This window comes from Mesorhizobium sp. CO1-1-8, from assembly GCF_020164875.1.
GTDB lineage: Bacteria > Pseudomonadota > Alphaproteobacteria > Rhizobiales > Rhizobiaceae > Mesorhizobium.
Genome location: NZ_JAIUGZ010000011.1, coordinates 1 through 57671 on the forward strand (window position 1 = coordinate 1; position 57671 = coordinate 57671).

Annotated in this window: 47 protein-coding genes and 2 pseudogenes (1 of these 49 running past the window's edge); 34 read left to right on the top strand and 15 right to left on the bottom strand. The window is 60.3% G+C overall.

Going from position 1 to position 57671, the window contains the following annotated elements; translation table 11 throughout:
* Positions 1 to 298: 298 nt before the first annotated feature.
* From LB558_RS21015 to LB558_RS21095, 17 genes and pseudogenes are all read left to right on the top strand, one after another.
* Complete coding sequence (locus LB558_RS21015) at positions 299 to 499, top strand: hypothetical protein (protein ID WP_224699288.1); 201 nt, start codon at positions 299 to 301, stop codon at positions 497 to 499.
* Positions 500 to 578: 79 nt separating this feature from the next.
* Complete coding sequence (locus tag LB558_RS21020; RefSeq protein WP_224699289.1) at positions 579 to 776, top strand: hypothetical protein; 198 nt, start codon at positions 579 to 581, stop codon at positions 774 to 776.
* A 491-nt stretch (positions 777 to 1267) separates the two neighbouring features.
* Positions 1268 to 1483, top strand: a complete 216-nt coding sequence (locus tag LB558_RS21025; RefSeq protein ID WP_224699290.1) for a hypothetical protein — start codon at positions 1268 to 1270, stop codon at positions 1481 to 1483.
* A gap of 299 nt (positions 1484 to 1782) precedes the next feature.
* Positions 1783 to 1998, top strand: a complete 216-nt coding sequence (locus LB558_RS21030; RefSeq protein WP_224699291.1) for a hypothetical protein — start codon at positions 1783 to 1785, stop codon at positions 1996 to 1998.
* A gap of 475 nt (positions 1999 to 2473) precedes the next feature.
* Complete coding sequence (locus LB558_RS21035; protein WP_224699292.1) at positions 2474 to 3571, top strand: helix-turn-helix transcriptional regulator; 1098 nt, start codon at positions 2474 to 2476, stop codon at positions 3569 to 3571.
* Between the two features lie 30 nt (positions 3572 to 3601).
* A pseudogene (locus tag LB558_RS21040) lies at positions 3602 to 3932 on the top strand (Tn3 family transposase); the annotation flags it as partial.
* Positions 3933 to 4286: 354 nt separating this feature from the next.
* On the top strand, positions 4287 to 5369 hold the full coding sequence (locus LB558_RS21045) for an ABC transporter ATP-binding protein (RefSeq protein WP_224699293.1): 1083 nt from the start codon (positions 4287 to 4289) through the stop codon (positions 5367 to 5369).
* A gap of 29 nt (positions 5370 to 5398) precedes the next feature.
* Positions 5399 to 6448, top strand: coding sequence for an ABC transporter substrate-binding protein (locus tag LB558_RS21050; protein ID WP_224699294.1), 1050 nt, complete (start codon positions 5399 to 5401; stop codon positions 6446 to 6448).
* A gap of 323 nt (positions 6449 to 6771) precedes the next feature.
* A pseudogene (locus tag LB558_RS33230) lies at positions 6772 to 7656 on the top strand (ABC transporter permease); the annotation flags it as partial.
* A 112-nt stretch (positions 7657 to 7768) separates the two neighbouring features.
* Positions 7769 to 8569: an ABC transporter permease gene (locus LB558_RS21060; RefSeq protein WP_224699295.1), complete on the top strand. Its 801-nt coding sequence runs from the start codon at positions 7769 to 7771 to the stop codon at positions 8567 to 8569.
* 4 nt (positions 8570 to 8573) lie between these two features.
* Positions 8574 to 9929 carry an NAD(P)/FAD-dependent oxidoreductase gene (locus LB558_RS21065; RefSeq protein WP_224699482.1) on the top strand — a complete coding sequence of 452 codons (1356 nt, stop codon included), beginning with the start codon at positions 8574 to 8576 and terminating at the stop codon, positions 9927 to 9929.
* A gap of 12 nt (positions 9930 to 9941) precedes the next feature.
* Positions 9942 to 10748, top strand: a complete 807-nt coding sequence (locus LB558_RS21070; RefSeq protein ID WP_224699296.1) for an IclR family transcriptional regulator — start codon at positions 9942 to 9944, stop codon at positions 10746 to 10748.
* A 256-nt stretch (positions 10749 to 11004) separates the two neighbouring features.
* Positions 11005 to 12495, top strand: a complete 1491-nt coding sequence (locus tag LB558_RS21075; RefSeq protein ID WP_224699297.1) for an aldehyde dehydrogenase — start codon at positions 11005 to 11007, stop codon at positions 12493 to 12495.
* Between the two features lie 68 nt (positions 12496 to 12563).
* A complete protein-coding gene (locus LB558_RS21080; protein WP_224699298.1) occupies positions 12564 to 14609 on the top strand; it encodes an FAD-dependent oxidoreductase in 2046 nt (681 codons plus the stop codon).
* A gap of 21 nt (positions 14610 to 14630) precedes the next feature.
* The gene (locus tag LB558_RS21085; RefSeq protein WP_224699299.1) at positions 14631 to 15941 is read left to right on the top strand and encodes an aspartate aminotransferase family protein; all 1311 of its coding nucleotides are present in this window, start codon (positions 14631 to 14633) and stop codon (positions 15939 to 15941) included.
* Between the two features lie 41 nt (positions 15942 to 15982).
* Positions 15983 to 16369: a RidA family protein gene (locus LB558_RS21090; RefSeq protein WP_224699300.1), complete on the top strand. Its 387-nt coding sequence runs from the start codon at positions 15983 to 15985 to the stop codon at positions 16367 to 16369.
* Between the two features lie 10 nt (positions 16370 to 16379).
* Positions 16380 to 17255 (top strand): 3-keto-5-aminohexanoate cleavage protein, encoded by an 876-nt coding sequence (locus LB558_RS21095; protein ID WP_224699301.1) that lies wholly within the window; start codon positions 16380 to 16382, stop codon positions 17253 to 17255.
* Between the two features lie 189 nt (positions 17256 to 17444).
* Here LB558_RS21095 and LB558_RS21100 read toward each other — a convergent pair whose 3' ends face one another.
* From LB558_RS21100 to LB558_RS21125, 5 genes are all read right to left on the bottom strand, one after another.
* On the bottom strand, positions 17445 to 17975 hold the full coding sequence (locus LB558_RS21100; protein ID WP_224699302.1) for a hypothetical protein: 531 nt from the start codon (positions 17973 to 17975) through the stop codon (positions 17445 to 17447).
* Positions 17976 to 18290: 315 nt separating this feature from the next.
* Positions 18291 to 18734: a hypothetical protein gene (locus LB558_RS21105; protein ID WP_224699303.1), complete on the bottom strand. Its 444-nt coding sequence runs from the start codon at positions 18732 to 18734 to the stop codon at positions 18291 to 18293.
* Between the two features lie 31 nt (positions 18735 to 18765).
* Positions 18766 to 19068 carry a hypothetical protein gene (locus LB558_RS21110; RefSeq protein WP_224699304.1) on the bottom strand — a complete coding sequence of 101 codons (303 nt, stop codon included), beginning with the start codon at positions 19066 to 19068 and terminating at the stop codon, positions 18766 to 18768.
* A 3-nt stretch (positions 19069 to 19071) separates the two neighbouring features.
* Positions 19072 to 19506 carry a MarR family winged helix-turn-helix transcriptional regulator gene (locus LB558_RS21115; RefSeq protein WP_224699305.1) on the bottom strand — a complete coding sequence of 145 codons (435 nt, stop codon included), beginning with the start codon at positions 19504 to 19506 and terminating at the stop codon, positions 19072 to 19074.
* Positions 19507 to 20352: 846 nt separating this feature from the next.
* Complete coding sequence (locus LB558_RS21125; RefSeq protein WP_224699306.1) at positions 20353 to 21264, bottom strand: LysR substrate-binding domain-containing protein; 912 nt, start codon at positions 21262 to 21264, stop codon at positions 20353 to 20355.
* 162 nt (positions 21265 to 21426) lie between these two features.
* On the opposite strand from LB558_RS21125, the gene LB558_RS21130 reads away from it, so the two are divergent.
* The 11 genes from LB558_RS21130 to LB558_RS21180 all read left to right on the top strand — a co-directional run bounded on the left by LB558_RS21130 (position 21427) and on the right by LB558_RS21180 (position 33259).
* Entirely contained in the window at positions 21427 to 21774 is a 348-nt protein-coding gene (locus tag LB558_RS21130; RefSeq protein ID WP_224699307.1) for a cupin domain-containing protein, read from the top strand.
* A gap of 108 nt (positions 21775 to 21882) precedes the next feature.
* Positions 21883 to 22644 carry an amino acid ABC transporter ATP-binding protein gene (locus LB558_RS21135; RefSeq protein WP_224699308.1) on the top strand — a complete coding sequence of 254 codons (762 nt, stop codon included), beginning with the start codon at positions 21883 to 21885 and terminating at the stop codon, positions 22642 to 22644.
* Positions 22641 to 23285, top strand: coding sequence for an amino acid ABC transporter permease (locus LB558_RS21140; RefSeq protein WP_224699309.1), 645 nt, complete (start codon positions 22641 to 22643; stop codon positions 23283 to 23285). The genes LB558_RS21135 and LB558_RS21140 overlap by 4 nt, the downstream gene beginning before the upstream one ends.
* Complete coding sequence (locus LB558_RS21145) at positions 23285 to 23962, top strand: amino acid ABC transporter permease (protein ID WP_224699310.1); 678 nt, start codon at positions 23285 to 23287, stop codon at positions 23960 to 23962. The genes LB558_RS21140 and LB558_RS21145 overlap by 1 nt, the downstream gene beginning before the upstream one ends.
* 19 nt (positions 23963 to 23981) lie before the next feature.
* Positions 23982 to 24812, top strand: coding sequence for a substrate-binding periplasmic protein (locus tag LB558_RS21150; protein WP_224699311.1), 831 nt, complete (start codon positions 23982 to 23984; stop codon positions 24810 to 24812).
* A 108-nt stretch (positions 24813 to 24920) separates the two neighbouring features.
* Complete coding sequence (locus LB558_RS21155) at positions 24921 to 26831, top strand: DUF3483 domain-containing protein (protein ID WP_224699312.1); 1911 nt, start codon at positions 24921 to 24923, stop codon at positions 26829 to 26831.
* Positions 26831 to 28018 (top strand): electron transfer flavoprotein subunit alpha/FixB family protein, encoded by a 1188-nt coding sequence (locus tag LB558_RS21160; protein ID WP_224699313.1) that lies wholly within the window; start codon positions 26831 to 26833, stop codon positions 28016 to 28018. Before LB558_RS21155 ends, LB558_RS21160 begins: the two co-directional genes overlap by 1 nt.
* Positions 28011 to 28751, top strand: coding sequence for a hypothetical protein (locus tag LB558_RS21165; protein ID WP_224699314.1), 741 nt, complete (start codon positions 28011 to 28013; stop codon positions 28749 to 28751). The genes LB558_RS21160 and LB558_RS21165 overlap by 8 nt, the downstream gene beginning before the upstream one ends.
* Positions 28748 to 30256: an FAD-dependent oxidoreductase gene (locus tag LB558_RS21170; RefSeq protein ID WP_224699315.1), complete on the top strand. Its 1509-nt coding sequence runs from the start codon at positions 28748 to 28750 to the stop codon at positions 30254 to 30256. Before LB558_RS21165 ends, LB558_RS21170 begins: the two co-directional genes overlap by 4 nt.
* Positions 30253 to 32292, top strand: coding sequence for an NADH:flavin oxidoreductase (locus LB558_RS21175; RefSeq protein ID WP_224699316.1), 2040 nt, complete (start codon positions 30253 to 30255; stop codon positions 32290 to 32292). The genes LB558_RS21170 and LB558_RS21175 overlap by 4 nt, the downstream gene beginning before the upstream one ends.
* Position 32293: 1 nt before the next feature.
* Entirely contained in the window at positions 32294 to 33259 is a 966-nt protein-coding gene (locus tag LB558_RS21180; protein ID WP_224699317.1) for an ornithine cyclodeaminase family protein, read from the top strand.
* Between the two features lie 1004 nt (positions 33260 to 34263).
* Here LB558_RS21180 and LB558_RS21185 read toward each other — a convergent pair.
* Complete coding sequence (locus LB558_RS21185; RefSeq protein ID WP_224699318.1) at positions 34264 to 34659, bottom strand: hypothetical protein; 396 nt, start codon at positions 34657 to 34659, stop codon at positions 34264 to 34266.
* 739 nt (positions 34660 to 35398) lie between these two features.
* Between LB558_RS21185 and LB558_RS21190 the strand changes: the two genes are divergently transcribed.
* From LB558_RS21190 to LB558_RS21200, 3 genes are all read left to right on the top strand, one after another.
* Positions 35399 to 36082: a hypothetical protein gene (locus LB558_RS21190; protein ID WP_224699319.1), complete on the top strand. Its 684-nt coding sequence runs from the start codon at positions 35399 to 35401 to the stop codon at positions 36080 to 36082.
* Positions 36083 to 36216: 134 nt separating this feature from the next.
* Entirely contained in the window at positions 36217 to 36816 is a 600-nt protein-coding gene (locus LB558_RS21195) for a hypothetical protein (RefSeq protein WP_224699320.1), read from the top strand.
* A gap of 131 nt (positions 36817 to 36947) precedes the next feature.
* A complete protein-coding gene (locus tag LB558_RS21200) occupies positions 36948 to 37559 on the top strand; it encodes a WD40 repeat domain-containing protein (protein WP_224699321.1) in 612 nt (203 codons plus the stop codon).
* A gap of 104 nt (positions 37560 to 37663) precedes the next feature.
* Here LB558_RS21200 and LB558_RS21205 read toward each other — a convergent pair whose 3' ends face one another.
* The 5 genes from LB558_RS21205 to traA all read right to left on the bottom strand — a co-directional run bounded on the left by LB558_RS21205 (position 37664) and on the right by traA (position 45138).
* Positions 37664 to 38785 (bottom strand): helix-turn-helix transcriptional regulator, encoded by a 1122-nt coding sequence (locus LB558_RS21205; RefSeq protein ID WP_224699322.1) that lies wholly within the window; start codon positions 38783 to 38785, stop codon positions 37664 to 37666.
* Positions 38786 to 40200: 1415 nt separating this feature from the next.
* On the bottom strand, positions 40201 to 41043 hold the full coding sequence (locus LB558_RS21210) for an outer membrane protein (RefSeq protein ID WP_224699323.1): 843 nt from the start codon (positions 41041 to 41043) through the stop codon (positions 40201 to 40203).
* A gap of 211 nt (positions 41044 to 41254) precedes the next feature.
* On the bottom strand, positions 41255 to 41728 hold the full coding sequence (locus tag LB558_RS21215; protein WP_224699324.1) for a hypothetical protein: 474 nt from the start codon (positions 41726 to 41728) through the stop codon (positions 41255 to 41257).
* The gene (locus LB558_RS21220) at positions 41725 to 41955 is read right to left on the bottom strand and encodes a helix-turn-helix transcriptional regulator (protein WP_224699483.1); all 231 of its coding nucleotides are present in this window, start codon (positions 41953 to 41955) and stop codon (positions 41725 to 41727) included. The genes LB558_RS21215 and LB558_RS21220 overlap by 4 nt, the downstream gene beginning before the upstream one ends.
* 129 nt (positions 41956 to 42084) lie before the next feature.
* Positions 42085 to 45138 (bottom strand): Ti-type conjugative transfer relaxase TraA, encoded by a 3054-nt coding sequence (gene traA / locus LB558_RS21225; RefSeq protein WP_224699325.1) that lies wholly within the window; start codon positions 45136 to 45138, stop codon positions 42085 to 42087.
* 172 nt (positions 45139 to 45310) lie between these two features.
* On the opposite strand from traA, the gene LB558_RS21230 reads away from it, so the two are divergent.
* A complete protein-coding gene (locus tag LB558_RS21230) occupies positions 45311 to 45637 on the top strand; it encodes a conjugal transfer protein TraD (protein ID WP_224699326.1) in 327 nt (108 codons plus the stop codon).
* A gap of 1 nt (position 45638) precedes the next feature.
* A complete protein-coding gene (locus LB558_RS21235; protein ID WP_224699327.1) occupies positions 45639 to 45881 on the top strand; it encodes a conjugal transfer protein TraD in 243 nt (80 codons plus the stop codon).
* Between the two features lie 274 nt (positions 45882 to 46155).
* On the opposite strand, the gene LB558_RS21240 is transcribed toward LB558_RS21235, so the two are convergent.
* The 4 genes from LB558_RS21240 to LB558_RS21255 all read right to left on the bottom strand — a co-directional run bounded on the left by LB558_RS21240 (position 46156) and on the right by LB558_RS21255 (position 53455).
* The gene (locus LB558_RS21240; protein ID WP_224699328.1) at positions 46156 to 46875 is read right to left on the bottom strand and encodes a hypothetical protein; all 720 of its coding nucleotides are present in this window, start codon (positions 46873 to 46875) and stop codon (positions 46156 to 46158) included.
* Complete coding sequence (locus tag LB558_RS21245) at positions 46844 to 51409, bottom strand: ATP-binding protein (RefSeq protein WP_224699329.1); 4566 nt, start codon at positions 51407 to 51409, stop codon at positions 46844 to 46846. Before LB558_RS21245 ends, LB558_RS21240 begins: the two co-directional genes overlap by 32 nt.
* A gap of 586 nt (positions 51410 to 51995) precedes the next feature.
* The gene (locus LB558_RS21250) at positions 51996 to 52343 is read right to left on the bottom strand and encodes a HigA family addiction module antitoxin (RefSeq protein WP_224699330.1); all 348 of its coding nucleotides are present in this window, start codon (positions 52341 to 52343) and stop codon (positions 51996 to 51998) included.
* Positions 52340 to 53455, bottom strand: a complete 1116-nt coding sequence (locus LB558_RS21255) for a hypothetical protein (RefSeq protein ID WP_224699331.1) — start codon at positions 53453 to 53455, stop codon at positions 52340 to 52342. The genes LB558_RS21250 and LB558_RS21255 overlap by 4 nt, the downstream gene beginning before the upstream one ends.
* 201 nt (positions 53456 to 53656) lie before the next feature.
* Here LB558_RS21255 and LB558_RS21260 point away from each other — a divergent pair, with 201 nt between their 5' ends.
* Positions 53657 to 57671, top strand: the 5' portion of a protein-coding gene (locus tag LB558_RS21260; protein WP_224699332.1) for an ATP-binding protein. 1211 nt of this gene lie beyond the right edge of the window; only the first 4015 of its 5226 coding nucleotides appear in the window; the start codon lies at positions 53657 to 53659; its stop codon lies beyond the right edge, outside the window.

The following is a 57671-nucleotide window of genomic DNA, read 5'->3' on the forward strand; positions in this document are numbered from 1 at the left end:
CATGGATTGTCTTGTGAGGCGCGGCGGACCTGTGGGTCGCCTTGGCCGGCGCAGTAGCTCTCAGGCACTGCGCCGGCTTCCCTCGCTCCCTTTGCTGTCATCGCCGGATCGTCTTCGGAGAGCCGCCTGCAATCGTGCGGCGGCCAGGAGAATACTGTCCGGTATCGGTTCGGGAGGATCGGCCTTGGTCATGGTCGGAGTAACATTTGTTAGTCGGAAATGTTCCGCTCGCCGGCAACCGGAACCAAAGCGGAATATGTCGGTTTCCTAATGGAAGGACTGCGACGGACGCGAAACAATGTTTGAATTTGTGGATCTGGAGATTGCTAAGGCGAGGCTGAGTGTCAGCCAAGCTGAATCGGAACTCAAACGTGTCGAACGGATGACGGACAAGCGCTATGGCATCGGGATCGACCTCGCCCTCTGCGAGACGATCCGAGACGCCCAGCGACGTGTCAGTGAAGCCAGAGAGCACCTGACAAAGATTAAGATCGGCTGACACTTGACCGACCAATCCCCGGTCGCTCTCTAGATATCTTTCCGATGCTCTTGAAGGGCCGGCTGTCATATTTCTCTTCATGCCGGACCAAGACCTTTCCATCTTCGATCTCGATGCGCTGCGCGACGCGTTCATGAAGTCTGTGCGTGAAAACAACGTCACAGCGGCCGAATGGGGCGAACACGCCGAGCAGTTCATAAGACAGCTGGCTGATCAGGGATTGACCGAAGTGGCAGCTAACCTGATCACCCGCACCTCGGACAAAGCCGACCTGTAGGTCCGGAACACAAAAAAGCCCGCCGGCGCGAGCCAGCGGGCTTTGATATCAGCAAGCCAGGCTTCAGCCACTCGGCCCGCAGTTAGAAACGCAAGCAGAGACAACCGCATTGTGGAGTTCAACGATAAGGTGCCTACCGGGTAACCCCCCGGCTTCCTTGAGAGCGTAACAATGTCCTCGGGCGTCGGCAAGGCGGACTGTAGGGCCCGGATGACCGACAATAAACAGTATAGTCATGTTGTTGCACCGTTGAGGCGACCGGCTCCGTCAGTAGCCATCAGTCCACCGGCCAGGCCCAGAATGGCGGCCCATCCTGTGAAGGACACCCGGCCTCTACAGGTGTCTATTCGCCGTAACCGTACCGTAGCCGTCGTCCACGTCATCCGCATCACCCATCTGGGGTATGCCTGACGAGTGAATTTCATTTACGTTAGCGGGATCGCATATAGATCTTTGTGCTTTCGCGTACATTCCGCAGGGGGATAACAATCATGCAGAATCGAAAGTCGCTTCAGTTGGCGCTTCTGGCTTCTATATCGCTTTTTCTCACCGACGCCGCTTTGGCAAAAGATGCTTACAAGACACCTTGTAGGGCTGACGCAAAGCGAGTGTGCCACATGGATAATGATATCAAGGCGCAGGGCTGTCTTAAGCAGCACCTGAGCGAACTCACGCCAGCCTGCAAAGCCTTTCTCACCAAAAAGTGAGAATGACTAGCATAAGGCTACCGTTCGCGGTCGTCGCAATGGGGCGTCTGGACTGTCCCGCTCATGGTTCTCGGCGCGTATTGGGACAGTTCAACATGATTGCCTGGTGAGCGCTGCGAGCGGCGGCTCCTGGAATGCCGTGGTCGCTGAGGCTTGAGATCTGGAGCGATATCAAGCTCGCCGCTGCGTCGCTTTCTCGGCGGATGGACCCAGCCGTGCAAGAGGCCTCCGAGTTCAACCTGCTTTGCAATCCGCGCGAACGATGACCAAAAAAACCGCATGGTAAAATGTTCTGCTAATTGGCGATTGAAGAATATTTCGGCCAATATCTCGCCAGTGATCCGCATGCACTTGACGGTCCTGCCCCTGTTCAGCGCGCCGTCGCATCAGCCTTGGTCAGCATCATCGACCCTTTCAGCAAGGCACCCGCGAACACCGTGTTCGTGAGGGCGACACCTCCTCCTGTCGTCAAGAACCTGAGCATTCCTTTTCGCTTCTCTATTGGCGTCTATTGAAATTGTCCTATCGTCGCGCTCTGCTTCCGCCGCTGCGTTGAGGAGATCCGCGACCCATGCCGCATCCCTTGCCAAGGAATATGATAGCAGGCGTCCGCTATGAGTGACGGACTCGTCTTTCTGATTGTCCCAGATCAAGAAGCGGTAACATGGATCTTCCATAATTTCGAAACGATTCGTCATGCTGATCATTCCCAGGCTGCTGCGGCAAGCTCTGTGGGTCGGCAGCGATGGGACTGTTTCCTGACTGCAACGCCTTTGCGAAGCAGACCTCCCGCCGCTACCGAGATGGGATGGCTGCCGGCCTGTCGGCAACGAGACCTGGCCGCCAAAGCTAGCCCAACTGCCGTCGCGATCAGCAACCTCTGCCGGATCAGTTGTTGCACAGCACCCTCGGAGTCCATTGATTGGAGAAGATAAGCGATTACTAATACGCCATGCATCACCCATTTGAGTTACGCCTGGGAGGATTGGTATGGGCGCAGCGTTTGATTTTGACGCAATTGGCATCGCCTTCACGGAGGCGGCGGTTGATCCTACGCGATGGGATGCTGCGATGGAGGCGGTGTCTGAACTTACAGGCAGCGTCGGCGCAGTCCTCTTCGATACCAAGGGTCACTTGCCGGGCATACCGCACAGCGCTTCAATGTCTCCCTCATTCGAGGCCTATGTCCGCGACGGCTGGATCCACCACGATGAGCGCTATCGCATCGTTCCCCTGATCGAGCGTCGGGGAGTGGCCACCGACCTCGACTTGTTGACGGTCGATGAGATGAACAAGCATCCGTACTATAGGGAGTTCCTAGAGCCATTCGACCTCAAATGGTTCGCGGGCGTCAAAGCAGCGGCGGGCGGTGATCTATGGTGCCTGTCGATCCAGCGATCAAAAGCACAAGGGACCTTCTCTCCTGATGAACTTCGGCAGTTGGCGGATTTTTCCACACGCCTAGGTTCAATGGTCGCAGTTGCCAGAGCGTTAGGCTTTGCTCGGGTAGAAGCTGCGCTCGAAGCCTTCGACATAAGCGGGACAGCGGCAGTGATGCTGGATCGGGATGGTCAAGTGCTGCGGACAAATGGACCAGCTGACCAGTTGCTTGGACATGACCTCCAGATTACGCATCGGCAATTGGTCTCGTATGACAAGAACGCGACGGATGCATTGCGGCGCAGGTTGCGAGGGATGCTCTTGTTGGCGCCTCCCCTAGCCTCGACAACGCCCGTGCTGCTGCCTCGAGTGGGCAAGCGCCCGCTAATTGCCTATCTGCTACGTCTTGCGACCGTCTCGTACAGTCCACTCGCGCCTTGTCAGGCGATCATTGTGCTAGTCGATCAGGACAGCCGTGGCACACCATCCATAGATGTCTTGCAACACTGTTTCGGCTTGACTTTCGCAGAGGCGAAGCTGGCTGGCAGGATTTGCTCGGGAATACAGATTGACGTCGCCGCCGATCAGTTGGGAATTTCATATGAGACTGCCCGCACCCAACTCAAGGCGATATTCACTAAGACAGAGACGCACAGGCAGGCGGAACTGGTAGCTTTGCTAGGCGGGCTAGCGATCGGCGGGCGTTGATCGTCTCAAAGCGTGAGCTCGGCCTCAACAAGGGGTGAGCTCGCGCATAAGCTGAAGCGGGTTATTTTCTTCCACTAGCGTGGTGAAATCCGTGACCGATCGTTCGAAAGCCAGGCGTTTGGCGCATCGGGCTTTGAATCTCGTCGTCAGTGCGATCGTACACTGGAACACGGCCAACGGGCCGTCACCCACTTGCGCAACGTGCGTCGCGAGATTCCGGATCGTTTGCTCAAGCACCTCTCGCCGCTGAGCTGGAAGCACATCAATCTGACAGGCATCTGCACCTGGGATGGCGAGCAGCATCTGCCTAACGTTTTTCCGGGCGCTTCGCCTTCCAGTTGGGTTGCGGCGGGCTGCCTAGGAACCGGATGGCATCCACGCAGCCTCGCGAGGGCAGGTCTTCTTCGATCCGCCTCTGCTTTCCCGTTTCCGGCCTGAAAACCCGGACTGGCGTCCGCGGGAAACGACGGTGTTCACCTGCTTCCGCGGTACGCTGTGTAGCGTGGCAAGGCCCTCTCGCCAGCAGGGTTTACCTCCGGACCTCGCAAAGGCTGATCCGGCGGGCCGACAGTTCTGAAGCGCAATACGGATAATAACTCCACCCGGTCAGAATTTGCGAAGAAGGGATTGACGCAGGCCAATTCGAATGCTTCTATTCTCGATATTCAATAATAAGTCTCGATAAACGAGAAAAATGGGATAGACACTTTCAGCCATGGCTCAGCCCCCGATGCATGTCGGCATGTCCGGCATATCCAAGACCTACGACGGTCATAGTTTCGTCGTGCGCGATCTCAACCTTGATATTGCCAAGGGTGAGTTTCTGACACTTCTTGGCCCGTCGGGCTCGGGCAAGACGACGACGCTCATGATGCTCGCCGGCTTCGAATACCCGTCAGGCGGTCAAATCACGCTCGATGGGCGGCCGATTCAGGACAAGCCGCCGGAAAGGCGGAACATCGGCATGGTGTTTCAGAACTACGCCCTCTTCCCACATATGACGGTCGCTGAGAACGTTGGTTATTCATTGAGGGTGCGAGGCTTTTCCAAGGAGCAGATCGCCACGCGCGTCGGCGGAGCGCTGGCGATGGTCCAACTTTCGAGCCTTGCACAACGCAAGCCCACGGCCTTGTCGGGTGGCCAGCAACAACGGGTCGCGCTCGCTCGAGCGCTTGTCTTCGAACCCAGCCTGGTGCTGATGGATGAGCCGCTCGGCGCCCTGGACAAGAAGCTGCGCGAGGACCTGCAGCTCGAAATCCGTCGGATCGCCGACCGGCTTGACCTGACAGTCGTCTATGTGACGCACGATCAGCACGAAGCGCTGACGATGTCCGACAGGATCGCCATTTTCAACGACGGCCGCATCCAGCAAATCGGTTCGGCGCAGGATATCTATGGCCGTCCCGCGAACCGCTTCGTAGCCGAGTTCGTTGGCGACAATAACTGCCTCGATGCGAAAATCGTCTCGATCGAAGGCGATTTGGCACGCGCAAGGCTGGCCGGCGGTCAAGAAATCTGGGCACGCAGCAGCGCACACGCAAAGGTTGATCGAGGGGCAACGATCGCCATCAGGCCCGAGAGCGTCCGCATCACCGGGCAGGACCGCGCCGGAACGCTCAGCGGGCAGGTCAGCGACATCATCTATTGCGGCGACCAGTTCCGGATCCACGTCGAACTGTCGGGCGGGGAACGGTTGATTGCGAAGAGCTCATCATCGGCCGGAATCCAGATGGAGATGGGCAGCCCTGTCCGTCTCGACTGGGAGCCCCACGATGCCTGGGCTCTTGACGGCAGATAACACAACTGAAAATCCAGAGAGGACATCACATGTTGGGAGTGCGTTCGTTCAAACAGTCATGCCTTGTCGGGCTTGTCCTGACCGCGGCGAGTTTTCCAGCCCTGGCAGACGGCCTGACCGTCGTTTCCTGGGGCGGGGCCCTGCAGGAGGCACAGACAAAGGCTTTCCTCGATCCCTACGCGAAGGCAAAGAACATCACCGTGACCCAGGATACCTGGAGCGGCGAACTGGCCAAGCTGCGTGCCATGGTCGATAGCGGCAATGTCGCCTGGGACGTCATCGACGTCGATCCGCAAACGGGGGCGACCGCTTGCGACCAGGGACTGCTCGAGAAGATTGGTGACGACGCGGCCTTCAAATCCGCGGGCCTCGTGGAGGGCGCCCTCACCGACTGCGCGGTCGGAACGAGCGTCTACGCCACGATCCTGGCGTTCCAGAAACAGGCATTCCCGAACGCGCCCATCAAATTGACCGACATTTTCGACACGACGACCTTCCCGGGCAAACGCGGCTTCCGCAAGAGCCCGGTGGACACGCTCGAACTCGCCTTGCTCGCGGATGGTGTGGCGGCGTCTGACATCTATGCAACGCTGGCGACGCCCGCCGGCGTTGATCGAGCCTTCAAGAAGCTCGACACAATCAAGAAGGACATCGTCTGGTGGGAGGCCGGCGCGCAGCCGCCGCAACTTCTCAAATCCGGCGAAGTGAAGATGGCGCTGGCCTGGAACGGCCGCATTGCCGATGCAAACGCCAAGGAAAACGCCGATCTTGGGGTCGCCTGGACCAATCAGATCCGCGGCTTCGACATGTGGGTCATCCCCTCCGGTTCGAAGAATCTCGCAGCCGCCAAGGAGTTCGTGGCCTTCAGCGTCAAGCCGGACGTCAACGCCGCACTGAGCAACTACATCGCCTACGGACCAACCGTAAAGGCAGCCAGCGATCTCATAGCAAAGGACGTGCTGCCGAACCTGCCGTCCGCCCCTCAAAACAGCGAGGGCGCGCTGGCCCAGGACGGAGCATTCTGGGCCAAGAACGGGGACGCGCTGAACGCGCGCTTCTCCAGTTGGATTTCCCAGTAGGCCGGGAGTTGTTGATGACACTGCCATACGGCGACGTGGGCTTAGTAATGACGCAGCATGATGCCCCGACGGGAAACATCGCGTCATCGGCGGCTGGTGTCGTCGTTCGGTCCTCGATCAGGAGCGACAACAATCGGAAGGCGGCTCGGGCTGCCCTTCCGGCGGCGCCGCTCCTGATCTTCCTGCTTCTGTTCTTGGTGATCCCCATAGGGTCTGTCGTTCATACGGCGATATCGGACGGAGAAATCGCCAAGGCACTGCCACTGACAACGCAGACACTTCAGTCCTGGAAAGGAGATGAGCTTCCAGCCACTGCCATCTTCATGACGCTCGGACGGGAACTGGAAGCCGCGGGACATGTCGGATCCGTGCGCCCGCTAGCCCGTCGGCTGGGGTACGAATTGACTGGCGGGGCGAGTGCCATCCTAAGCGCTCAGCGGGCGCTTTCCGGAGATTTCGATCGCGCCGATCCGAAGGCCTGGAAAGCCCAATTGATCAGGGCAGACGCGGCGTGGGGACAAAGGGGCGTCTGGAGCATCATCAAGCAACATGACAGTCACTACAGCGCTTTCTATTTGCGCTGGGCGACCGGCTTTGCCGTGAAGATCGAAGCCGATGGCAGCCTGTCTCAGGAATCGAGCTATGATTTCCGGTCGATCTATCTGAGGACGATCCTGATCAGCCTTGTCGTCACGGGCCTCACGATCGTCATCGGATACCCGGTTGCGTATGTCATCGCCAATGCCAGCGGGCGAACCGCGGCGATCCTCCTGTTCTTCATTCTCCTCCCGTTCTGGACCTCGCTCCTCGTGCGGACAATGTCGTGGATAGTCTTCCTCCAGACCAATGGCGTTCTCAACAATGCGCTGGCCGGAACGGGACTGACATCCGAGCCGCTGCCCCTTCTTTATACGCGCATGGCGACAATCATCGCGATGATCCAGATCCAGTTGCCGTTTACGGTCCTGCCCATGATCAGCGTGATGCGCGCGATTCCAGCGAACCATGTAAAGGCCGCCCGCAGCCTCGGTGCAGGTCCTCTTCTGGCACATGCGACGATTTTTCTGCCGCAGGTGGTTCCGGGTATCGCCGCCGGCGGACTTCTCACCTTCGTGCTGTGCCTCGGCTTCTATCTGACGCCGGCATTGGTGGGTGGACCGTCAGATCAGATGGTGAGCTTCTTCATTGCAAGGTTTACCAATGAGGATCTGAATTGGGGGCTCGCTTCGGCACTTAGTGTCGTACTCATCCTTGGAGCGGGCATTGTGGCGCTCCCCTCGCGCGCCAGATCGCACGTCACTCATCGGATCGGATCTGACCATGGGCCGCCGCGTCTACACCGAGTTTCCCGCCTACATTCGCATACCGCTTTACGGATTTGTTGGGATCGCTCTTCTCCTGTTGGTGCTGCCGCTGGCAGTCGCTCTCCCGATTTCGTTCAATGCCGATCCCTGGTTCACCTACCCATTCCGTGCGGTATCTCTCCGCTGGTTCGAACAACTCTTTTCCTCGCCCCTGTGGACCGGGGCGATGATCAACAGCCTGGTGATTGCGATTTCGACCACCGTCGTTGCCACGACGCTGGGCACGCTCGCTGCAATCGGCCTCGTCAATCCACGGTTTCCTTTCCGGACGGCCGTGATGGCGCTTGCCATCTCGCCCATGATCGTTCCCGTCGTCGTGCTGGGTCTCGGCCTGTTCATTTTCTTTTCGCCGCTCGGCCTCAACTATTCCTACGCTGGCGTCGTTATTGCCCACACCATTCTGGCATCACCCTTCGTTGTCATCACTGTCACGGCGACACTGACGCGCTTCGACTTCAACCTGATGCGGGCCGCGGCGGGTCTGGGCGCCGGCCGCGTGACCGCATTTCGAACGGTGATGCTTCCAATCATCGCGCCAGGCGTGGCCGCGGGGGCGGTCTTCGCCTTTGCCTCGTCGTTCGACGAAGTGGTGATGGTCCTGTTCATTGCCGGACCTCAGCAGCGCACGCTTCCAAAGCAGATGTTCACGGGACTGCGTGAGCAACTCGATCCCACCATCCTCGCCGCAGCCGCAGTGATGATCATACTGACGAGTTGCCTGATGGCCGTAGCCTACAACGCCAACAAGAATAGGTAACGTGATGCTGCACATCATGTCGCAAGAGACCGGGACGATCGGGGCGCAAGCCGGATTGTTCGCCGACGATTATCTCGAGGAGCCTTATTGGTGGTCGGCGGCGCCGCTGCCCTCTGCCAGTGAGAACATGGAACCGGCGAGGCTTGACGGCAGGGCGGACGTCGTCGTTGTTGGCGGCGGCATCACGGGCCTTGTCGCCGCGCTGCATCTGGCGCGCGAGGGGCGTGACGTTGTCGTTCTCGATGCGCAGAGGATCGGCGAGGGCGCCGCACGCCGCAATGCCGGTTTCGTTGGCCGCACGCTCAAGCGGTCCGTTGGATGGCTGACGGCAAAGTCCGGGCGCGACCACGCGGTGCGGGTCTATCGCGAGCTTGATGCCGCTCTCCGTGGCGTCCAGGCCTTCGTCGACCGCGAACGGATCGAATGCCACTACCAAACCTGCGGCCGCTTCATTGCCGCCAATTCGAACGCCCATTTTCGAGCGTTGGTCGCAGATCTCGAACAGACCAGACAGGCCGTCGGCTTTGACTATTCAGTGGTCGAGAAGCACGAAGTTCGATCGGAGATCGCCTCCGACGGCTACCATGGCGGCGCAATCATTCCAGATCTCGGTTCGATTCATCCCGGGCTTTATCACGCCGGCCTTGTCCGCAAGGCGCTCGAAGCCGGCGTCAGGCTGTACCCGCTCACGAATGTCACGGGCGTAGATAATGATGCGCGTGGGAAGACCGTTCGAACGTCAAGAGGCGACATTGCCGCCCGCCATGTCATTATCGCCACCAATGGCTATACGAGCCGCGACCTGAGATGGCTTGCAAGACGGGTCATTCCGTTCCGCGGCTTTCTGATTGCGACCGAGCTGTTGCCGCCGGAAACGATCGACAGGGTCATACCGCACCGCCGCACCTATCTCGACACCAAGATGAACATCGATTTCCTGCGCCCGGCACCCGATTCGAGCCGCCTTCTCTTCGGCGGCATGACCGGCACGGCGAGCCCGACGGCGACGCCTCTCGCCGGAGCGCTCCGCGATCGCCTGGTGAGAATTCTGCCCGACCTCAAGGGTGTCCGGCTCAGTCGTGCCTGGACCGGGCACTGCGCTGGAACTTTCGATTTCATGCCCCATATCGGCGTGAAGGACGGCGTCCATTTCGCTCTCGGCTACAACTTCGCCGGCATTCCCCTTGGAACACATTTCGGGGAGAAACTTGCGGGCAGAATTCTTGAACGAGGAGACCCGTCGTCCGTCTTCGACGTCGAAAAATTCCCCACGGCCCCGTTCTATGGCGGCTCTCCGTGGTTCGTGCCCTTGGCTATGCGCTATTTCGACTGGCATGATGATCGAATCGCAAAGGGCTAGAGCGCGGACATCATGGACAAGAGCACATCGAGCAAGACGGCGACAGAAAAGCCGTTGGAACGCTATGTCCGTATTCTCGAGATCGTGGCCGGCTTTCCAGACGGCATTTCGGGAACGACCGTCGGCGAGATGCTCGATTTGCCGAAAGCCTCGGCCTACAGGCTGATGAAGAGCTTGGCCGATGTTGAGTTGATCGAGCAAAGCGGCCCGAAGGCGGCCACCTTCAAGCTCGGACGACGGCTGGAAAGGCTGCTCTTTTCTGGCGTCAGCGACGAATGGCTCAAGGTCGTCGCGCGGCCCACCCTCCAGGAACTATCCGAGCAGACCGGGCAAGCCTGCTTCATCGCGCGACTTTCCGGCAATAGCGTCCGCAGCGTGGACATGGTCTCGCCTGGCAATCTGGTCAGGGCGTACATCGTTCCAGGGCTTGAAATCCCGGCCCATGCCGGCGCCTCCGCCAAAGCGATCCTCGCCTTTCAGGACCCCGACTTTATCGCTTCCGTGCTTGACAGGCCGTTGAAGCGGTTCACCGCAGCCACAAAAATCGACTTCGCCCAGCTTCTGGGCGAGTTGGAGACCGTGCGCAAAACCGGCGTGGCATATTGCATCGGGGAGGATGTGGATGGATTTGCCGGGATCGCCGCCCCGATCAGAATCGAGGGCCAGCGCACGCTGCATAGTCTCTGCGTGACGGGAACGATCCATGGAATCCTGGAGGCCAATCGAGACCTTAACGTCTCTCTCGTCACGCGACTCGCGGAGAAACTTTCCAAGATACTTGAAAAACAATTCCAGATGAACGCAAAATCCAGCACTTGAACGGAAATTAATACCTCCGTTTGAAGCGCATGGAAATCCCATAGCGTTCTATTTTGCGTTTATATTACCGATTGACGTGCTGATCCGAGATCTCCGGGTCCCGTACGGGCTGTTGCTCTAAGCAGAACTCTCCTAACTTAGCTATTCCCGACACGAAATCGGCCGAGAAGTCGATTTTATATTGACACAAAGCGCGCGCCGGGCTTACTTTCTCGTAAATTGATGTGTTGTACCGATTATCGAGAAAGGCAATTCAATGACTGCGATCGACTGGCGGCTGGCCGCTTCCAACCTCACCCTGCGTGGACAATCATTCATAGACGGCAGGTTCGTCGACGCTGTGTCCGGGAGCGTGTTCGGCGCGATCAATCCCGCCAACGGGACCACGCTGACCCAGGTTGCGTCTTGCGACGTGGCGGATGTCGACTTGGCTGTACGCTCCGCGCGCAGGGCCTTCGATTCTGGTTCCTGGTCGCGGCGTTCGCCGAGCGAGCGTAAGAAAGTGCTGCAGCGTTTCGCCGAACTGATGCATCAACACGGTGATGAACTGGCCTTGCTTGAGACCCTGAACATGGGCAAGCCGATCTCCGACGCCCGGTCCATCGACGTCCCCGGATCGGCCAACACGATCGCCTGGTACGCCGAGGCGATCGACAAGATCTACGACGAGATCGCTCCGACCGGCAGCGGCGCGCTGGGCATGATCACGCGTGAGCCGGTCGGCGTCGTGGCAGCGGTCGTTCCCTGGAATTTTCCATTGCTGATGGCATGCTGGAAACTCGGACCGGCACTTGCCGCGGGCAATTCAGTCATCCTCAAGCCAGCCGAGCAGTCGCCGCTTTCCGCCATTCGGCTCGCGGAGCTCGCGGCGGAAGCCGGCATTCCAGATGGCGTGTTCAACGTGGTTACCGGCCTTGGCGAGACCGCGGGCAAGGCGCTTGGCTTGCACATGGATGTCGACGCGGTGACGTTCACCGGCTCGACTGAGGTCGGCAAGCTCTTCATGAGCTATTCCGCCCAGTCGAACATGAAGCGCGTTGCGCTCGAATGCGGCGGCAAGACCCCCCATATCGTCATGGCCGATTGTGGCAACCTAGACGAAGCCGCGACGGCGGCGGCCTATGGCATCTTTTTCAACCAGGGTGAAGTCTGCAACGCCGGCTCGCGCCTGCTGGTCGACGCCAAGATCAAGGATGTGTTTCTCGAGAAGGTTATCGCCGTCGGCAAAACGCTGACCGTTGGCGATCCCCTTGATGCAGCCACGAAGCTTGGCGCCATGGTTAGCCAGGTGCAGATGGACCGGGTGCTCGACTACATCGATATCGGCGCCAGGGAAGGCGCCGAGCTCAAGTCCGGCGGCAAGCGTGTCCTCAGCGAGACCGGCGGCTACTACATCGAGCCGACCGTCTTCGACAATGTCGGCAACAAGATGAGGATTGCGCAGGAGGAGATCTTTGGTCCCGTCCTTGCCACAATCTCCTTTTCCGGGGCTGAGGAAGCAGTCGCGCTCGCCAACGACACCATCTACGGCCTCGCCGCCGCGGTGTGGACCGACAACATCGACGTCGCGCTGTCCACCGCGCGCCGGCTAAGAGCGGGGTCGGTCTGGGTTAACAATTTCGACGAGAGCAACATCACGATGCCGTTCGGTGGTTACAAGCAGTCGGGCTTCGGAAGGGACAAATCGCTGCATGCGATCGACAAATACACCGAGCTCAAGGCAACCTGGATCAAGATCCGCGCCTAGAGCCTGATCGTCCTCCCTGACCAAGCACGTCTCCTCGCCTATGAGGCGAGGTACAGAAAGAGCCAAGCATGCGGGATCCACGCTTCGATATCCTGTTCGAGCCGGTACAGATCGGACCTGTTGTCGCCCGCAACCGATTCTACCAGACACCTCACTGCAACGGCATGGGCAATTTGCGACCGCAAGCCCATGCCGCGATGCGCGGCATTAAGGCCGAAGGCGGATGGGCGGTGGTCAACACCGAGCATTGCTCGGTTCATCCCTCCGGCGACCTCATGCCGGAGGTTCTGCAGATGCTGTGGGATGACGGCGACATTCCACCACTCGCATTGATGGTCGAAGCGGTCCACGAGCACGGCTCGCTCGCCGGCGTGCAACTTGCCTATCCCGCCTACTACAACGCCAATCGCATGACCCGCGAGGTACCGCTCGGCCCGATGGACCTGCCCGTCAGCGGACACCATCCGGTCCAGGTTCGCGCCATGGACAAGTCCGACATCAAGGCGCTGCTGGGTTGGTGGAAGGCCGCGGCGCAGCGTGCGCGCAAGGCCGGCTTCGACATCCTCAATGTCGACGGCAATTTTTCCACCATCGCCTTCCAATTCATCTCGCCCCGCAATCAACGAACCGACGAATATGGCGGCTCGCTGAAGAACCGGGTCCGCCTGTTGAAGGAGTTGATCGAGGCGACGCGAGAAGGTGGCGGCGATGCCTGCGCCGTCAGCGTACGCCTGATCATTGATGAGCTGTTTGGCCCCGAGGGCCTTCGTGTTGCGGAGGAAGGGATCGAGGCGATCAGTCTGCTCGCCGAACTGCCGGACTTGTGGGATCTCGTGGTGGGAACCTGGGCGGACGATTCACCAACCTCGCGCTTCGCATCGGAGAACGACCACGAGCCGTTCATGACCGGGATCAAGGGCGTCACCACCAAGCCTGTCGTGGGTGTAGGGCGCTTCACCTCGCCCGACACGATGGCGAGCCTGATCCGTCGCGGCGTGCTTGACATGATTGGCGCCGCGCGCCCGTCGATCGCGGATCCCTTCCTGCCGAAGAAGATCGAGGAGGGCCGCTATGAGGATATCCGCGAGTGCATCGGCTGCAACATCTGCGTGTCGAGCCACTTTGCCATGACGAACCTGCGCTGCACGCAGAATCCGACGATGGGCGAGGAATGGCGCCGCGGCTGGCACCCCGAACGAATTTCCGCCAAATCAAGCGATGCGACCGTGCTCGTGGTCGGCGGTGGACCGGCGGGCCTCGAATGCGCCCGGGCGCTCGGGCAGCGCGGCTACCAGGTAACCCTGGCTGAGCGGCAGAGCCGTCTCGGTGGCCGCGTGACCCTTGAAGGCGAACTGCCGGGCCTGCGTGAATGGCTGAGGGTTCGAGACTGGCGCATCACGCAGATCGACAAGCTCGCGAATGTCGGGGTCTATCTCGAAAGCGATCTCGGATTGGCCGACATTCTCGAATTCGACGCCGACGAGGTCGTGCTGGCGACGGGATCGCAATGGCGAGCCGATGGCGTCGGACGCGCGGCCTTCAAGCCGATTGCCCTGCCGGCCGGCCTGCCCGTGTTCACACCCGACGACATCATGCGTGGCAATCTCCCGTCGGGTCGCGTCATCGTCTATGACGACGACCACTACTACATGGGCGCCGTGATCGCCGAAAAGCTGGCGCTTGCCGGCAACGAGGTCACTTTGTTCACGCCAGCGGCCGACATCTCCTCCTTCACCATCAACACGCTTGAAAACATCCGCACGGCCAAGCGGCTCCATGAGCGCGGCGTCGGGATGATTACGCATATGGCGCTGGCGGGCACCCGAGACAGCGTGGCCCTCTTCGTCGATGCGCGAACCGGGACCACAGCGCACAAGGAGGCCGACGCCCTTGTCCTCGTCACCGCCCGGCTGCCGCGCAACGAACTGTTTGAGGCCCTGACCGCGCGTCTTGATCAAGGCAATGCAGGTCGCCTGCGCCGCGTCTCGCGCATCGGGGATTGCGAAGCGCCCGCTGCCATTTATGCCGCCGTATACTCAGGCCACCGTTTTGCTCAAGAATTCGAGAGCGGCAACCCGACGTTGCGTCGCGAGCGGATCAACCTTGCCACCTAGAACCAAGTGATGAGCGTTCTCATGTCAGCACCAGCGACACCAAATTCCGAAAAGCTCTATGCCCGCGCCCGCGAGGTCATGCCTGGCGGAAACACCCGTACGACTGTCTATCGGAAACCACATCAGATCTATGCCTGGCGCGGCGATGGCTGCCGGATCACCGACGTCGATTCCCATGTCCGGATCGACGCCTTGGGAAACTTCACCTCTCTGATCCATGGCTATGGCAACTGCCAGATCCTCGAGGCGGCCACACGGCAGCTCGAAGCCGGCACGTGTTTCGGCATGCCCACCGAGAGCGAGATCCGGCTGTCGGAAATGCTGTGCGACCGTCTGTCGTCCGTCGAGCGGCTTCGCTACACGAATTCCGGCACGGAAGCGGTGATGAATGCGATCAAGGCCGCGCGCGCCTATACCGGCAGGCCGAAGATTGCAAAATGCGAGGGCGCCTACCACGGGACCTACGACCCGGCTGAGACAAGTCAGGACGCGAGTCCCGCTACCTGGGGCGACATCGACAGGCCGGGATCCGTGCCGACAGCCAAAGGGACACCCCAGGGGGTGCTCGACGATGTCGTCGTCATCCCCTTCAACAACACCCCGGTCGCCGAGGCCATTCTGCGCGCCAGCGGCAACAGCCTTGCCGCCGTGCTCGTTGATGTCATGCCCAACCGCGCCGGTCTCGTCCCGGCAAAGCCCGAATACCTGGCGATGCTGCGCCGCGTCACGCGCGAACTTGGAGCCTTGCTGATCCTCGACGAGGTCATCACGTTTCGCCTTGGCTACAATGGCGCGCAAGGCCGTTTCGACATCGACCCGGACCTTACCACGCTCGGCAAGATTATCGGCGGCGGCTTTGCGATCGGCGCCATCGGCGGCCGTGCGGAGGTGATGTCGGTGTTCGATCCGAGCAAGGGCCAGCCCGCAGTGCCGCATGGCGGCACCTTCAGTGCCAATCCCATGTCGATGTCGGCCGGGATAGCCGCTCTTGAAGGATTGACGCCCCCTGTGTTCGAGAAGCTCGAGGCGCTCGGCGATCGCTTCGACCAGGGTGTTCGCGCCTGTTTCGCCCGGCATGGAATCAAGGGACAGGTGACCGGACTGGGCTCGCTGCGCCGTGTCCACCTGACGGACGCACCGTTGAGCGACTACCGCTCCACATTCGCCGCGGCCGACGGCGGCGCGCGGGTTGCGGCTCTCGCCAAGGCATTGTTCGACCAGGGCGTGATCATTGCAGGCAACGGGCTGATGGCGTTCTCCACCGTCATGGAAGACGCGGATATCGACGAAATAGTGCGGGCCTTCGACCGAGCATTGCCGGCGTTCGCATGATTAGCGGCAAGGAAAACCTCCGGACAGCCAAGGAGCAGCGTATGAGAAGGCAAAGGGTCGACGTGACCAACGATTGGGGAGCGGCTATCGGCTATTCCCGGGCCGTCCGCGCCGGAAACACCATTGTCGTATCGGGCACCTCCGCCTCTGGACCCAACGGCGCACTTCACCCCGATGATGCGGAAAGGCAAACCATCGTGGTCCTGGAGCGCATCGGCGCGGCGCTACGCCAACTCGAGGCCTCGATCGAGGATGTTGTCGAGACGCGTATTTTCCTGCGCGACATGAAGGATTGGGAAGCCGTCGGCAGGGCCCATGGCGCCGTCTTCGGCGACATTCGACCGGCAACGACGATGGTCCAGGCAGGGGCGCTCATCGACGACAGCCTGCTCGTCGAGATCGCCGCCACCGCTATCCTTGCAAGCTGAGAGAAATCATATGTCCAGGGACACCATCATCACCTGCGCGGTGACCGGCAGCCTCACGCGGCTGGAAGACAATGAAAATTTGCCGGTCACGCCGGAACAGATCGCGGCCTCGGCACTCGATGCGGTCGATGCGGGCGCGGCAATCCTGCATCTTCACGTCCGCCATCCCGACGGTCGACCGTCGATGGAACTCGATCACTACCGCGATCTCGTTCGCCTGATCCGCGCCAAGAACACGGAGGTGATCCTGAACATCACCACCGGACCTGGTGGCCGGTTCCAGCCCGGCGAGCAGGATCCCAAGATCGCCGGCCCCCGGACGAATTTCGTCACGGCCGAACGCCGCGTCGAGCACATACGCGATCTGCGGCCCGACATCTGCACGCTGGATCTCAACACGATGACGTTCGGCAGCGAGGTCGTCATCAACACCCCACCCAATGTCAGGAAGATGGCGGAGATCATCTATGACTGCCGGGTCCGCCCCGAGTTCGAGCTTTTCGACAGCGGAGATATCAATCTCCTCAATGATTTTCTCGCAAGCGGCGTGTTTCGCGGGCCGCCGCTCGTAAGCCTTGTGCTCGGCGTAAAATACGGCTTCGCGAGCACGCCCGAGACCATGATGTTCGCCCGCAACATGTTGCCGCGCGATGCCGTCTGGACAGGCTTCGGCATTGGCCGGGCAGCCTATCCGATGCTGATGCAGTCCTACCTGCTCGGCGGCCATGTGCGGATCGGCATGGAGGACACGATCCGAATGTCGCGGACCAAGCTCGTGAAGAGCAATGCCGAACTTGTAGAGAAGGCGAAATGGCTCCTGGAAGGACTCGGTGCCACTGTCGCCAGCCCAGCTTCAGCGCGATCTCAGCTAGGATTGAACGCCTAGTGCTCTCGACGTGGTCATTTGCACAGGCTTTGTCGTCTCGGTGGCGACGGCTCTGTCCGTCTCCGGCTTCGTCGTCGACCTTCGCGCGTCACGGGCACGGTCGGCCTTGTTGAAAGGGCAGGGGTCACTGCGGCAGTTTCGCCGCGTGATAGACGGTGGTCTTCTGGACATCGAAGAGAAGGCCGTCCGCTATATCGGGTTGAAACTGGGGTCATGGCTGCTGGGAACGGTCTGCTGGTCCGCCGTGAGCGCCATCGCTCCGGGCTGCCGGCGCGGGCATCCACGGCAATGGACCGCCGGTGGCGATGAACATTGCCGGCCATCGGCCGAAAAACGCGGGTGCGCCAATAGGCGGCGCGGAGCATCTTGATCACCTCCGTCGTCGGCCTGGCATGGCATCACATCGTCGCGGTCCGGTCGCGCACAATGTTGGACATACTCGGCCTTGGCGTATCGGTCTCGCTCGCCGGGCTCATCACACTCCTGGTTATCCCGCCGCAAGTCGTTGCCGGCTTCGTGCAGCAGAGCACGATCCCGTCCCTGGTGTTCCGCTTCCTCGGCACCTTCATCATAGGCGTTCTGCTCGACCACCAGCAGCGGCGGCGCGATCTCGCCATGTCCAACATAATCTACCGTGCCATGGTTCGTGAGCTGCCGGATTTCCTCAACGTAAAGGATGCCGACGGCCGCTTCGGTGCACTGTTCCCTGATGGCAGGCAAGGCTGGCTCTATACCGTTAAGACGCCTTTCCGTGACGAGGCCGGCAAGATTGTCGGGTCATTACATACAATCGCGACATCACCGAGCAGAAGCGGAACGCCCAACCCAAGAACGGCATTCCGAAGGGCCAGTCCGGCTCGGCCGAAGCGATGTATGAGGCCGTCAACGCCGGCGGGATGGACCTCGGAGTCGAGGGTACGGAGCTCGTGGCGGGTAGGACGTCCGCACGCGATGTATTCGAGGCTGCACAGAACGCCGCAAACGTGTAAGTCCGAGATGGGATCAGACGTCGGGCGCGTCGAAGGCGCTTTGTGGCTACAGGGCAGTCGATATCGCTCCTGCGGCAAGGATGACTGTCATGACAGAGAACGCGGTGATGTTCGCGTCCCACTTTCTGGCGATCACCGGCATCGGCGCATTGAATGGCAGATAGCCGTTTTTGTCATGGGTCGCGCCGTCATAGAGCGGCATTGCCGCTAGGGCCACGAAGAAGGACGCGTAGATGACCGCCCCCATGAGCGCCGCGAAATAAAGCCTGTCGATTTCGAAGGCTCCCGGCCACCAGATCAATGCTAAAGCGATCATGCCGAAGCCGGCATAGCTCGAAACCTGCCAGACCACGTGAAAGCGCGCGTGCGGTGTCCATGCCGGATTTGTGGCATGGGTTGCGTTAATATCAGCACGAACCGGGATGGCACTCCAACCGAGCGTGGCGACGGTAATCAGGATGCGGGCAACGAGGATATGATGGAATATCACGGCGTATTCTCCTGATTGGTGGCTCGGGTGATCAGACTTCCGAACCCATGGCCCCAGCGACTATTTCCCCAGCCGCACGACTGACCGGGCCGGCGAGAAAAGGCCGGACGTTCTCTGCGAACCAGGGCCCGGCGTCGTTGCGCGAGACGTCGTCGAGCGCATCGCGAGTCCGGAACAGGATCACCAGGATCGCCTCCTGGTCGCTCGCCCGGATCATGTTGCAGCCTCGGAAATCCGGATGGCCGATGAAGTTATTGAATGCATCGACCTTCGCCGACAGTGCGGTCCAGTCGGCATCCGGCCGAATCTGCAGGTGATTGACGACTGCATGCATCGTTCAGTTCTCCCCTTCTGAGTTTTTGGTTTGTTGTGGCCGGCGAGCCGCCTTGCGCAGCAGGCCGACGAATTCGGCAACCTCTTGGGCGCTCATGCCAGCGAACTGGTTGTGGTTTGTCCGCATCAGATCCCCGTGTGTTTGCTCAATCAGGCCCCAACCCTTGTCGGTCAGCGTTGCGAGCACGGTGCGCTGATTGTCCTTGGGCCGATGCCGGGCAATTAGCCCTGCCGCAACCAGCCGATCCAAAAGCCGCGTGACGTCCGGCACCTTGCGGACCAGGGACGCCTCCATCTCGCCACGCGAGATGCCCTGGCGGTCAGGGTCGCGGACATAAAGGATGCGCAGCACATTGAACTGGAGGGCTGTGATGCCCCAGGGGCGGAAGAACTCGTCCAGTTCGGTGGTGATGAGGATGCCAAGGCGAATGGCGAGCACTGCCGCATCGCTTTGCGGGTTTGATTTGTCGTCAACGGCCGTCCGAGGTCTGTGCTTCATCATAGTAGCGTGTCATTAACAATACTTGTTGTCAACATATTTTGTGTTGAACACGGTACTTTGGCCGCATCCGTAGGAATTGCGCTGGGTGCGGGGGGTTAGGCTGTCGTGGCTCGTCGTGTCGGCCAGTGCATCGGTCGCAAGATGTAATCCCTGCAAAGTCTGTGCCTGCTCGGCAGATTTTTCCGATCGGGGGGCAGTTTTTGCCAATCGAATACCGGCGTCCAATTCTGTCGCATAGGCTGAGTCCAGAGGAACGACCGTCTACCGGACATCCCTGGGATCGAAAGCCGGACGCGGCGACGTTGCGCTACATTGCCGGAGGGATATTGTGATTGACCCGGAAGAGGTTCTACGGGTCGTATTTCCGCTTCAGTGTGGCAAGTCGCGCAAAGTTGTCGCCGAAGGTCGCCTCGAGGCGCGCTTCCCCTCATCGTCCATCATGAAGTTGGGGTAGGCGCCAGCGAGATTGTAGGGATGCACGGCCTCCCAGTAGTCGCGTCCAGCGGTCGCTAGGTGACCTACAAGGTTGAAAAACTAGAGTTTTCTGACTGGGGGCAGGGGATTTCGATCCTAAGGCGAGTTTACCAATGGCCTATGACAGTTTATTCCGAATTGGCATTAACTGCGTCGATTTACGCAGAGTATAGGCGCGCCCGTGTTGGTCAACCCAGTTATGGTCGGCAACAGATTGGTCTACCCAAGAGTCAGGATGTCTACACGCCTCGCTTGGAGGGGTGCACAGGGACATTTGCCCATCGTAGCTGACGGCTTGTGAGCTTCAGCTCATGCGATCCCTTGAGGAGGATCTTCGGTCAGCAATTGGCCCTCCTGCTGCAGCCAGGCGACCAGCGATCGGACGACGGGATGATGTTTCTTCTCGTGCTTGACCTTAAGATAGTTTCCGTCCGGACTAACCATCTCATCGGGAATGAACCGCACAAGCTGGCCGGAATCCAAGTTTACCTTTACGTGTGACTGCCAGCCCATCAAAATCCCATGGCCCGCAATCGCCGCCATGAGCGCGTCGGTGAAGTATGTGAAATGGTGCGCTACGTTGAGGCGCTCGCCCCGCGTGCCGTGATGCGTCATGAACTCCGACCAGCCCGGCCAATCGCCATGATTGTCGCAATCGATGATCTTGTGTCGCCACAGGTCCTCGAGCCGGATCTGGCCACCGGCCCTCTCCAGATATTGGGCGCTGCAAACCGGGAACAGCAGGTCATGGAAAAGATAATGCACCTCGCCGTCATGCCAGTTCCCGGTTCCATAGCGCATAGCGATGTCCACGGCATTCATGTGGAATTCTGAGCCGCGCTGCTGGCTAACGGTGTGGAAGCTGACGTCCGGATGTTGTGCGCCAAACCGCGATATTCTTGGTACGAGCCAAGTGCTGGCGAAAGCCGCATAGGCGGTGATCTTCAACTGTAAGGCCGCGCGGTTGATGCGCAGCCGGTCGACCGCCTCCGCTATCTCGGCCAGGCTTCTCGACAGCGTCTCCGCAAGTTCGCGTCCGCGTTCGGTCAGTTCGACCGATCTGTGCAATCGTTCGAACAGCGGCGCGCCGATCATGTTCTCAAAGTCGCGGATCTGACGGGTGACCGCCGGTTGGCTGACGCCGAGCTCATTCGCGGCGGCTGTGAAACTCTTCAATCGCGCCGCAGCCTCAAAGGCGACCAGCGCGGCAAAAGGGGGCAACCTGGTTCGGAATTTACTCACATGATCTCTCCACGCCAACGATCGTCCCATAATCTCCGGTTATGTCAAGAGCACTCGAATTCGCGTTGACCTCGGTTGGCTAAGGGGATGAGAGTTAATCCAACAAGCGAGACGGCTAAACAGGTCGCCAAGGGGAAGATAATGAACAAGCTGATGCAGCCCGCCTCCGCAGGGCGTCCCGAGGAAGAGAAGTTTTACGTCGTCGACAGCGATGCGATGGCGTGGGGCGATGGTGGCGGCGAAGGTTTTCTGAGCAAGGAATTGCTCTACTCCGAAGATGGCCGCGGCGCGCATCTGATTAAAGTCGAGCCAGGCGCCTACGCTGGAAGCCATTCCCACGACCGTATCGAACACTTGTTCGTCCTTGAGGGCGACTTCTACGACCAGAACCAAACCTACAAAAAGGGCGATTTCGTCGTTCGTGAGGCTGGTGCGAACCACATCGCCGGCAGCAAGAATGGGGCGTTGATCTTCCTGATGTTCATTTGACAGGGCCCGCCGTAGCCGATCGCTCCAAGCGCTACCGCGGTCGATGTGGAACACGCCATTAGCCAGTCTCGGCACTGCGATGCCCAGGCGTAGCCAAGGAAATGCCGAATGAAGGCATGCCAAAAACCTGTCATCCAGCTGAAGGGCGTGTGCAAGAGCTACGGCCAACATGCCGTGCTGAAAAACATCGACCTCGAGGTCCACGCCGGTGACGTCCTCGCAATCGTTGGCCCGAGCGGATCGGGCAAATCCACGCTCTTGCGCTGCATCAACTATCTCGAGCCGCCGGATGCAGGACTTGTATCGGTGAACGGTCTTGCCTTGAACGGTGGCGTCGCGCCAGAGCGGCAACAGCTTTTTACCCTGCGCCGCAGCCTCGGGATGGTCTTCCAATCCTTCAACCTCTTTCCCCACCTGAGCGTGCTCAGGAATGTCAGCCTTCCGCAGGAACGCGTGCTGAAACGTTCACGGGCGGACGCCAACAGGATTTCGATGCAGTTGCTGGAACGCGTCGGTCTTGCAGACAAGGCACAACAGTTCCCGGTGCGGTGTTCGGGCGGCCAGCAGCAGCGCATCGCCATCGCGAGGGCCTTGGCCCTCGACCCGAAGGTCATGCTGTTCGACGAGCCGACATCCGCACTCGATCCGGAACTGGGTCTCGAGGTGCTGTCGGTGATGCGGCAACTCGCCGAGAGCGGGATGACGATGATCGTGGTGACGCACGAGATGGGATTTGCCGAGAACGTATCCGACCACGCCATGATCATGGCCGACGGGCAGGTGATCGAGTACGGCCCGAGCCGCGATGTCATCAGGTCTCCGACGTCCGAGCGCGCCAAGCGCTTCTTGCGAGCGGTCAACGAAAGATGACGCTCGACGCCGCGATCTACATTCTCGCCGGCCTGCCGATGACGATCGCGGTTACCGGCCTCGCGCTGATCGTCGGCGCAGTCATCGGCTTCCCGCTCATGTTGGCAAGCCAGTCGATCTTCGCGCCGCTGCGGCTTCTGACTGTCGCCGTCATCAGCCTCGTGCGTTCAGTTCCTCCCATACTGTGGCTGTTCCTGATTTTTTTCGGACTGGGTACCAGCGTCGTCACCCTCTCGGCATTTTCGGCAGCTGTCGTCGCCTTCGGCCTGATTGCAGCCGTCAATATGGCCGAGATCTATCGCGGCGGCATGGTTGCCATCCACCATGGGCAATATGAAGCGGCCCACGCGCTCAACTTCAGCAGGTATCGGCTCTACACCGATATTCTCATCCCGCAGATGGTGCGGGTGTCCATACCGTCGGCCGCGACTTATGCGATCGGGCTGATGAAGGACTCCGCCATCGCCTCGACGATCGGCGTCGCGGAATTGGCTTTTCGTGGCAACCAGATTTCGATGCAGACCTATCGCGGCCTCGAGATCTATGCGGTGGTCGGGCTTCTCTACATCCTCCTTAGCCTTCCCGTTGCGGCTCTGTCCCGAGAGGCTGAACGTCGCCTTCGTGCAAAGGTATCCCGCTGATGGACGCGCTGCTCATGGGGGTGACTTGGGAGGACGTGGTCAGCTGGCTACCCTCGTTCTGGAACGGTTTCCTCGTCAGCGTGAGGATCACGCTGGTATCGCTGGCCATCGGCATTCCGCTCGGATTCCTGTTCGCCCTCGGAGTGCAGGCCCGCAATCGAGCGATCCGGTACGCTTGCCTGGCGCTTGTTGAGATCGGGCGGGGCGCCCCGGCTCTGGTCCTGCTGCAGTTCGTCTACTACGGCCTGCCGAACACCGGTCTGTCGATCGGCGCATTCATGGCCGCTTCCATCGCGCTCAGCTTCAACACCGGCGCTTATACGAGCGAGATCATCCGTGCGGGGCTCGACTCCGTTCCGGCGGGGCAGAAAGAGGCGGTCGATGCGTTGGGCATGACCAGTGCTGACGGAATGCGCTTCGTGATCGCTCCGCAGGGAATCCGTGTCGCGATCCCCGCTCTTCTCGGCTTCGCCATTCTGGTTTTCCAGGGCACGTCGCTTTGTTTCGCCATCGCTGTCCCCGAACTCATCAGCCGGGCCTACGACATAGGTTCGATGCAGTTCTACTATTTTCCCGCGCTCACAGTGGCCGGGATCTTCTACGTCGCCGTCTGCATCCCCGCCTCCTTCATCGTGTCCTGGGCGGAACGCAGGGCCGGCGCGTACTCGCAACGATAACTTAATCAGGAGCACTCACATGCGCATGACCAGACTGTTTGCATCGGTCCTCGCGGCGACCGCCACCGTCGCCGCGACGTCCGCCTACGCCCAGGATTGCAAGCCGAAGCACGAGTTCACCACCGCCGAGAAGGGATTCCTCACGGCAGGCGCCGTGACGTTCAATCCATATTCCTATATCGATAGCAGCGGTAACGTGCAGGGCGTCGACGCGGACATTCTCATCGAAATCGCGACGATGGAATGCCTGCAGCTCAAGACGCTGCCGACCGACGCCGCGGCGGGCATCCAGACGGTCGTCTCGGGCCGTGCCGACGTCAGCACCGGCGCATGGTACCGCACCAAGGACCGCACCCGCGTTGTGAACCTCTCCGCGCCGCTCTACCTCGACCAGATGGCCGTCTACTCCAAGGAAGGCGTGACGCGCGCTGATCAGCTTGATGGCAAGACGGTTGGTTCCGTGCAGGGCAATCTCTGGGTCGCCGACCTACAGAAAGTGTTCGGCGAGAACCTGAAGCTCTATCCGACTTCGGTCGCGATGCATCAGGATCTGGTCGCGGGCCGGCTCGACGCAGCGTTTGACGGTTACTCGACCGGCGTGACGGCGATCAAAGCGGGCACGCTGAGCGGAATCAAGGTGAAGGTCATCGAGGCTGATAAGCGCATCGGCGCTTCGAAGGAAGCAGGACAGGGCACATTCCCGATGAACAAGAAGAACGAGGCCTTCACCGCCGCGATCGACGACGATATCGCCGAACTCCACAAGAACGGCAAGATTGCCGAGATCCTCGTCAAGCATGGTCTTGACGCCTCTGCCGCGGAAACCGGCGCGCCTCGCCTGATCCAGTAATCGTACTCGCTCTACGGAAGACACACAAATGCTCCGGCAGGCGGGGCGACCTTCCCGCCTGCACGCCCAAACTCGTTTGAAATTCAGACTTCTGGATCCTCAGTCATCATGACCGAACCCACAACAGCCATGCTCTGTGTGCTCGCGTTCGCAGCCAGCGTCGCCTTGGCGCGGTTCGCGATGCTCGCCTTGCGCTGGCGCGTGGGAATGCGTGCCGAAGTTCCGATCCTTGCCGGAATTGCCAGCCTGCCCGGTCGTTACCTCCATGACGTCCATGCCGTCGTGGCTCGAAAGCCCGAGAGTGCGCGGATGCACGCCTCGCTCGCAGGCGGCATCCTGCTGGCTCTGGTTCTGGCAACCGTGCTTGGCATTCATGGAGGGCGCATCCTGGGCTGGCTCGTCCTCGGTATGTGCGCCATCGCCGCCTACGGACTTTTGCTGCAGGCGCGGCGGAGGCTGCCAAATCGCCCTGCGCATCTGTCGGGTGGGAAGTGGAGTTTCCTGACATTCGCATTCGCGCTTGTCCTCGGTTCGATCGCGCTTGCGACCGCGGCGGTGCTTTTCGGGCCGTCAACCGCAAGCGACATCGCGACGATCGCGTCACTCGGCTGTGGCCTGATGGGGCTCGGCTGGCTAGCCTGGACGATCACGGACGGTCCCATGCGTCATGCGGTGGCCGGAGCGGCCCATCTGGCCTTCCATCCCCGACCCGATCGCTTCGGTGCGAGCAAGCCGAGTTCCGCATTGCGGACGATCGATCTGGACGCGCCGGTTCTTGGCGCACCGACTGTTGGCAGCTTTTCCTGGAACCGTCTGGCCGGCTTCGATTCATGCGTCCAATGCGGTCGATGCGAAACCGCCTGTCCGGCTTTCGCGGCGGGAATGCCGCTCAACCCGAAGCGCCTTGTTCAGGATATCGCCGGTAACCTTGCTTCGCGGGGCGCCCGGCTGAGTTATTCGGGCAGCCCGCATCCGCACATCGACTCGGCGTCCGTCGCGGCCGGACCGAGCGCGCCGCTGGTCTCCCATATCGACAGCCGTGAATTCCTCGCCATGGCGCCCGAGACGCTATGGGCCTGCACGACCTGCCGCGCCTGCGTGCAGGAATGCCCGATGATGATTGAGCATGTCGATGCCGTGATCGACATCCGGCGCTACCAGACGCTCGAGGAGGGTGCGGCGCCTGGCAAGGCCGCCGAGGTTCTCGACAATCTGGACAAGACGGACACGGCGAGCGGCCGCGCGCTTTCGGAACGGCTCGACTGGGCCGCGGATCTCTCGCTGCCGTTAATCTCTCCGGGGCAGGAAGTGGATGCGCTGCTCTGGCTGGGGGAGGCCGCCTACGATCGCCGCAACCAACGGACGCTTCGGGCGCTCGTCCTGCTGTTGCGGCAAGCCAAGGTCGATTTTGCCGTTCTTGAGGAAGAGCGCGACTGCGGCGATCTTGCCCGCCGTCTTGGGGACGAGGCCGGCTTTATCAGGCTCGCGCGGAGCAACGTCGAGATGCTTTCTGAACTGAGGTTCAAGCGCATCGTCACCACCGATCCTCACGTGCTCCATTCGCTGCGCAACGAATACGCGGAATTCGGAGCGGCACTGGTCGTCGAGCATCATACGCAGATATTGAACCGGCTGGTTGAGGAAGGCCGCCTTACGCCGGCGCGACTGGAGGGGCGGCGGGTCACCTATCACGATCCATGCTATCTCGGCCGCTACAACGGTGAGACGGCTGCACCGCGCGCGCTGCTGTCGACGATCTCGACAGACTTCGTGGAGATGGAAAGATCCGGCATGCGCTCGCGCTGCTGCGGCGGCGGGGGTGGCGCGCCCGTCACGGATATTTCCGGTGACCGGCGTATTCCTGACATCCGCATGGAAGACGCCAAGTCGGCCGGCGCGGACATCGTCATCACGGCATGCCCCTATTGCGCGCAAATGCTCGAAGGCGTTTCCCAGGCGCGCCTCGAAGTGATCGACATCGCCGAACTGCTGCTCGCTTCGACGGGGGCGAGCCGCTGATGCTTCGGATCAAAAGACAAAGGCGTGTACCTTTGCCGCCCGGCGTCGCGCCGCGCATCGATCCACGCACTCGCGGCACAGATGCCGACGTCACCGGCCTAGCGCGTATCCTGGCGCGCGGCCCGGGTATCGCGCGCCGGAATCCACATGAGGAAAAGCGCCAGCGGCTTCGCCGCGAACTGCGCATCGCGCGGACGGAACCAGGCGCAAGTCGTACACGGCCATCCGCTGAGCCCATAACAGTGGTCGTAGCGGATGATGTTCCGTGGATCATCGCCGTCAGTCTGCCGGAAGAGCCTTGGCCGGACGCGGAACGGGAAGTACTTGGCGCGTCCAGACGGCTCGCCGACGAGATCGGCGGCGGCGTGGTGCTGCTGCGGGTCGGCGAGGGCAGTGCCGCCAGAGATGTCGGTGCGTTTGCCGCGGATCGCTTCGTGCAACTTCCACCGTCGATCGACTTGGACGTGGTTGCCGAACGGCTCCGGACTGTGATGACACGCTTCGATGCCCGCCATATCTTTTTCAGCGAAGGCGGTGCGGACGCTGACCTCGCCCGGCGAATGGCGGTAGTCCTGGAGGATCGGCCGGCGACCTCGCTGCAGGTGCTGTCGCGATGTCAAGCGGTCGTGCTCGAAGCTGGCGGCCGGATCGAAGTCAGCCGCCCGCTCGCGAAAGTGATGACGCTCTCGGCCGGACGGTTCGATCCGCATGACGAAACCGTGCGGCGGGAAAGCCGGAGGGTCATCGTTGAAACGGAAGATGTGGCCGAAGCCGTTCGCGATCTCGGCAAGGCCGCGACGTCGCAACTCGACGCGCCGCTTGGTGAAGCGCGCTTCATCGTGAGCGCCGGAGACGGCGTTACCGACTGGGAGGGTTTCCGGAACGTGGCGGAGGTGCTTGGCGCAACGATCGCCGGAAGCCGGCAGGTCTGCGATGCCGGGCACCTTCCCCGGCATCGACAGGTCGGTGCCTCAGGTACGCTGGTCGAGGCGCGATGCTACCTTGCCTTTGGTATCTCCGGCGCACCGCAACACCTCCAGGGCATACAGCGCTGCCGGCATGTCATAGCCGTGAATACGGACCTCCACGCTGCCATGATCAAGCGTGCGGATTTGGCCATTATCGCGGATGCGCAGGCAGTGATGCCTGCTCTGGCGCGTCTGTCGGGAGCACACGCCAATGGCTGATCTGAAGGTCGCCGTATTGCTTTCCGCAGGCGTCCACCCGGTCTCTGCAAAGTCGCGCATGGCTCCGGGTGACGCACGCGCTCTCGAAATGGCGTTGAAGCTTACGAGCCGACCCGTCGCGCTCCATGCCGGCAACGCATCCAATGATGCGCTCCGCGACTATCTCGGCATGGGCGTCGAGCGCATCCATGTGCTCGGCCCTTGTGGCGAAGGTGACGACGTCGTGCCGGTGCTCGCTTCGGAGATGGCAAACATCGATCCCGACATCGTCCTGACCGGGATGAGCGCCGATGCAGGAGAGGCGAGCGGCATGGTGCCGTACCTTGTAGCGCGGCGGCTCGGAATGAAGCACATATCCAGCGTTGCCGCCGTCGAGGCAATCGAGCGGGGCGAGGCGATCCTGGTTCAGGCCTACAAAGGCTCCGCCCGGCGACGCATGGCGGTGCAGCTGCCTGTCCTCATCTCGGCCAGCGAACTTGCTCCCGCGCCGCGTGCGCGGGCCTTTGCAAAAGCGCGGCGCGGCATTCTCGAACCGGTGATCGTCGAGACGCAGCGCGACGAAGAAGCAGCGGGATGGATGCGAACCACGGCGCGGCGGCGGCCGAAGAAGATATTCGCCGGACAGGCAACGGGCAGCGGCGTGCCGTTTGTCGATTTGACGCCTGACGAGGCCGCACAGCGGATACTCGACTTCCTGAAGGACAAGAACATCATCGGAGGCAAAGGCCAATGACGGCGGAAACCTACGACGTGATCGTCATCGGCGGCGGCATCATCGGTGCAGGGGCAGGACAGCATCTCGCGGCAGCCGGCTTCAGGACCCTGCTACTCGAACGCGGCGACTACGGGGCGGCCACGAGCAGCCGAACGTCGCGACTGCAGCATTGCGGCCTGACCTATTTCTCGGCGGCAAATCATTCGCTTTGGAGTTTCCTGAGCCGGCCGGCCTACGTGCTCGAATGCCTTGAGCTCGCCAGGCGAGCGATGCGGGAACGTGGCGAATTCGTGAAGACGTCTCCCGAGCGGATACGAAAGCTCGAATTCGTCGTGCCATTCAACGCACGCAGCGCAATCTCGGGCCCGCGCGCGCGGCTGGCTTTCGGCATCATGTCGCTGTTCGATCGCGGCGTGCCTCTGGACCTGAAGGTGATGTCGGCTGCCGAGGCGAAGCGTCATCCTGGCCTGCAGGGCATGGCGGGCCTTCACAATGTGCGCGGCGCGCTGTCCTTCACTGAGTACCAGTATGTCTGGCCGGAGCGCATCGTTGTCGAAACGATCATGAAGGCGCGGGACATCGGCCTCGAAGCGCACAACTATGCCGAGGTGGTAGCGATCGGCCGAGCAAACGAAGGATGGTCGGTCGAGGCACTGTTTGCCGGCGGCGAGAGCAGGATCTTCCGGACGAAGGCCATCGTAAACGCGGCCGGAGCCTGGGTGGATGAGATCACCGGTCTCTGCTCGAACTCCGCACCGCCGATGAACTCCGGCGCGAAAGGAACCAACGCTGTCGTGCGACTGCCCGCCTCGATGCGCGGCATCGGAATGGAGACGATCACGCCTGAGGGTGCTCCTTTCTATCTTATCCCGTGGGGCGACCTTCATTACGCCGGGCCGTGGGACACGCCTTCCGATGCTGACCTGGCGGGCTATCGAGCCACGGAGGCCGAGGTGAACGGCATCGTCGACATCATGAGTCAGATTTACCCTGGCATTCCGCTGGAACGTGCCGACGTGCTTTACACCTGGGCAGGGGTCCGGCCCCGCACCGCTCGAAAAGGCGAGGCGATGGGCTCGATGGCAGTTTGCGAGCACGACCTCTCGGATCGCGGGCTCAAGAACTTCTTCGTCTTCACGGGCGGTCTCCTGATGACGCATCGCGACGCGGGCCGACGGCTCACGAAGGCGGTAGCGCGGCGCGTAAAGCCATCCGGACCGACGCGGCCACTGGATTATGCTGCGCGGCTGGTGCCCGACGGCGATCGCGTGGCGGAATCGAGCGTGCGCTGGGCCATCCAGAAAGAACAGGCGCGAACGCTGGAAGACATTCTGCGCCGACGCCTCCCGGTCGGCTGGGACGAGGATCTGGGCCTGGCGCACGCCGAATCCGCCTCCCGCATCGCCGCCGACATGCTTGGCTGGTCCGAAGACGAACGGCAGGCGCAAGTCGCTGATTTCACCGAGGCAACGATCTCACATTTCAACCCGCGCGACCCAGGTCGCTGGATTTCCAAGCCATGACCGAGCTTCAATCCCTCCTCAAGCCTTTCAAGCTGAAGCACCTGACGCTTCGAAATCGCATCATGTCGACCTCGCACGCGCCCGGCTACGCCGAGGACGGGATGCCGAAGGACAAGTACCAGCTCTATCATGCCGAGAAAGCGAAGGGCGGCATTGCGCTTACAAGCTTCGGCGGATCCTCCTCCATCTCGAAAGACTCGCCGCTGCCCTTCAATCAGATCGACGTCAGTGACGACCGCGTCATCCCGTATTTCGAACAGTTCGCCGAACGCGTTCACGGGTACGGCGCGGCAATCATGTGCCAGATCACGCATCTGGGTCGTCGGGGATCGTGGGACACGCGGGACTGGCTCCCGCTTATCAGCCCGAGCACGAACCGCGAGGAGATGCACGGGGCATACGGCAAGGAGATGGAGGACTTCGATTTCCGCCGCGTTCGCCGTCACTTCGGCGAAGCCGCCGGTCGCGTCAAGCAGGGCGGTCTCGACGGCTGCGAACTGATCGCCACGGCCCACCATCTACTGGATGCGTTCCTTTCGCCGGTCGTCAACAAACGGACCGACAAGTATGGCGGCTCGCAGGAGAACAGGCTCCGCTTCGTGATCGAAGTCATAGAGGAGATCCGCGGCGTTGTCGGCAGCGACTTCATTCTCGGCATGAAGTTCGTGGCGAACGAACTGCAGGAAGGCGGACTGGACGCAATCGAGTGCCTGCGGATCACGCAGGCACTCGCGGCCACGGGCATGCTGGACTACATCAACGTGCACCAAGGGAATGGGGACACGGTCCGCGGCCTCCAGAGCATGCTGCCGGATATGTCCTACGACTCCGGCGCGTTCCTTTACCTTGCGTCAGCTGTCAAATCAGAGGTGGACATCCCGGTGTTCCACTCGTCGGCGATCCGCGACCTGGCGACCGCGGCGCGCGCCGTGGCCGAAGGTCATGTCGACATGATCGCCATGACACGCGCGCATATAGCGGACCCTCATCTGGTACGGAAGATGATGGAAGGCCGCGAGGACGACATCCGCCAATGCGTAGGTGCCAACTATTGTATCGACCGGGTAGGGGAAGGTCATCCGGCCAGTTGCATACAGAACGTGTCCACAGGTCGCGAGGGGCAACTGCCCCATGATGTTACGACCGCCGTGTCTCGCCAGAAGGTCGTGGTCGTTGGCGGCGGACCGGGCGGAATGGAAGCCGCACGCGTCGCTGCGCTGCGTGGACATGAGGTGGTTCTATTCGAAAAAGAGGCTCAACTGGGTGGCCAACTGCGCTTGGCCCGTGTCCTCGGCTGGCGCGAGAACATGGGCGGCATAAGTCGCTGGCTAGACATGCAGGTGCGCAAGCTCCGTGTCGATGTGAGGACCTCGACAGCGGCGACGGCCGAATTGGTACTGGCCGAGAATCCCGATGCCGTCATTATTGCGACAGGCGGAAAGCCCAATATCCCGGACATTCCTGGGCGCGAGTACATCACATCCAGCTGGGACATACTTTCCGGAGCAGCCAAGCCAGGTGAAAACGTACTCGTCTATGACGTCACGGGCGACACACAGGGCCTGACGGTCGCCGATTTCATGTCGGAACGCGGCTCGCTTGTAGAGATCGCCGCTCCAGACCAGATGATCGGCGCGCATATGGGAGGAACCGCTCGTATCAACTTCATGAAACGCCTGCATGAACGCGACGTTATCATGACGCCCGGCTACTACCTGCGCTCTGTTTATCTCGAGGGGAACGCCCTGATCGCCGTATTGCGCGAGGCCTACAGCGACCGGGACCAGGAACGGGAGGTAACGCAAATCGTGGCGGAGAATGGTGTGCTGCCGTCCGACGAACTCTACCGGCAACTGCGACCTGCATCGATCAACCTCGGCGAACTCGACCATCAGGCTTTCACGTCGTTGAACCCGCAGACGATCGTCAACAACGAGGGGGGCAAGTATCGGCTCTTTCGCATCGGCGACGCGGTCTATAGCCGAAATATCCATGCAGCGATGTTCGACGCGGCCCGATTGATGAGAGGTCTGTGACATGTCAGCCGATGGCATGATCCACATCGATGCCGCTCGGATACGGGAAATGCTTTCATATCCGGAGCTCATCGAGGCGTTACGGGTTTCCCATGCCGAATATGCGATGCCTCAGCTCGATCGAAGGATAACGGAGTCTCCTTCAGGTGATCGCTTCGTCAATCTTACTGCCTGGATACCGGGTCGGGCGATCGCGGTGAAGATGGTAGGCGTGTTTCCCGAGAATGTGAAACTGGTGCCGCCGCAGCCGTCGGTCCAAGGTATCGTCGCCCTCTTCGAAGGCACCACAGGTAGAGCACTGATGACATGCGACGGAGCAGAAATCACTTACCGCAAGACCGCAGCAGATTCAGCTCTCGGTGCAGATTACCTCGCCCGAAAGGATGCCAAAACACTTCTGGTCCTCGGAGCGGGTGGACTGGCGCCTCATATGGTCAGGGCGCATCTCGCGGCCAGGCCGTCACTTCAGAATATCCTGATCTGGAACCGGTCTCCCGAAAGGGCCGAACTCGTTGCGCAGGAACTTGCCGGTGAAGGTATCAACGCGACACCGTGGTCGTCGCTGGAAGCTGCTTTGCCGGAGGCTGACATCATCTCTTCAGCGACGATGGCGAAGCAGCCGCTGATCCGTGGGGCACTGCTGAGGCCGGGGGCGCATGTCGATCTGGTCGGTTCTTATCTCCCCGACATGCGCGAGGCCGACGATGAAGTGCTCAGCAGGGCCGCAGTGATCTGCATGGATACCCGCGAAGGGTACGACTGCAGCGGCGATATCATCCAGCCCATCGAAAATCGCACGATCCGCTTCGAGGATATCAAGGCCGATCTGTTCGAGTTGTCCCGGGGTACGCATCGCGGACGCCAGTCGGAGACGGACATCACCGTTTTCAAGAACATTGGCGGCGGGCATCTCGACCTATTTGCCACCTTGGCACTTCACGACAAGGTCGCAAAGCGTCCGTCGTAAATCCTTTGGATCGCGATTGCCGAGCGCTTCGGACACTATGAAATCCGTCATCCGGAGGAACTCCACGACGGACCGGCGATGTCGCTGCTAACTAGAGGGAAATTTAGAGGGAAATTGTGACGCTCGGCACACCGCGCGCCGGTCTTCAGCGAGAAACGGATACTCTCGGACTTCGGTGACGAACGCCGTCTCTTCGCCGATCGGGACGGCCAGCTTCATGCCGACCATGCGCTCTCGCAGGTCAGCGGGGATTCGCTGGACGAATTGCTGCTTGGAGGAACCTGTTCGCTTCACGGGACGGACCAGCCGATAGAGCATAGTTGCACACCTTTGTAACACAGTCAGGCGAGCGCAACATGCTGATTTGGCTTATCTTCTTGATCTTGTTCGGATAACAAGAAAGATGGTGCCAGAGGCGGAATCGCCTAAGTGAGTTATCTATCTGAATTTATTGTATAAAATTCAGTATGGATAACCTCGAATACCCGCGTAATTACCCAATCCAAATTCATACCGGTGGTTCGATTCCATTTTCCACAGGAAATTGCCCTGTTTAGATCTGTGCTGGCGGCGCTTGGCTTTGCGCGTTCACTTGGTTGGACCTCCGTGCGCTTTCTTATCATGGCCTGCTTTCGGCCCTGTTCACAGAGCATAACAGGCTGGCGGTCAGGGCTGCGCGCTCGTCGCCCTAATGCGTGTCGCGCTCCGACCAGGGAGTGACAAGGGACCCGGCAAACTGGCGGGCGGCCACACCACCAGCACGTGGTGATCGCCAACAAGCGGTTCGCTTCGTAATTATTCGTGCAGCCTTGTTTGGCCAGTTCCGCTTTTAAGGACGGTTACGTCATTTCCTCCTTCAGCGAGCTTTCTTATGTGGGCTACGGCCGCGTCGCATTTGGGGCCGTTCCCACTGCGTAGAGGAGGCTTCGCGGCAGCTTCCTGTTTCCTGCTCTCGCCGGCATCCAATTCCTTCAGCTGCTTCCGGAGCTTGGTGGGTTCGTCGCTTAACGCCTTGCTTTCGGAGTTAAGCCTTTCCGCCTCCTTCTGATTTCACCCATAAAGTCTCCAAGGTTCTGGTCCATCTGCTCGCCGGCCCTGATCACCCCGCAGGATTCCGCGGTACTGGAACCGATGTTCGCAATCATTGAATTGAGTTCGGCAACGGTCGTGGTGATCGTTGCCGTCTCGCAGCTTTCCAGCCTGGCCGTGACTTCAACGGATTGCTGGAGCAGACCGAGGATCACCGCCTGCTGCGAGCCGCTATCGCAGGCAGGTCTCCCGGCGAGCGCGTTGTACTGTCCGGCGATCGAATCCTGAAAGGCGTATATCAGAGCGGCAGTCCGCCCGGGCCACATCAAACGCAGCCAGCGAAATGAGGGTGGCCAGGAAAAGTTGTCCAACTTTGATCATCCCGTCTCGGCGCGCTCGCCGCCCCCGCCTAACGCTTTTCAGATTGCCGGGCCAACACACACACTTTCTCGTTGACCGGGGTGCTGTCAGCCGGATTGATCGTCGCAAATCGTCACTCCGCATCTCGGCCACGTCGACGGACCCGAGCTTCAGAGCCGCCCGCTCCGTACCGGAAAGCTCGGGTCCATCTTCCCCCATCCAGGCATATCGATTCTCTTCATGCCAACAAAACCCGCGTGTGCACTGCCGTCGATCCGGCTTTTGGATCGTCGGTCCTGCGCGTCGGTGCAGAGGTGGGGCTAGACGCGTGCGGCATTGGACGGTTCGGCTTGAATACGCCCGCCAACTGCTGGTTGCCAAGAGAGGGGCCGACCGAGTTCGGGTGTGCAAAGCCAGCGCACGACACCAGCAGCAGTCCAACTCGCAACAGGCTTTTCTTTGTCACCTCAGAAGACCCCAGCCATTTCTACCCGCATCATGGCGACGGCGAAGCTCGACTCTGAAGATCCGCGCTCGCGGGCCGATGATCGCGTGGTTTAACCTTCAGCTATCTTGCCACGTTGCTGCCACTCCCAAATGGGAGTCGCGGCAACGGCATGTCTCTGAGAGTGATCGGAATCAATGGCTACGGGCGCCACAGCCCGAGGAGGATGTCCATTCCGCGTTCTCGAACGCTGCTGCTTCGACGATCTGGACGAGTCGATCGTTCCTTGGCGTTGAGGCGTGGTGATGAAGATAGCACCCGCCTGTTTGGAAAAAGCTGAGATGCACGAGTTCTTTTGGTACAAGTCCTGCAACGTGCTGGCAAAGGCGATCTGGACAGCCGTAATGCCTGGCGGCGCCCTTAGAAATCGATTTCGGCTGGTCCGTCCGGCGGTGCCGTTACTATACGCGCTGGCGACGGGCGCGGTGCCGACCCCGTCGGCAGCCGCAGAGTTCGACGGCGCCGAGATCACAATCAGCGATGCGGTCGACGTCAGTGTCTACTTTCGGAAGGGTGCTCTGTACCTGACTCAGGTCTCGGCGTTCGATGCCTTTGCGGACGATGTTACCTTGAATGCGGTGCGGATACCTCAATCGGGCGGAAAGGGGTGCCGCAAATACAGAGACAGCGTCGGCGGGCGGCCGGGCAGGCATTGTTACGAAGTCCGCCAATCTGGTGAAGGTCGATGGCATATTGTCTCAAGCCTGCATGCATCGGCCGGGGGCGGCTACCCATCCGACCGCAGGGAGATGGTTCTCGAGGTCACAGTCGGTGCGGGCGAAGACAATTGCAAGGCCCGTCTCGTGAGTTCCCGACGCGAATATTTCGGTATCAGCAGATCGAGGCAGGAGGATGTGAAATGCTACGGCGGCTCCACGCCGCCGCGTCCAAGCATCATCGAGATCCTGGACAGAAAATATCTGAGGTGAGCCGCCGTGCGTCTACATGGCGGTCGTGTTCCGGCTGCACCCGGCAATTCCCGGCTAAGAGACGAGATGGCGACTGTTGCTTTCAGGATATGCAACCATGTTGCCCCCTCACCGGAAATCAGCTGGAGAGTAGAATGCGAAGCCCGCCAGTACGGGCCACTCCCAAATGGGAGTTGAAGAAGCGAGCCGACCGAGAAAGCTTGGCTGCGATGGTGATTGGAACCAATAGCCGCGAGAAGACTCCAAAAAAACAAGGGGGGAGCCGTATGCGCGTGTTTTCCGGTCGCAATGCGCTGGCGAAGGCACTCTTTGCCGGAATGCTATCGTTCCACGCAGGGCTCGCCCGAGCCGAAGGCGGCCCGGCGCCTCAAGTTAACGACAACGTTAGCGTAGCTTCGTTCTGTCTCGGAGAGGACGCCTTCGTGACGGCAGGGATTTTCGGCGGACTTTTCAAATGGAGTCTGGAAACCGGCAAGGTTGTCTCGACTTACACATTTCCGAAAGAGCCCTCCATATTCACGGCAAGATGCTTATCGCACGGCACGCGAATCGCCATCGGCCTGGACAGTTTTATGGTCGCGGTCTGGGATGGAACATCCGGCAAGATCAACGACATACTGACCGGCAAAAGCCCTGAAGCGGATCCTGACGACGGGGGGATGTCGCCCTTCGTTAAGGCGGTTTCGGTGAGCGACGACGCTAAGCTAATTGCCGCAGGTCATGGGAAAGCGTAGACATATGGACAGCGGACGGAGGCAAGTTCCTGAGGCAGATCAAGACCGAAATGCTGGCGGATGGAGTTGCATTCATCAACGGCGGTAGGGAGATCGCGATACTGGACTCCGGAAGCGGCGGAAATCTTACAATGGTCGTATGGAACGTTCGGACCGGCAAGCGTGTCCGCGAATTTGCGCCCATGAGTCCCATGAGTGACGCGTCATCGATCTCTGTCGTCTCCGCCGATGGCAAGGTAATGGCATCTGGCGGCCTCTCCGGCTTTGTCACGGTTTGGGATGTCAGAAGCGGCAAACTCAAGTCACAATTCCAGGCCGCTGACGATATGATCGAAGCGCTGGCTTTGGCACCAGACAAACGCTCCGTCCTCGTCGGACAAGAATCCGGCGAGATCGCATGGCTGGACGGGGCCACGGGCGAAAAGATCGGCAAACTGGTCGGTCATACCGAGAAAGTGACGACCGTTTCTTTTTCGCCCGACGGCAGTCGGATCTTATCCGGTAGCGCTGACGGGACGTTCCGCCTTTGGGACGCGAAGGGGAAAAAGACGATCCTCATCGGCGAGGCCGGCAAGACCGGGTGGGCAAGTTGGACGCCGGAATTCGCTTTCGTCACCTCACCCCGTGAAGCCTTCAGAGTGTTCTCGCACTTGGATTATCAGACAGGTCAAGTGACTCCCAATCCGGATTTCATTGACGACAAGGCCAGTCCCGACCGCGTATCTCAGGCTCTCGCCCAATGACCTCGATATATTCAGCGGAACCGCTACATTCAGTGAAGTCCGTCAAGCAAAGAAGGCATCTAAACCCGAACGACGATGGTCGCGGTAGCAGGCGCCGATCTTGCCTATCTCACCCGCGACAAGAGCAGCATGAGCTGTCCTTGCCGCGACGTGTCGGTCTTGTGAAGGATAGCTTTCAGCCTCGTCCTGGCGGTCCCTTCCGTGATACCGAGCTGGTCGGCGGCGTCGGTGACGGATTCCCCGAGAAGCAACCTCCTGCAGAAAGATACCTCCGAAGGCGTGAGACCGTAGAGCGTGGGGAGCGACGCAAGATCTGCCGCATCCGCGCATTGCAAGCCGAGATCGACGACTAGGACCAGGACCATCCGACGCGGCGGAAGCAATGACATGATACCCGCGGGCGACGGTCGAGGAAGCGGAATGCCAGCGACCGATACCTGCCAAGCCCCGGTGGCGGTTCGGAAGGCAATGCGCGAGGTGAGCGTCGGCGTTCCTGTCGACAGCTTCTCAAGTGCCGCTCCGAAGTGTGCATCAGCGTCCTTATCCATGAGGTGGCAGCGGCCGTTGTGGACGGCCACGCCCTGCCCCGAGGAAAAGAGATGCTCCGCCATCGGGTTTGCTTCGCGCAGCAACCGATCGCCTGTTACAACGAACGCTGCACACCGGCTGCGCTCCACCAGGGCCGCCTCAACGACGGCCGCCTCCGCGTCGGTGCGGAGCAGGCGGGCCAGGTTGACGGAGCGCTCGAAGCTGCCTCGGACTCGGCGCAGAATTTCCAATCCGGCCTTTTCGTAGACATCCGAAATTGAGAGCGGGAAATGCAGCAGAACATGTACCGCCTCATCGAGCTCGCCGACGAGCTTCATGCCGATGGCAGCTTCCGTATTCTGCGGCAGCAGCCAGTCGTTGTAGAATTCTGATTTGGCGATGCGTCTTACCGGATACACGTCCTCGGACGCGGCGATGGTGGTGCTCGTTAATGACGTCCAGTAGGCCGCCCATGGATTGACGTAGGCGAAGTGGTCGGCCAACGAGCGGACGAAAGCCGGATCCATGTTCTGGATCGACAGGAAGTTCAGGCGGCTTTCCGCGAAATTCATGTTGTAGAGGCAACCCCACGCCCCGGGGAAAGCACTGCTCAGCGCCGCCGGCACCTCATCCCACAATCCGCTGCCGAAGGTAGCGGCATCGATCGCCGCGGAAACCTCTGCGCCGATGGCTGCCACACGATCTTCGTTGTAGACGTCTAGAGATATCGCGTTACCCCCCCCCTACGCGCCCAGCCCGCTGTCTGCGGCTGGACCAGCTGCCCTCATTCCCAAACGGAACATATACAGCCTATCGCTTCCCGTAAAGAAGCGTTAGACTGTACGTCAACTGATTCTATATTTCGTCCACATCCCGCCGCAGCCTAGCTATCGAACATTTGTTGCCATGCCCGCATGACGGCTCAGCACTCATTGTACTCGTCGCAAAGAAACTCTGACACGCACTTTCTCTGCGCGATGTCGTAATATGCACTGTCGTCCAGCTTGCGTTTGCACCTCTGGTCATACCTGTCGGGATAGACACAGATGTAAGGCAGACTGCCAGATGCTTTGTAGGGACTTGGCATCAATTTCCCATTTACCTGTGCGCAGTATGATTTTTTTGATATGGCTTGTTCGGCGCCAAGGGAGGGACCGACCAAGATCGGCAGGGCCAGACAAACAACAATCCACCGGGCAAGGATACATTTCTGCGCCATCTCAATAATCCAATCTGTCTTTCTTCAGTTGACCCTTGAGCAGAGCGGCTAGGCCCACTCCAATGGGGTCGACAACTTTGTTCCGTGTCCACATGGGACAGCGAGAGGCTGTTTCGGCATGTTGCGATGCTGCGCACCGTCATCAGCCGACAGGCTGGTGACGTTGTTCCAGCCACCGATGGGGCTAGCCTCGAACACCACCGTCCCCACTCGGCGTATCTCGCCTATAGAGCCTGTTCCGGTAGGACTCGTATTCTTGGCGGGAGCAAAGCAAGCCGTTCATCCTGGCCATCGCCGCACGCAACTGGGCCTTCTTCGGCGGACAATGGGCCGCCACGATTTGCTCAAGGTCATTGTAGCCATCAGTGGCCATGGTGCATCCACGGAGTTGTTCCTTGGGAGACTTGGCTAGCCTCTTTATCTGCGCCTCAACTTTCCTGGCGGCGTCGATTGTCTCCTGCACATTCTGGCATGCCTCGCCATTGGGATCGCCGGCCGGTTTGGTTGCCTGACGACCGGGAACGCCACCGCCTGTCCTCGACGCATACCAGGAACATGTCTCGCCAGTGACGGACTGGGTGTACTTTCCAGACATAGAACTTCCGCTTGCGGTCCCTGAGAAGGAAGCCCGATTGCCAAAGAAATTGGTCGTGCTGAACTGGATTGAGGAACCGCTTAGTCGGCCGGAGTTGATCTCTCCGTTGGTTACTCTGCCTGAGACTGTTCCGTTATCGTCTATGGTAAGCGACAGGGACCCTGACCCCCACGAGCATTTTATGCTACCGGACCAGGAGCTTGCGGCCGAAGCATCGACGCACAGCAATGCCAGCATGCCAACTGCGACCAACAATCTCATGCAAATCCCCGTCAATGCCCCAATTCGCAGGAATCCCGTTAAAACCTACGCGCAATGCCGATCTGGATCGTATGGCTTTGCAGGGCGCCGTCGAATCTTTGCCCTCCGGGCGCGGATGCTAGTCCTGCATTTTCAATTCGCTTGAACCTGTATCCAGCATCGAAGCCCCACCTAGGTGCGAAGTCATACTGAAAGCCGCCGCCCAATTGCCAAGCGAAGGCGACATTACCATTCACCTTGGTTTCACCGCCCGGAGTGGGCCATGTGCCATTTAGATTTGCCCATGCCGCACCTGCGCCACCGCCGAAATATGGCGTGATGGAATAAGGGGTTGGTATGTCGGCCCAGACGTTGCCAAGCAGATAGGTTGCAGCCACATGATGTCCGTTCGTGTCGCGCGCAGAAGACAGGACCACGCCTCCAGCCACGTCTGAAACTCGGTCCGTACCGAATTCTTGGTGGGACAATTCAGCCTCCACCCGCGCCCATCCAAGTACGCGCATGCCTACACTCGCCCCGGCGCTCCAGCCCGTGGACAGGTCATACTGCTCGTAGAAGTTCGAATTCCAGTCGTTGCGCAGCTTCGAGCTGAAGCTTGAACCGACGAATATCGATGCATAATATTTTCCCGGACTAGACGGCTGGTCGCCTTCGCCTGCGGATGCAGCAATCGACATCGAGCTTGCGGCGACGGCCGCAAACAACAGAGTTCGAATTCCCTTTGCAGACAAACCATCCTCCTGCCCGACGCTTGATTGAACGATCTTGAGCGATTCAGGATTCGTCGGCAGCCCCCATATGGGAGGTATTCGAACAGGATGTGACGGTGACGAGGAAGGTCGGCGCAATCGGCCAGGCAGTTTTTTCCGGAATCCATTCACTCGGCAGCTTTCCTGACCGCTTTCGGTCACGCACCGGCCAAGGTCACCTCGGACCCATAGTGTTAGGTTTCACCCGATAGACCCAAGCTCGGTGGCTCTCGAAGTATGCCGAGAGGCTGGCGGACGCGGGCGGCACTGTCGTAGACTGAGGTTTGCTGCCCGTGTCACCTTTGCAGCGGCACCGGAAGGCAGCGATTGCGATCATGATCCTCTACAAGTACGTGCCGTTTGCGGTGGGTGCGCAGATACGCGGGCCCGGACTCTGGCAGGCATTCTCGCAAAGCTGGAAATCATAGCCAAGGCGGATCACGAGATAGATGATCCAACCGATTTTCCTTTGCCGCAAATCGTTTCGATCCTTCAGGATTTGAAGGCGATTGCTGGAGGTGTGCATGTCGAACGTCCCGGCCGATCCACCATTCGCGCGGACGTCACCGGTTACTTGACCATGGCGGAAGCCTGATGCGTCTGGAGAGGGGCGACGGTGACGCTCGTTGATCCCAAGCGTCCGGATTCGGTTAGAGCTCTGTCCGCATTTGATTCCTCGCACTGAACCGCCCTCGATCGCAGCCGAGGCAAACACCGCATCCTTAGTTGCCAACTGGCGGGGGCGTCCACTGTCCTCAGCAATGCGCTCGGTTGGATTAAGTTGGTCGCGGCTGGCTTTCCTGCATCCCGCTTTCATATCGACGGCGTCCCGTCTGGCCGAGCGGCTTTGTCCTTCGGCTGCCACCGGATAGGATCGGCAACCCAGCAATCAATCTCGGATTCTTGCCAGCCTGCGCCATTGACGCTGATCTTGATCTGGGCAGGGAAGGTACCTTCGGCGATCTTGCGGTAGAGGGTGGAGCGGGTTAGCCCGGTGCGGAAGAGGACGGTTTTGAGGCGGATGATCCGGTCTGGTTCTCGCATGGTTTGTCCTGCCTCCTGCTGGTTGTTGCTGACCGCTGTCGGGACCAGTTGGGCAGGGTATTGGTAGGCACGCAAGAAGCATGACCCCGTCGGGCGGCCATAGCGTGGTGTCGGCGGCAGATCGGAGGGTTACAGTCCGATGCCGCGACCTCGACCAAGATCGATGCCGTGGTTGAACGCGAGTTCCACACCCAGACGCCGGCCGGATTCGACTTCGATGCCAAGCGCCTTTTTATGATTGGCAAGAAGGGACTCAAGCTGCGGATCGCGTTCGAGGCTCTTGGCCATATCGGACATAGCCGAGCGGGTTGACTTATATCCGGACATGTCGCCGGCCTCGTATTGGTGCTCGCTTGTTCGGTGGAGCTTCTGCCACCTTTTCACGAAACGGTCGGCGCGGCGGGTCGGATCGGCTTCTGGCCCGGTGCGGATTTCCGTTTCAAGCTGGAGAGCGAGCACGACGCGATTGACGCGGCCGGCCGACGCTTCACGAACCAGCTTGGGTTTCTTCGCATAGGCCGCTTCGGCATCGCGCCAGCCATGCGCCCGAACCTTCTCGAACGCGCCCCGGGCATCCCTCAATTCGCGCATCTGTTCGGGACTGCCCTGCCCGTCGCCATTTCCAGTGCTGACGATCGCGTCAAGCGCACGCGCGTGACGCACAAGCGCTTTCGTGCGAGCGCCGGGCAACGCCGCCTCTGGGTCCACCGGCGCATCCACCTCGCGCTTCGCTCCCCTGGCGGCCGCTTCTCTTCCAAGCGCGGTGTCGGCATCGCCGTTTTGTGCTTGGCCGTCTTCCCTTCCCGGCCTGTACCCATGGTCCTGGCCAGGCTCGACGTGTCCGGGCGAGCGCAACCCGTCGAGCAGCCCGCCGATCCTGTCGCGCAGCCTCTCCGGTACGACCCGACGTACGATCTCGACCACGCGCCGTCGGAAGCTGATCCCGCGCCGCTCGGCATAGCTCTGCACCGGATCAATCCAATCGTAATCAGAAGCCATGTCCTTGGCGCGGTCGCGTGACAGCGTGCGGACGAGACGGTCGCGGGTTGCGAATTCATCCCTGCCGTAGTGCAGCTCCATCCCATCTCGATGCCGCGATAGGGCAACATAGCTCCCATGCGCGTCCATGCCCGGGGTCGCCAGCACATGCGTGCGGTCGACTGTCATGCCCTGCGCCTTATGGATGGTTGCGGCATAGCCGTGGTCGATGTTCGCATAGTCTTTCAGGTCGAAGCGCACAGACCTGCCGTCGTCGGTCTGGACTCTCATTCTCTGGACGCTAACCTCCTCGATCACCCCGAGCGTGCCGTTCTTGACGCCGAGCGACCGCTCGTTGCGCAGAAACATGACCCGGTCGCCGCGTGCGAAGTTCCTTGCACCGCGCTCGACATCCACGTGAACATCGCCCCCGAGATCTCCGGCAGCGTGCATGCGCTCGCGCGCTGCCTTGTTGAGCGCGCGTACTTCGTCGTTTGTGTGGGTGAGAATAATCCGGCTTGCTTCAGGCTCTGCCTGCCTGTCGCGATCCCAGCGCTCGACAAGATCGCTGCGCGCCGCATCACGCGAAGCAGCCTGGTGCACCATGCCTTGGGCGTCATAGGCGCTGATCGCAGCGCCGATCCTGCCGGTTGCAAGGTCGCGCGTGGCCGCACGCTGCCAGTCTTCGCGCTGCCGGCGCACCTGGCCGATCTCGACGCCGCCGTGGCGTTCGTGGATCGAACGGAATGCGGCACCTGCCTCGATTGCCTGCAACTGCTGCGGATCGCCGACCAACACGACCTTTGCGCCAACGTCCACAGCATGGGAGAGCACGCGCTCCAACTGGCGCGTGCCGACCATGCCGGCCTCGTCGATCACCAGGACATCGCGGGCGGTGAGCAGATCGCGGCCCTGTTGCCAGCTATGTTCCATGCTGGCGATGGTGCGCGACGAGATGTTTGAACCGCCTTCAAGATTCTCGGCCGCAATGCCGGAGAGCGCCGCGCCTCGAACCTCATAGCCTGCTGCCGTCCAAGCCTGGCGCGCCACGCCCAGCATGGCGCTCTTGCCCGTGCCGGCAAAACCGACAACGACACCAAGACCGCGGCCGTCCGTGATGTGCTCCAGCGCATCGCTCTGCTCGCCTGACAGAACAAGGCCGCGCTGCCTGGCATACGCCACAGCCGTCGCACGAACCGGCTCACTCACCGCATGCTGTCCCTCTGCAGCCATGCGTTCCGCCGCATGATGCAGGCGCTGTTCGGTCTCGATCATTTGCCGTGTGGTGAAGCGATCTTCTCCGAGTCCATCCTTGCCGAGTTCGATGAGATCGGGCGCTCTGCTGATGGCTCCCATCACCGCGTCGAACTGCTCCATTCCATCGCTGTGCCGATGCGCGAACTTCGCAATGTCCTTTCGGGTAAAGGTCGATTGCTGATGCGTGATCGCATCCAGCGCCACGGATGGATCGGCGACGATCCGCGCGCCATTGTTGCGCGCGATCTCGCGATGCAGCTCGGCGCGATCGGCTTCAATGCCGGCAGTGTCGAGGCCGACGCCCTCGATGCGTTGCGCCGGCGCACCAATCTGTGTTTGCGGCTCCAGGGCAATGCCCTGCGCTTCCAGGCTGCGGTGATCGATGCGGGCGTCGATGTCGAGTTCGGCAAGGCGATCGTTGGCAAGTTCGGCCCAACGCTCGCGCCAGCGCTCGACGATCTCGGTGCGGTTCCAGTCGCGCACCTTTGCGCCAAAGCCATCCTCGTCCACGGACCGCATGGTGAGCATGACATGGGCATGCGGTTTTGGACTGCCATCCTCCGCCCTGTCCCAATGCACGTTGAGGTCGGCGACCATGCCTTGGCTGACAAACTCGGCTTGAACGAAGTCGCGCGCCAGTTCGACACCCTCCCTCTGGCTTAGTTCGCGCGGCAGGGCGAACTCCACCTCGCGGGCAAGCTGCGCATCCTTCCTCACCTCGAAGGTCTCGACATCGTTCCACAGCCGTTCACGGTCACCCCAGGCTTCCGGCGCATTCTCCGGCAGCAAGACCTCGGAATGGACGACGCCACGCTTGGCCGAGAAGTCATGACTGCGTTCGATGCGTTCGTCGCGCAGTCGCGAAGCAGAGCGGTAGGCGGCTGACGCCACAGCACTGCTCCCAGCCTTGCGGCCAATGACCTTGACGTGAAGATGATAGATCGCCATCGCGACCAGATCATTTGCACGTCAAAGCGCACGTCGGCACGACGTATAAGCGCGCCCTCCCTCGAAAAATCTCGGGATGGACCAGCCCGTCCCGGGCTGTCTCGGCAACCCTGAAGCCTTCCGGCGGACGCTCCCCTATCATCGCCACATCGACAATCGATGGAGACAGCACATGCGTAAACCACGGGACTTCGACACCGAATTGAAGGCGCTGGACGAGAAGGCGCGGGAACTCAAAACCCGAAAGGTGCAGCAGCTTGGCGAGCTGGTGGTCGCCACCGGTGCCGATCAGCTCAGCAGCGATGTACTGGCCGGCGCACTCGTCGCGATCGCTGAGACGAAAGAACCGTCAAAGCGCGAGGCATGGGCCAAGCGTGGGGTGATGTTTTTCGAGAGCAGGCCCCGGCGAACTGCTCCGGCATCTGAAAGCAACCGGCGTAGCGGTCCAGCACAACAAGGCAGCCCACAATCGCCGGAAAGCGGTTCTGGCTCGCGATGACATGCGCACTTGGCAGGTCGAACGCCGCAAGCGCACGCGGCATCTGATCGAGCTCGGCGGTCTCGTCGCCAAGGCAGGCATCGTCGAGCTCACCAATGACGATCGCGCTATCATCTACGGCGCGCTGCTTTGGATCGCCGCCAAGCTGCAGAGCCATGAAGGCGAGCATGCGCGCGACCTATGGGCCGCGAAGGGAAAGCAGGCGTTCGATGCGGAGCGACATGACGGGCAAAAGGGCGAGTAGACGTAGCGAGGGTTGGAGCGAGTGGCGGGCGGAGCGAAGCCTCGAACAGCGAGGTCCGCCCGTGCTAAATCAGCAGGGTATGCCGCGCTTCTGCATGTCGAGATGGCTCGATTGGCGCCGGAAGGCGACAGGCAGCTTTCAAGGTAGCAAACCGCTAAACGAGTCGGCATCCAATCGAAGGAGGTTCCAGACTTACCGAAACATGGGCGGCTACGAAATCGGTGAGGGATACGCGCAAGATCGTGAGAGCGGATCGGCTTGTCGGTTCGCTCCATCAGCGCTCGAGCGGAAAGTAGAGCCGACGGCCGGCAGTCAGATCGGTGAAGAAAGCCAGGCCTTGACGGCTACGCGGATTGGGCAGCGGGAAGATCCTGGCTTTCTCGGGATGAAGCGCGTCGGTGATGTAGAGGATGCGATACCGTTCGCGGCGGTCAGCCTTGCATGAATCGGCGCGCCGAAACTCGCTGGGGCCAAGTTCCAGCGATTGAACCTGAAGAGGCCCTGGAATGGTTGTGCTTTTGACCTCAAAATACCAGCGCGTGGCGCCGTTCGCGATTTCAAAGTCGTATCCCAGAAAATCGTCGCCGCCTTCTCCAAAGACTTGCTTGCGATACATGGACCGCCAGCAGCTCTCGTCTACGACACGGTTGCCTCCGAATTTGAGCTTTAACCATTCGAACGCGATTGCCTCGCCAAAGAACCCGATGAGTTCGCGTTCCTCGTCGGTGAGGCGAGAGCCACCGCCACCACCCCCTCCACCGCTCCCCGATCCACCTCCGAGATTGATCTTGGGAGCGGTCCCCTTCAGGGTGCGGGCCGAGGTCTGTAGCAAGATTGCGTTGCTGGCGACCAGGTTGTTGATCTGATCGACAAGGCTCCCCATCCCATCGACACCGAAGGTGAAGGTTCCGCCTGAGTAGTTCATCTGCTTCTTGACTGTCGTGGCGGCAATCCGTGCCGCTTCATCGGCCTTGGCAAGCAACGCGCTCTTCATCTGTGATGGCCAGGTTTTCAAAGCTCGACCAGTCGTTCGGCACCATCCCCGCACGCAAGAGCCATGTCATGGCCTCGTCCCGATCCAAGCGGTTGAAATCGGCCCATCCGCCACTTAGCGCCGCGTTGACGGCCGCTGCTTCGACCTCAGCGAGTTTGATATAGCGTTCGCGCAACGGATGCTCGGCAGCCAAGCGTCCAAGCACTGCGACCCGAAGATCGGGGATCATGCTTCTGACCAGCTTGAGATTGGCTTCGCGAACTGCGTCGCGTTGCTGACGGGAGACTGTCGGCTCTGAATGCCAACCCGCCCCGTGATCCTCCATCCACCGATCAAGCCACGCTTGCATTTCGGTGTGGAGCAACTCCGCATGCGCGACACCATAGCCGGCAGGAAGCTCCGGACGCAGCGCATCGCGAGCAGCGACATAGGCAGCAAGGCTTTCGCCAGCGTCGAACGTTGATTGGTGGGATGCGCGGATACTTTCGCGGATCGCTCCCTCCTTGCGCGACAGGAAAGTTGCAAGCGTCGCGCGATGGCGCTCTGTCAGATCTATTGTTGCATAGGGAGGCCCCAGCGCGGCAATAACGTCGTTCAAATGCTGCAGATCGAGCCGCAGCGAGATTGCGATTGCAGCAATGTCATTGGCGTCACGACAGCGTCTGACAATATCGCGCGGCGGCTCCGGCAGCGATACGCCGATCCGCTCAAGCAGCCTGGCGACGTCTTCTTCATGGACCATTCCGGCGCCAACGACAAAGCGCTCAGCGACCGCGGCGTCCGCGAAGTAGCCGACGAAAGGACGGATGGTGCGCAGCAGATTGGCGATCGAGGCCCGTGTCGCGCCCAGCACATTCTTGATCTCTTCGACGGGCACCCCAAGGATTGCCGCATAGTCTTCAAATGTCGCGGACAGACCGGTGGCGCCTAGTTCGGCCGCGAAGGCAAGCAAGGGTTCCCCCACAATATTTGGCGCCCCGACGGCAGCGGCTATCGCAGGCGCCAATCCGACGAGCACCTGCTGAGACGCGGCCATCGTTTCCGAATAAAGGATGGTCGGACCCTCCGCGCCGTTCAGCAAGAGCGCGCGCTGGTGGAAGCGCGGGACCGGTTCACTGAGGTCGCCAACCCGGAGATCGAGCGATGCCAGTGCACGCGTCCGAACGGTTGATAGGTGCGCCAATGTTTCCTCAGCATTGCCGCGATAGAAGCTGGCGCGATAGCGCAAGGTCAGCGCAAGAACCTGCCGTACACCGTCGCCAAAGGCATCTTCGAGCATCGGGTCTTGAGAACTCGCCACGACCGTCTGTCCCTGCGATTCATAGCGCGCTTCTATCTGCGAGGCTCGCTGCACGGCCGGAAAATGCTGCGCGAGGTAATTGGCGACAGCTTTGGCGCGCGCCGGTGGCGGCTCGATCAGGACCGTGCTCGCGTTAGCCTTGGCGGTGGCTGCAAGAATCTGACGATCATCGCCGTCAGCAATGAGTACCTTGCTGCCGTCAACGCGTGGATCGACTGCAACGACTCGTCCGGCCCGACGACCAAGCAGATGCAGCGACGGCGGCGGCTCAGCTTCCAAGCTGGCAACCAGCCATGCTTCCTGCGCGGCATTGAACAAGCGTTCGGCATCACCGCTGGATGTTTTTTCGTCGACCAGTGCGCCGGCTGCCGCCAAATAGCGCCACGCTGCGGCATTTGTGCCGAATTCCGACAAGCCCATCTTGCGCAGGATTTCGGATGCGTTCGGGTTAGCGTTTAGGACGCGGCGCAGTTCAAGCGACATCAACGGCAGCAATGGTGGCGGGGTCCGGCCCTCGCCGGGCAACCATGCACGCGCCAGTTCGGTCCGCTGCCCGTCAGCCAGCGGAACCCAGGGCGCCGACCGGAGAAACGCAGCGATCGGCGAGGGCCAAACACGCGTATTGGGCTGATGCGAGTGGCCAGGTCTAAACACCGTCGTCCCGACGCTTTCTGGCATCAACGCAAGCAAGCGTACAACTCCTTCGGCATATGCCGGGCCGACAACCGGTGCCAGCGCGTCGAAATCCAGCTGACCAGGGAGCCGGTAGACGCTTTCGACGGTATAGTCGGTCTGCGGGTTGGTCACCCCTGCGGGATCGGGAAGCAACGCTTTCCATCTGGCGGTTTGCCCGGCTGGCAAGTTGCTGCGTTGGGCGAGTGCTGTCTGAAGTGCACCGGGCCATCCACGTGGCATTTGCCCGGCAATCGCGGGAACCACTCGCAGGACATCACTCACCCCCGCCTTACGCAAAAACTCGCGCCAGATGCTTCTCTCGCCCGCAGTCACCGGCCACTCTGGATAGGGTCGCAACAGCCGCGAGCGGTGCTGATCCAGCTCTGATGAGACTCCGGCCGCATCATCCAACAAGCGCTCGATTTCCGTGCCGTTTGTCTCGGGCCAGCGGCAGAAATAGGCGGTCGACGCGCGAGACCAGCCGTCTCGTGTCGGGACAAGCGGGTTAATCTCAGCGACGACGCCAGCCGCAGTATCCTCGTCGGTGACGATCTGCATCATCGCGACTAGCGCTTCCCAGCGCAACGCCTCGGGATCTCGGGTCTCGCCCGGGTCATTGATTGCGCCGGCGAGGAGCCGAAGAATCTCGCGGCTCTCGTGCTCGCGAACCAGATTGGCCGCCAGGAGGAACCGCCGCGCGGGGCTTGCCTGATGACGGGCCAGTTCCAGTCCTTCGTGGACAAAGGAAAGCCGTTGCTGCACGGCCTTGGGCAAGGGGATCTTGCGCATATCCTTACCCGTGCTGCGCAAGGCTGGGAGGAACATCGCCCGCAAGCGTCGGCGGCGGCCGCGCTGCTCAGTTTCCAGCACTTCGGTGTCCTTGAGTTCTCCGCGGCCGTCGAGGAGCAGGCGCTTGCCGGCTAGCGCGCCGGCATCGCTGCGAAAAAGTTCAGCAAGCGAAAGATAAAACGCGTTCCAATGATCGATCGTGCTTCGCCGAGCGGCCAGTCCTTTGGCGACGTCTTCAACAACATCCGCGCGAACCGCCGCGCTGCAGACCAGCAAGCCGGTCCCCGCGACAAAGGACTGCAGGTTTTTCACCCGCTCTGGCCCGACATCGTCATCGACGACTGGAAAGGATGTATGGCGGGCTATGAAGGCTGGGTTTAGGAACGCGTCTCCCCGCCACAACCGCGCTTGTGTGATGTTGGACCAGTGGCCGGGTCGACCGCTCGGCGACAATGTTGGGATCAGCTCGGCGCCAATCTTGAGCAAGCGCTCCCGAAATCTGTCTTTTTCCCCTGACCACAGGACTAGGTCGAGCACGGCACTTCTGGCAACGTGGCGCGGCAAGCAATCGCGCATTGCCAAGGCCGCGTCGACGGCGAGCGTTCGCGCCTCCTCCCACAAGAAATCGTTCAACTCGACGCCACGCTGCACATTCAGTCGATCGAGCGTGGCTAGAAACGGCGCATCCAGATACCCGGGGAATGGAGCTTGTACGCTCTGATCCATCGGCAGAAAGTTGTAGAGCCTGGGACGCAAGGGATCCCCATCCATCGCGACCGCCAGCGAGACAATCGCATCGCCCGTCCAGCTTTCCCAGGTTTCGGGCAACTTCTCGGCGGCAATGTCTCTGCGGATCACTGAGACAACCGTGTCGTAGGGGATTGATTTCTCGGCCACGACGTAGCTGCGCGCCCCGCAACGTACTTGACAGATACGAAGATCGTCCGCCGCATGCAAAAGCTTTGGCGTCCGCCTGAGAACGGTCGCCGCCTGGCCTGGATCCACCTTGACGCTTAGCTCCGCAATGCGAGTGAGAAAGAGCTGCATCGGTGGGTCCTCATCCACGATCTTTCCAAGCTGCGCTTCCACGGCCGCAAGCGCCTCGCCAGCTTTGAGCGGCAAACGGATGACGGTCGCGAAACCGTCTTCGGCGAACCGCGAAACCGCTGTTGGTTGATCATAGGTCGGGCAGGCGAGATAGAGCCGCGGCATATTGGCGATGATCTGGTCGACCTCATTGCCAAGTCCTTTCCGTTCCAAGAAAAGTCGAAGCGTGTCGTCGGTGGCAAAAGAAAAACAATAGCCGTCGAAGTTTGGCCCGCCCCCCGGCAAGCGCGAATAGATCTCAGGATGCGCGGACACCTGGAATACGCTCAGGAAGCCGACCCCCTTGTTGCCGATCGCCTCGTTGACATTCTTCGTCGTAAGGGTCGGACTGCAGAGCGCCTCGAAATTGGCCCGCGTGAACCCCTGACCGTCATTGGCGACATAGAGCGTCCCGAACGGCCCTTCCTTCGGATCGAGCGCAATATGAATCCGCCCGATAGTCGTGCCTATCGGGTGGGCGTCGTGTGCGTTTTGAATAAGTTCGGTTACGACGCGGTCGCGGTAGCTGTCTGACACCCGATCGCAAAGTCCCTTCAGATCGCGATAGACCCTGAGCTTTGGAGCCGAAAGAAAATGTGAGATGCGCTCGAGCGTGTCGGAGTGGATGTGATCGAGCGGTGTGCCGGGGCGGGCAGGCAGGCTTGTCGTCTTGGAATCCAACATTCTTAACTAATCCCCCGGCCCTGTTTTTGGAAGACAGGAACAACACACAGCCGATGCGAAAGCAAGTTGATGTAGCCGCCGCGAGACCCACTTTCGTTAAGAACCCCGAAATCGCTTGACGTGTACAGCCCGCAAGAAAGAACAAGCGTTTCAAAACTTTCGAGACGTTGTCTAGAACAGAAAGCACTGGCGCGCGCCGCGCGACCTCGTGACCTGGTGGCATTCGAATTATTCATTTCTACTTTACGCACCACCTGTGGCAGTTAGGCTATCGGAAGCATTTCGATTGAAATAGGCAATCGGCAACTGAGCAGATTGTGGAACAGCTTTGCGCCGCACGCATGTCGATGCGGCAGGTGGAGTGGATCGCGGTGTAGGTGCTCAGCCCCGTCAGCAATACCTCGAACATCCATGTCGCCGGCAGGCCGATGGCGAGCACCTCAGGGTGTGGGGCTCCTTGGACGAAACTCGATCCTGATCGAAGAGATCGAGACGATATTACGGTCACAAATCGACAAACTTCTTCAGTCCGGCCAAGGTACGGCCGAGTAGCAGCGCGGCCCGAACACAGGCGCGCACGAAACGATCAGTCTGCGTCGACGATGAGCTCGGACAGATCCTTGGCCTGCCGCAGCACTCCGAGCTTCGGCAAGAGCTTTTCGAGCTTCAACTGCGCCTGATAGACGTCCATGTCGCGCTGCAGGTTCAACCAGAGTTCCGGTGACGTGCTGGTCACCTTGGCCAGGCGCAACGCCATCTCGGCCGTCACTCCCCGGTGACCGTTAATGATCTGATTGACCGAAAAGCGCGATACCTGCAGTGCCACTGCCAATTGATCCTGAGTGATGCCGAGCGGCACCATAATGTGCTCGCGAAGGTGATCGCCAGGCGACACTGGAGGTGCCGGCACGAAGCGGCTCTTTTGGATCGTCATATGTCGCACCTCGTGCCGGTCAACGTCGTTCGAACAGGGTTTCGAACGGGCCCTCTCCCTCTACCCATCGGAATGTGAGGTGCCATTTGCCCTCCACATGCACGCCAAGTCTGCCGGGAGCGGATTTCCAGCGCAGAACGGGCCCCAGTACGCCAACGTCCTGTAGCGTCCGCGCGGCGACAAGCGGCCGCAAGATCTTGTGTGCCCTGACCGTAATATGCTCTTCGATGCCCGGCGCGAACCGGGTCCAGTAAATCTCTTCGGTAACGTCGTCTGCGAAGCGTTGCATTTTCCAACCTCGTTGATGCTCTCATGGCATAAGTCATGGGCACCCGACCGGCGCCCAGGCATCGATCGAACAAGGCTGGGGGAGGTGTACCGGTACGGAGTTGGAAATTCAGGACCCAGGCACGCGTGCCCTGGAATTCGGCATCTGGCAGAAATGCAAATACTGGCCTCCACCTGATCTTGATTCGACGTGCGATCTCGAACGTCAAAAACCAATGGATTTGCGTGAGCAGCGCTCTTGGACGCTCAAAGGTGCGGTCAGCTATCTCGTCGAGGACGTTTGCGATGATTTCGCGAATAGCGCGCTGGGAAAGATCATGATCTAACGCTCCCATCATCGCGCTAACGGAGTGCTGTCCGTCAATAACAGCGATGTAGTTCATCCGCATCGAAGCGAGCAGCGAGCAAACTTCCATGCCCGATGCCACCGTCGCTGTAACGCAGCTGTCTACAGAGCAATCGACAAGTTCACCGATCCCGACAAAGCGGGTCCCGGCCTCCTGCAGCTCAAGGTCGGCGCTCCGGATATAATCAAAGAAGCGCCAGAACTGGCGCTGCGAGATGTTGCGCTGGCGCGCTTGAGCCCATCCAGACAATATTTCTTTAGCGGCAGAACCTGTTTTGCCTCCTGACATGCCGGCGTCGAAACGACGCGTATGTTCGCCAAGCACCACCGCGGACGTCTGAAGCTTCTGTAAGTCGGCCAGCGTGTCCGTCCAAAAAGGCGACGCCGACTGCGCAATCACAGTTGGAGCGCTCACATGCATCGGCTGCGCACAGCCAAGCGTTTCCAGCCATTGATCGCGTAATAAGCTCATAGCCATTATGTAATGCTCATCATTACATATGTCAACCGCCACTCCAACCCCAAGGTTTTTTGTGCGCAAACAATGAAATCCGCGTAGCAAGCGCCCAGCCTTGCTTCGTACGAAGGGTCTACCACTCGACGTCGGCGCACTGATATTCCTGTTTTGTTCTAGGGTCACCCTGTTATACAGTTGGTGCCATTGACGACAGGAATCATCGTGACGAATCCCTATTCGGCCGGCGGCGGCGGAACACACCTTGAAGCGCGAGTTGCGGCATCCGCTCTCGTAGCAGTGCTTTGTGAAGCGCCTTTTCGGGGGCTGCCTGGCCTCTACGCAACTGTTGTGCGCACGCAGCGCGCGGCATTCGGCGAGCCGCTGGACGATCTGACGATCCAAGGGACAAGCGCAAACGGTGTCGCGACCCATCTTCATCTCCAAATCAAAAATCGGCTCACCTTTACCGAAAGCGATTCTGAATGGGCCGATGTCCTCGGCCGAGCATGGGACACGTTTGCGGCAAGCGGCGGCGACATGCCTCTGTTGCGCTATGGCGCCGGGCTAGGAAGCTACAATGCTCGCATCGATCAGCACTATCAGACGGTGTTGACTTGGGCTTCAGAAAGCATCGACGGCGATCATTTCGTGGAGCGGATTGCCAAGAAGGATTTTGCCCATCAAGACAAAAGGGCATTTGTCGAAACGATACGCATCCATCTTGGGAAGCATCTCGGCCGTACCCTCAGCGCCGATGAGTTGTGGCGATTCCTAAAGGGTTTCGTAATTCTCCACTTCGATTTTCAGGGGCGCGATGGGTCGCGCGACGCGGCCAGCGTCGTTGATCGGCTTGGCCGCTTGCTTTCCCCCGCGAAGCGCGGCCAAGCTGGTAGCATCTGGGACAATTTGATCGCAAAGGCCGGTGAACTGATACCAGTCGGTGGCGGAGCGTCACGCGCTACGCTTGTCGGGCATCTTACGAAAGAGGGCCTGCCGACAGGAACGGCGCCATCCTTTTGGAACGATATTCAGGCGATTCACCGGGAGTCTCTACGCGCGCTCGGAGACATCACGTCGACGATCGTCGGCCTAAGGCTGCATCGAGATGCTGCATACCAGCAGGTGCGCGAGGCCTTGGACGGCGGCGGCTTCATCCAGATCATTGGCGAGCCAGGTGCTGGCAAGTCGGCAATCCTCAAGGCCATTGCGGAAGAGAACGCGCGCCTCGGCCCTGTCTTTGTACTGAAGGACCAACGCATTCATCCGCGAGGATGGAGCGCACATGCCCATACGTTGGACCTCCGCGATGATGTCGGGGCACTGCTGCGCGAGTTCGCGTGCTGCGGCGCTTCGATTTTATTCATCGACGGTATCGACAAGATCACCGATCCCGCAGTCCAACTCACCGTAAATGACGTCCTGCGTGCGATTGGGGCTCAAGATGACCTTGCGAAATGGCGAGTGCTTGCGACCGTTCGTGAGCAGAACCTCAAACACCTTGAAACCTGGCTCCACGAGGACGTGCTTGCCAAGTTGCCTCTCCGCAGCATCACGGTTGCTGCGTTCAGCAAGGCTGAACTGGACGTGGTGGGCGAGGAAATCCCCCGGTTGCGGCCGTTGCTGGCCCAGTCCGGCAGCATGGATGTTGTCCTCAAACGGCCTTTTTTCCTGAAGGCGATTGCGGGTTTGACCGGCCAGACCAGCGCAGCACATGTGCCGGCCACGGAAGTTGAGCTGCTACAACTATGGTGGACGCTTGGCGGATCCGACCGAAGCGATTTTTCACTAGCGCAGCACCGGCGTAACGCCCTTCTCGACTTGGCGCAGCGGCTTGCCCAATCGCCGAACTCGGCGATCACGATTCGCAATCTTGCGCCGGAACCACTTGCCGAACTCATTAGCTCGGGCGTCTTACGCGAAAATGCCGTCGGCCATTCTGTCGTGTTCGCGCACGACATCTACGAAGAATGGGCGCTTTGCGAAGTCTTGGTCGGGGGGCAGGAGAGCGTCGCCGCTTACCTTCAACAGGTTGGGCAGCCGCAGGCGCTAGTGCGTCCAATGCAATTGCTGGGCGCCTATGTGCTCGAAACGACCCGAACCGGAGAACAATGGAAGGCTCTTCTGGAACAGATGGCCGCGCCATCATTGCGGCCGGTGTGGCAGCGGGCTGTGCTCACCTCCTGCTTTCAATCAACGCGTACCACCGATCTTCTCGACTATGTGACTGACGAATTGCTGGATAACGGCGGCGAACTCCTTCAGCGACTGTTGCTAGCGATCGGCACGCTGGAGGTCATTCCAAATCCTCTTTTCCTCGACGAACAACTCGTCCCGGACATGAATGCGGCTGAGCGAGCGCGTTTTGCGCATTACGCGGCTCTGCCCAAGCCGATTATCTGGGTTCGGTTCCTCGACTGGCTGGTGCCACGGATCCCCCATTTGCCGCCATCACTCATTCCGGACTTGTTGCCGGTCCTGGCGACTTGGCAGAGCAACTATGCGGGCGGCAACATCCGGCATTGCCGCGAAATCGGGGGACTGAGCTATCACTGGCTGATAGAGTTTGAATCGGCCTGCCATCCAGCCAAATGGAAAGACCGCCGACATCCGTTCGGTATTGATCTTCCCCATGATGACCAGGAGAAGATCGAAAAGAGCCTGCGCTCGCTGTTCCTCTCGTCAGCAGGAAGCGTGCCTGAACTCGCCGCCCAATATCTGCATGAGACGGTGGCGGACGAACGAAAGCGAAAGCGGTTTCGGACAGGGGTCATCCAAAACTGCGGATCGTTGGTGAGGCATCTCCCAGCGGAGCTTGTGGATTTTTTCCTGAAAGCGTTCATTGAAAAGCGTGACGGCCCCCTTGGTCCGTTCGGCAGCTTTGACATATATTTCATGGAAAAGTTCGGGATTGCCGATCATCAGCAATTCTATCCGGCCTCGCCGATTCAAGCTCCGTTTCTGGCCCTTTTGCGGCACAATGAAGAACAGGGGCTTAGGCTGGTTCATGGCTTGTGCAACCATGCGATTTCGGTTTGGCGCGGAGCACATTCAAGAGGCTCTTATCGACGCGAGTCGTTGACGCCATTGCCGGTGCGCGTGACGTTGCCATGGGGACGTCAAACGTTTTGGGGAGACAATCAGACCTACCTCTGGTTCCGGGGCTATTGGGGCAACGATGCCGTGAAATCCGCGCTCATGGCGTTGGAGCAATGGGCGTTCGAGCAGATTGAAATGGACGCGGATTTTGGCGAGGTTTTTCGCAAGGTGGTCCAAGGAAACGGCACCGTTGCGGTGCTCGGCCTCGGCGTGAGTCTATGCCTCGCCTACCCGGAAAAAGCGGTCGCCTGTTCGGTCGGTTTGGTGACCTGTCCGCATCTGTGGGAATGGGACATCGCCCGATTCATTCAGGATAGAAGCACGCCGTCCAATGAGATCGGAGACTGGTATCGATACGAAATGCAGCTCAAAGCGGTGCGGACACTGAACCGGAAGCCGCATCGCGGGCAAGACCTGCGCTCGCTGGCGCCGCGGCTGTTTATGTCCAACGACGCGGCACTCAAGCGCACCTATCTGCGCGGCATACGGAGTTTCCCAAAACGCCTGCCGTTCGTCTATGAGGAAGAGAAGCTGCATGCAGAGCATGTGGCACAGCTGCGTGAGAAAATGCAGCTCTTTTCCGAACAGGGCGATCCAAAGTACTTAAAGACGGCTCAGACTGCCGATGGTTCCCAGATTCAGATTTGGATCGAACCACCTTCGTTGCAACAGCCGCAATATCAGGAGCAGCGGCGCGAGAACGAGCAACTGAATGAATTTTCCGGATTGGCGCTATCGGCGGTCAAGTCGCTGGAAAGCGGCAAGCTCTATGAAAATCTCACGGTCGAGCATGCAATTGCGAAGGGCAAGGATTTCGATGGCGACGATATCTTTGATGGATTGGGGTTGGATTTTCTCGCGCGCCAACGTGCAGCAGCCGTTGCTGGAGGAGCATTCGTCGCGGCGAGTTTTTGCGAAGATGGCGCTTGGACTGATGAGATCGGCGACTGGTGTCTTGATGTGTTCGGCCGCGCAGCGACCGGGCCCGAAGAACCCGATGACATATCGATCCGCGATGGGTTGCTCGTGATGCACCCGGCCGTGTTCGCGGCCCATGGATACTCAGCACTGTTGGCGCGCGGCTTTGCAGCCGAGCGCTGCATGAATGCGATTCTTTCCCTTGCCGTGGACGCGCTGGCAG

Excerpts from the sequence above, each read along its gene's own strand:
- LB558_RS21050 (WP_224699294.1), top strand. The coding sequence starts at position 5,399 with ATGTTGGGAGTGCGTTCGTTCAAACAGTCATGCCTTGTCGGGCTTGTC.
- LB558_RS21085 (WP_224699299.1), top strand. The coding sequence starts at position 14,631 with ATGTCAGCACCAGCGACACCAAATTCCGAAAAGCTCTATGCCCGCGCC.
- LB558_RS21025 (WP_224699290.1), top strand. The coding sequence starts at position 1,268 with ATGCAGAATCGAAAGTCGCTTCAGTTGGCGCTTCTGGCTTCTATATCG.
- LB558_RS21235 (WP_224699327.1), top strand. The coding sequence starts at position 45,639 with ATGCGCACTTGGCAGGTCGAACGCCGCAAGCGCACGCGGCATCTGATC.
- LB558_RS21075 (WP_224699297.1), top strand. The coding sequence starts at position 11,005 with ATGACTGCGATCGACTGGCGGCTGGCCGCTTCCAACCTCACCCTGCGT.
- LB558_RS21155 (WP_224699312.1), top strand. The coding sequence starts at position 24,921 with ATGACCGAACCCACAACAGCCATGCTCTGTGTGCTCGCGTTCGCAGCC.
- LB558_RS21110 (WP_224699304.1), bottom strand. The coding sequence starts at position 19,068 with ATGCATGCAGTCGTCAATCACCTGCAGATTCGGCCGGATGCCGACTGG.
- LB558_RS21020 (WP_224699289.1), top strand. The coding sequence starts at position 579 with ATGCCGGACCAAGACCTTTCCATCTTCGATCTCGATGCGCTGCGCGAC.
- LB558_RS21150 (WP_224699311.1), top strand. The coding sequence starts at position 23,982 with ATGCGCATGACCAGACTGTTTGCATCGGTCCTCGCGGCGACCGCCACC.
- LB558_RS21250 (WP_224699330.1), bottom strand. The coding sequence starts at position 52,343 with ATGACGATCCAAAAGAGCCGCTTCGTGCCGGCACCTCCAGTGTCGCCT.
- LB558_RS21140 (WP_224699309.1), top strand. The coding sequence starts at position 22,641 with ATGACGCTCGACGCCGCGATCTACATTCTCGCCGGCCTGCCGATGACG.
- LB558_RS21035 (WP_224699292.1), top strand. The coding sequence starts at position 2,474 with ATGGGCGCAGCGTTTGATTTTGACGCAATTGGCATCGCCTTCACGGAG.
- LB558_RS21060 (WP_224699295.1), top strand. The coding sequence starts at position 7,769 with ATGGGCCGCCGCGTCTACACCGAGTTTCCCGCCTACATTCGCATACCG.
- LB558_RS21195 (WP_224699320.1), top strand. The coding sequence starts at position 36,217 with ATGCGAAGCCCGCCAGTACGGGCCACTCCCAAATGGGAGTTGAAGAAG.
- LB558_RS21065 (WP_224699482.1), top strand. The coding sequence starts at position 8,574 with ATGCTGCACATCATGTCGCAAGAGACCGGGACGATCGGGGCGCAAGCC.
- LB558_RS21245 (WP_224699329.1), bottom strand. The coding sequence starts at position 51,409 with ATGTTGGATTCCAAGACGACAAGCCTGCCTGCCCGCCCCGGCACACCG.
- LB558_RS21145 (WP_224699310.1), top strand. The coding sequence starts at position 23,285 with ATGGACGCGCTGCTCATGGGGGTGACTTGGGAGGACGTGGTCAGCTGG.
- LB558_RS21135 (WP_224699308.1), top strand. The coding sequence starts at position 21,883 with ATGAAGGCATGCCAAAAACCTGTCATCCAGCTGAAGGGCGTGTGCAAG.
- LB558_RS21175 (WP_224699316.1), top strand. The coding sequence starts at position 30,253 with ATGACCGAGCTTCAATCCCTCCTCAAGCCTTTCAAGCTGAAGCACCTG.
- LB558_RS21190 (WP_224699319.1), top strand. The coding sequence starts at position 35,399 with ATGAAGATAGCACCCGCCTGTTTGGAAAAAGCTGAGATGCACGAGTTC.
- LB558_RS21180 (WP_224699317.1), top strand. The coding sequence starts at position 32,294 with ATGTCAGCCGATGGCATGATCCACATCGATGCCGCTCGGATACGGGAA.
- LB558_RS21160 (WP_224699313.1), top strand. The coding sequence starts at position 26,831 with ATGCTTCGGATCAAAAGACAAAGGCGTGTACCTTTGCCGCCCGGCGTC.
- LB558_RS21090 (WP_224699300.1), top strand. The coding sequence starts at position 15,983 with ATGAGAAGGCAAAGGGTCGACGTGACCAACGATTGGGGAGCGGCTATC.
- LB558_RS21200 (WP_224699321.1), top strand. The coding sequence starts at position 36,948 with ATGGTCGTATGGAACGTTCGGACCGGCAAGCGTGTCCGCGAATTTGCG.
- LB558_RS21165 (WP_224699314.1), top strand. The coding sequence starts at position 28,011 with ATGGCTGATCTGAAGGTCGCCGTATTGCTTTCCGCAGGCGTCCACCCG.
- LB558_RS21220 (WP_224699483.1), bottom strand. The coding sequence starts at position 41,955 with ATGCGAGAACCAGACCGGATCATCCGCCTCAAAACCGTCCTCTTCCGC.
- LB558_RS21170 (WP_224699315.1), top strand. The coding sequence starts at position 28,748 with ATGACGGCGGAAACCTACGACGTGATCGTCATCGGCGGCGGCATCATC.
- LB558_RS21215 (WP_224699324.1), bottom strand. The coding sequence starts at position 41,728 with ATGAAAGCGGGATGCAGGAAAGCCAGCCGCGACCAACTTAATCCAACC.
- LB558_RS21080 (WP_224699298.1), top strand. The coding sequence starts at position 12,564 with ATGCGGGATCCACGCTTCGATATCCTGTTCGAGCCGGTACAGATCGGA.
- LB558_RS21095 (WP_224699301.1), top strand. The coding sequence starts at position 16,380 with ATGTCCAGGGACACCATCATCACCTGCGCGGTGACCGGCAGCCTCACG.
- LB558_RS21045 (WP_224699293.1), top strand. The coding sequence starts at position 4,287 with ATGGCTCAGCCCCCGATGCATGTCGGCATGTCCGGCATATCCAAGACC.
- LB558_RS21130 (WP_224699307.1), top strand. The coding sequence starts at position 21,427 with ATGAACAAGCTGATGCAGCCCGCCTCCGCAGGGCGTCCCGAGGAAGAG.
- LB558_RS21015 (WP_224699288.1), top strand. The coding sequence starts at position 299 with ATGTTTGAATTTGTGGATCTGGAGATTGCTAAGGCGAGGCTGAGTGTC.
- LB558_RS21240 (WP_224699328.1), bottom strand. The coding sequence starts at position 46,875 with ATGAAGAGCGCGTTGCTTGCCAAGGCCGATGAAGCGGCACGGATTGCC.
- traA (WP_224699325.1), bottom strand. The coding sequence starts at position 45,138 with ATGGCGATCTATCATCTTCACGTCAAGGTCATTGGCCGCAAGGCTGGG.
- LB558_RS21255 (WP_224699331.1), bottom strand. The coding sequence starts at position 53,455 with ATGGCTATGAGCTTATTACGCGATCAATGGCTGGAAACGCTTGGCTGT.
- LB558_RS21230 (WP_224699326.1), top strand. The coding sequence starts at position 45,311 with ATGCGTAAACCACGGGACTTCGACACCGAATTGAAGGCGCTGGACGAG.
- LB558_RS21070 (WP_224699296.1), top strand. The coding sequence starts at position 9,942 with ATGGACAAGAGCACATCGAGCAAGACGGCGACAGAAAAGCCGTTGGAA.